We start from the raw sequence: 57671 nt of genomic DNA, 5'->3' as shown, positions 1-57671 counted from the left end.
CAAAAAACCTAAATCCTACTTTGTATTGGCTATGCCTTTTATTTCATCATTATCTGTTTTACTAATCAATACGTCTTTCAATAAAACAGTAAACCTCCTAACTTTAGCCATCTTTATTGGTTACATACATTTACCAAATATAAACTCATCTTTCGCCGGAATAGCAGTTTTTATTCAGAATTTATTCAAAAGCTTGGTCAATTTCCTAAAACCTTTTAAAATAATAATAGACCAAATTGGCTCTAAAAACCAATTGCTCTACACCATAATTAAATATTTAAAAATCAGCGTATTACCTCTAATTATATTCTTTATATTTTCATTAATATTCAATTTTGCTAATCCAATATTTGAAGAAAAAACAAGCTATTTATTCGATAAAATCCTAAATATCATTAAAAACTTTCCTAACTTTTCATTGTCGCGATTTATATTTCTAATATTTGGGTATTGGGTACTTTTGAGCATATTTTACGACAAAGCAATTTCTAAAACATTAAATATTTTCACTCAAAAAAATGAGCAAATTGAAAATACATTTGAAGAAATAAAAAATGAAAAATTTACTTCTGCAGTATTTACTTTTAGTTTAATAAACCTACTGCTTTTCTACATAAATTCCATCGATATCCAATACTTATGGATGAACTATGCAAATTCTTCTGCTCCCGCAATGTCAAAATTGGTTCACTCTGGCACATACTTATTGATTTTTAGCATTTTACTATCTGTCACCATATTAATTTTTTATTTCAAGGGCGAATTAAACTTTCACAAAAAAAGTAAAAGCTTGAAAGTCTTATCTTTACTTTGGATTTTCCAAAACTGTATTTTGCTTCTTTCTGTATTCATTCGAAACGCTAAATATGTGGAAATGTACGGCTTAACGTATAAACGTATAGGGGTTGTCATATTTCTACTTTTAACTTTTTCAGGATTAATCAGTTTAACTTTCAAAATACTTAAAACTTATAATTTCGGGTTTATTTTAAGAACAAACTCATGGTCTTACGTACTGATTTTCATAATCTTAGGCTTTGTAAATTTTGACTATGAGATAGCTAAATATAATTTAAAACATGAAAACAAAGATATTGAATATATCGAAAATTTATCCATTCGAGCATTACCTGCATTAATGGAAAATCATCCTGAATACTCTCCTAACTATTTTAATAAATTTGATAGCTTCGAAAAGCAGAATGAAAAATACACATGGCTTTCATGGAATCTTCAAGACTATAAATTAACCCAAAAACTAAAATCCCAAATTAAATGAAAACTAAGTACCTACTCCTCGCACTGATACTTCTTATAACCGAAATCTTAATAGCAATATATGCCCATGACAAGTTCATAAGGCCATTTTTTGGGGATTTCTTGGCAGTGATATTTGTGTACTGTTGTTTAATGATTTTTCTTTCTCGATGGCCATTGAAAGTTGCATTGTCGAGCTTGTTGATAGCTTATTTGATAGAAACTTTGCAGTATTTTAAGTTCATCGAAATCACGGGATTGATCAAATATAAAGTGCTGGCCATATTGATTGGAAATTCGTTTTCGTGGCTAGATATTTTAGCATACACAATAGGCTTTATCACTATATTGATTGTTGAAAATCGAAAATATTGGGTATTGCTCAAGTAGGATATGGAACACTTTGTTGATAAAAAATCAATCGTAAGAGAAATCTGGGGCGAGACTGACTATGTCCTATTTATTTTTGGTGCATCTGCCGGTGAGTTTGCTTTGAGTAAATCTGTGGACTGGCTTTTTTATACAGGAAAACTTCCTAATGACCCTATTGGGAGATTATTTTCGACGGTTGCTTATGCTCAAAAAATAATCTTTGAAGAAAAAGCCAAAGCCGAAAAAACTTTAACGGACATGAAAAACATTCATGTGAATGTTGAAAATAATAGAGGTTACAAAATCCCAAATTGGGCTTATCAAGACGTACTTTTTATGCTTATTGACTACACTATTTCTGCATACGAGCTACTGAATCGCACACTTTTATACCATGAAAAAGAGGATATTTATGAAGTGTTTAAAAGAGTTGGAGAGAAAATGGGCATAGAAAACTTGCCCGAAGATTTTGAAGAATGGGAAATATTAAGAAATCAACATTTAGAAGAAAATTATGCAAAATCAGCATTAAGTATTCAGCTCTTTGATGCTTATAAGAATCATTTAGGAAAGCTTAAATTTAGGATTTTATGCGAGGTCCAAAAACTCCTTTTGCCATGGCAACTAAATGTTATGATTTTTCAAAATCAAGATTCTAAAATCTCAGGTATTTTAAAGATTTATAAAAAAGTTAGGAAAAATTGGCCTTTCAACAAGATAAAATACTTATTGATTCCCAAACAATATAGAAATCAGTTACTTAGCTTACAAAAAGAATCATAGAAATCTAATCAAAATCATATCAAACCCTATTCAAAATTCTTTTAAAACATTAAAAATAATCTCAACTTACTCCTCCAAAATATTGCCTCAAAATCATTCTACTGAGTGCGATTTTGGCTAAATGTTTTAGATTAATTGTTTTTTTTAACAATTAAAATTGAAGAAAATGAAAAATTTAGCAGTATTATTGGTAGCAATTTTTTTTGGCTATTCCTCTTATAGCCAAAGTAATACAAATTCGAAATTTGACTTTATTTCTGGTGAAAAAGTAATATTCTTTGACGATTTCACAAATGAAAACCTCGGAGATTTTCCAGCAAATTGGAATACCAACGGAAGTGGAGAGATTGTTAATTCTGACAGATTTGAAAACCGATGGCTGAAACTTACGAAACAAGGTTTTTTTATTCCTGAAGTAAGTGAAGATTTTACGGAAAATTACACTATAGAATTCGATTTAATTTCAGAAAAGCCTTACGAAGGAGATATTTTTTCTTTAGATATGTATCTTTTATCGGGAGATTTGATGAACCCTAAAGGAGGAACTCAACCTGGCGAAGCGGGATTCAGAATCCATCCTTCTAACAGTTCGATAACTTGGAATAATTGGTCTGAAGCGAGGGAATGGCAAGGAGATGAAGGTTTTGTGGATTATACATTTAAAAGTGGGGAAATAAATCGCTTTGCGTTTTGGTTTCAAAAACAAAGGGTGCGTTTATACATCAATAACAACAAAGTTCTTGATCTACAGAGAGGTTTAAACAAAGGCTATAAATACAATATTTTTAGAATAGATTCAAACTCCGACGACCTTACGCCTTTGGTGGGTAATTACAGAATGGCGGCAGGTTTACCAGATGTGAGAAGCAAGCTCCTCACCGAAGGAAAACTGATAAGTTATGGAATATATTTCGATGTGAACTCTGACAAAATAAAGGAGGAATCTATTCCAGCGATAAAGGAAATTGCCAGCGTTTTGTCAGAAAATCCAGAGATAAAAATCAAAATCATTGGGCACACAGATGCTGATGGAAATGAGGCTTCTAATTTAAAATTATCAGAAAACAGAAGCAATGCTGTAAAAGCAGTTTTAAACAGAACATTTGCGATTGATAATGGCAGAATAGAAACCGAAGGGAAAGGCGAAAGCCAACCATTAGCTCCCAATAATACAGTAATAAACAAAGCTAAAAACAGAAGAGTTGAGTTTGTAAAATTGTGATTTAATGAATTAAATTTATTCAAACCAACATTTTAAATAATTCATTTCAAAATCCAGTTTTACTGATTCTCTTTTTGCAAAATTCTACTTTGAAAAAATATATTCCAATTCAAAAAGGCTTCAATCGAAAGCTTTTAAAAATTGAAAAAATAAATCAGAATATTTTGAACATTCATTTATACTATTCAACCGGAATAACATCCACCTCTACATGAACTTTGTGACCACCTGAGCCAAAAACTATCCCTCTCATTGGTGCCACGTCAGCATAGTCACGCCCATAAGCCGTTATGATATGTCTTTCGTTAGGAATAATATTATTGGTAGGATCAAACTCACACCAGCCCATGTCAGGCACAAATACCGAAATCCAGGCATGAGATGCATCTGAGCCTTGGAGTTTGACTTTGCCCAGCGGTGGAAGAGTTTCGAGGTACCCACTGACATACCTAGCGGCAAAACCCAAACTTCGAAGGCAGGCAATAGCCAAATGTGAAAAATCCTGACAAACACCTTTTCGCTCTTTCAAGACGGTTTTTAGTGGTGTATTTACATTTGTGGAACCAGATTTAAATTGAAATTCAGTAAAAATTTTAGCACAAAGCAATTGAACTCCTTCAAAAAAGTTCACATTTGGAGCAAGACAAGTTTCGGCGAATCTTTTTATTTCATCGTCCCAATTGATATAATCTGTCGGTAATTGGTACTGGAACATTTCAATTTTTAGCGGCCTGTTTGTTTTTAATATTTGGCGAACTTCCTCACAAGTATACGGACTAATTTGAGGTAAAAGTTTGGGCAAAACCTCTACCTCACTGTTAGCCACCACTTTCAATATTTTATGAGACTCATGTATCGAAAAATAGGCAATAGCATTGCCAAAGTAATCTTTCCTTGTGTAGACTTTATTGGGAAGTGGTTCGATTTCAAGATCGAAACTATTGCATATTTGCGATGGAAGATCCCTTGGTTTCAAACACAAAACACTTTGATAATTATTTACGGCCTCCTCATAGGTATAGACAGTTTGATGTCTAAGCTTATATCTCATCAGAATCTATTTTTTCAATGGAATCAAAAAACGAATGTTGTAATACAGAATGGTTGAAATATAGATTGGATAGGCTGCCCGTTACATTAGAAATTAAATCGAAAACTTGCTCTAAGGTCTTATCTAATTTTGAGCGATATTGCGAATCTTCGTCTACTTTTACCAATTCCTCAGCATCTATGAGATTTACTAAAGTACTTGCTTCCAATACTAATTTTTCGTCGTCAGTATGGCGATTCGAATCATTGTTTTTTGGGAGTTTTGACAAACATTCGCCGAGGTTATTAAGCAAATACGTAAGGGTATATGGCAAATTCTTTTCTAAGAAAACCATCCCTAAAACTGCCACTAAGCTGTATTGTGATTTATAAATATGACGATACTGAGCCAAAAGGTGGTGATTTTCTAAAACGGCCTCCATCAATACTGACTCTACCTCTTCATCGTTTTTAAAACTAAAAGCAGACCTCAAAACAGATACCAAAGCGAGGATTCTTTCAATATTTTTGCCTGCTTCTAACAGGTAGAACCCATTATCCCGAGGGAAAGTCTCAAATACATTACCATAAAATCCAAAAAATCTCGTATAAAGTTTATCAAGTCTAAAATTAAGTTGATGAATACTGTGAGCATCCTTGAGTGAAAGTAAACTTTCTTCAATTAGATTCAGAATTCGTCTGGTATCAGCATTCCATTTTTCGCTTATTTGATTTGCTGTGTTTAAAAACGATTGAATATCATAGGCCACAGACCCAACTTTCTTAGGATCATTTATCAGTTTAAACAATTCATTCTCTGGATTTTCGAAAATTGACTCATCGTCTTCGTCTGCAAATCCGGGGTAGGTTTGTGTCAAGTGCGTAATTGACTTTAATAATACTACCAAATAAGTCTGTTGCTTGAGGCCTTTGTCATTAACGTTTTCGTTGAGTCTATTGAGTACAATTTTCAAGAAATAGTTCAAAGACAAAGTGCGTTCGAAAAGCCTTCCAACCCAAAATAAATTTTCGGCATTTCTACTAGTCAAGGAGTTACTTTGTTGGTTTTGCTGACTTTTTCTGACAACAACCCTTTCAAAATATTCATTAGGCCTATCTGAAACAATCCAAGTATCTTTGGATATACCCCCCAATTGATTGGAAATCACAAACTTATCTTTCACCGAAGAACTTCTTGTAAGGCCTCCTTGCATTACTTTGTAATCGTTGCCGTCTGATACCATAAAAGCCCTCAAAGATGCCAATCGAGGCTCTAGCTTTCCATCAATAAAAGAAGGTGTGGTGGAAAGACTAACTTCTTCTTGAGCCACGAAGTCTTTCGGATTTTCTGAAATTATCTTCCTCAATTCGTCAAGTTCAGACGTACTCAACAACCTGCAGTATTTAGTCTTAAAACCTTGTTTCCTATTTGCCTTTTTTATTATCAGTTTTGGTAAATTATCCAAAACAAATTTCAATTCTTTCTCTTGACCACACCACCAAGTAGCCACCGAATTCAAAATCAAGGGTTCGTCAAGCAAAAACTTACAGGCAGCCCCCATAAAAGCCAATAAACCGTAATTTTCAACAACACTTGCTCCTGGAGGATTGATAACTGCCACATTGCCAAGTCTCATTACTTGTAAAAGACCCGGAACTCCTAAAAGTGAATTTTTCTTAAGTTCTAGGGGATCAGACCACTCGTCGTCAATTCTTTTGATTATTACATCAACTCTTTCTAGTTTTTCAATTGATTTTAACCAAACAAAGCCATCACGAACCAGCAAGTCGCTACCTTGAACAAGTGTATAACCCAAATAGGAAGAGAGATAAACGTGCTCAAAATAAGTTTCATTTCCAGGCCCAGGAGTTAGAATAACCACGTTGGGGTTTTCATTGGAAATATTCCCAAGCGTAGCTACGGTCTGCTGTAAATGATTAAAATATGGAGAGAGCCTTTTTCGGTAGATATTCTTGTTTAGTTCAGGAAAAACTTTTGCCATAACGGTCCGGTTTTCGAGAGCATAACCTGAGCCTGATGGAGACTGCACCCGATTATCCAAAAGCCACATTTTGCCGTCTGGTCCACGAGCCAAATCACATGCAAAGATAATGATCTGGTTCTGCATCTTTTGTTTGATATCGAAACATGGCAGCAGAAAACCCGAATTGTCAAAAACTAATTCAGCAGGGATAATGGCATTTTTTATGAGTTCCTGTGGCCCATAAATATCTTTAAGTATCAAATCGAGCAAATGTGCTCGCTGTTTTATACCTTTTTCTATGTTTTTCCATTCATTTTCATGAATCAAAAACGGTATCAAGTCAAGTTTCCAAGCTCTATTGTTGCCATTTTCACTATTGTAGACATTATAAGTTACGCCGTTTTCCTTGAGTTTACTTATAATTTCTTGGTTACGTTGCTCCAAACCGTCGAATCCTACAGCTTCCAGCGTATCAAAAAGGTTCTTCCAATAGGGTTTCACCTGTCCGTTTTGATCAATCACTTCGTCGTAAGAACTGATGGCGTTTTTATATGAATTAAGTAAACTCAAAGATAGATCTTTTGTTATTTAGTTTAATAGAAGTGACTTTCACAAATTAATGGTTTAAAACTCGTAAAACCAACAAATTGCATTAATATACCTTTAAATTAAACAAATTCTTTACCAAACTTTATCTTCATTTGCCCATAAAAACTACAATTTTGCCTTCCAATAATGCCTTAAATCCAGCGTACTAGGATATTCAGGATTTATTAATTCAATAGGCGTATCAGGCAACAAATCTGATTTGTTTTCTGCCACAAAACGAGAAACTGTAGCTACGTTTACAACCGGAGCTGTTTGTTCAACCGTACTCGACGGAGTATGTCCAAAGTCCCAGAATCTACTGATTTTACGCGATTCCGCCTCAAAACTATTGACTGGATAAGTATCAAAACTCCTGCCTCCTGGGTGGGTTACAAAATAAGTACAACCTCCAATCACTCTATTGTTCCAAGTATCCACAATATCAAACACCAAAGGTACATCTTCGCCAATATTTGGGTGCAAAGCCGATGGTGGGCTCCAAGCTTTATAACGTACTCCTGCCACATATTCGCCTTTTATGCCTGTACTCCTCAGCGGAATTCGGCAACCTTTGCAAAGTAAAATATGTCTTTCGGGCACTATTCCAGAAATTTTAACTTGTAATCTTTCTAATGACGAGTCCACAAATCTAGCAGTTCCAGAATTAGACAATTCTTCTCCCAAAACATGCCATGGTTCTATTCCAAGCCTGATTTCGAGCTGAATATTATTTACTGTTACGGTACCATGATGCGGAAACCTGAACTCAAAAAATGGATTAAACCACGATATATCAAAATCATAACCTGCGTCTTTGAGATCGTTTACCACATCTATCATATCTAAATTCACAAAGTGCGGCAGCAAAAATCTATCATGAAGCTCAGTGCCCCAACGGATGAGTTTTTTCTTATAAGGCTTTTTCCAAAACTTAGCCACCAAGGCTCTTACCAATAAGGTTTGAACCAAATTCATGTGTTTGTGAGGTGGCATATCAAATGCTCTTAGCTCAAGAATTCCAAGTCGTCCAGTAGATGAATCTGGCGAATACAATTTGTCGATACAAAACTCCGATCGGTGTGTGTTGCCTGTGATGTCAGTCAAAAGATTTCTAAAAATCCTATCTACCATATAAAAAGGCACTTCTTTGCCGTCAGCAATCTGCTCAAAGGCTATCTCCATTTCGTATAACCTGTCATCTCTGCCCTCGTCTATTCTTGGGGCTTGGCTAGTTGGCCCAATAAACGGTCCTGCAAAAAGATAACTTAAAGCAGGGTGATGTTGCCAATAGGTTATTAAACTTCGTAACAAATCAGGCCTGCGGAGTAATGGACTATTTTCAGGTTTATCGCCACCTAAGGTTACATGATTTCCTCCTCCTGTTCCAGTATGTCTACCATCCACCATAAACTTTTCGGTACCCAATCGAGAATAGAAAGCCTCTTCATATAATGCAGAGGTATTGTCCACAATTTCTTGCCATGATTTAGCTGGCTGTACATTTACTTCTATTACACCTGGATCTGGCGTAACCATTAGTTTTTCTACTCTATAGTCAGACTTGGGTTGGTATCCTTCAATCCTCACAGGCATTTGAAGCTTCTCGGCAGTATTCTCTACCGAGGCTATCATATCAAGATAGGTTTCGAAATAATCTGTCGGTGGCAAGAAAACATAAATTATGCCTTCCCTTTCTTCTACACATAAGGCGGTAGAGAAAGTTTCCACCTCAAACAGCAAATTGTCCTTCTCTGACTCTTCTTCTTCCTCTAACTTTCTTTCGGTGGCTTTATAAGAAGGAGAGACCGTTCCATATCTTTCTTCAAGAGAAATGTGGTACTCGCCCAAAGGAGGCAATTCCTCAAAAGTACTTCTTTCTATAGGTTGTTCTCTCTTATTTTTTGCAGTTTTTGGTAATGATTCCAAGGGCAAACGAAGCCCGATGGGTGAATTCCCGGGAATCAGATAACAATGCTTCCTGCGGAATTCCCAAACACAACTTGTCCATTTACTAGATTCATCCATCCATTTTAATGGCAAAACAAATCCAGAAGGGTTGTTTAGCCCTTTTTCTAGCAAATTTGACAAGGTTTGTCTTTGTACAGAGTCCTTAAGATTAACTGCCATAGGGTCGAGATTGACAGGCAATTTTCCTTCTTCCAAAGCCCAATAGATTGGATCTTCATAAGTCGGAGAAAGATTCTTTGGGTCTATTCCTAAATGCTTTGTAAGCTCAATGGCAAACTTTTCGGCATCATGAAAAGTATACTTCGTTTCACCTTCTTTTGCTACTAAATCATCATTTTTCCAAATCGGCAAACCATCTTTTCTCCAGTATAAAGCATACTGCCAACGTGGAAACAGCTCCCCTGGGTACCACTTACCCTGACCAAAATGCAACAATCCGCCATGGGCAAATCTGTTCTTAAGCCTTAGAGCCAAATCATATGCAAGTTTTCTTTTGAGTGGGCCGTCTGCGGTGGTATTCCACTCAGCAGATTCGAAATCATCAATGGATACAAACGTAGGTTCGCCACCCATGGTTAGCCTAACGTCACCTGCTATCAAATCCTTTTCTACCGCTTCTCCTACTTCCATCACTTTGGCCCATTGAGCTTCTGTATACGGTTTGGTTACGCGAGGATCTTCATGAATTCTATAAACATGATTATCAAACGCAAAAGTAACATTACAAACATCAGTAGCACCCGAAATAGGTGCAGCACTAGCATAATCAGGCGTACAACACAACGGAATATGGCCTTCACTGGCAAATAATCCTGAGGTAGGATCTAAACCTATCCAACCTGCTCCAGGCACATAAGCCTCCACCCAAGCGTGCAAATCTGTAAAGTCCTCTTCAGGTCCCGATGGGCCATCAAGCGATTTAACGTCTGACGTAAGCTGTACCAAATAGCCCGAAACAAACCTTGTGGCCAACCCAAAGCTTCTCAAAACTTGCACCAAAAGCCAAGCGAAGTCACGGCATGACCCACTTTCTAAAGTAAGCGTTTCCTCGCAACTTTGAACACCCGTTTCAAGACGAATATTATAACTTAAAGCATTGAAAACTTGTTGATTAGCATATACCAAAAAATCAACTGTTTTGATGTCTTTTTTGACTTCCAATTGTTCTATAAACTGTTTGGTTTTTTCTCCAATATCTTTGATTTCAAGATATGGCGTAAGCTCTTTTTGAAGACCCGTTTCGTATTTAAAAGGAAACTTCTCGGCATATTCCTCTACAAAAAAATCAAAAGGATTAATGACTTGAAGCTTTGCAATCAGCTCCACTTCTATTCGCAATTCTGTTGTTTTTTCTGGAAAAACAACTCTTGCTTGAAAATTACCCAAAGGGTCTTGTTGCCAATTGATAAAATGATTTTCAGGAAAAACCTTAAAAGAATAACCTTCGATTTGAGTACGAGAATGTGCCGCCGGCCTCAACCTAAATATATGGGGAGATAGACTTACCGACCTATCAAACTTATAGGATGTTTTATGCGAAATGGCTACTTTAATAGACATAGAATATTTTTAGCTTATTAATCAATTAATGTAAGTTAATCGCAAAAAAGGCATATTCTATCAGGACCCCTAGGAAATTAAATCAAAAACCAAGAATAATTTAATTTTTGAATAAATTAATACAAGAAAGCACATAAGCGTTAAAACAAAATATTCTATAAGTAAATCTATTTCACGCATTAAATTTAAACTGAAAAGTAGGGTTTTATTAGCCATAAATTTCAGAATCTACTCTTTATCATGACAATTCAAAGAAATCTATTTAAAAAAAAGCAAACCATTTTGTGATTGCAATTTCATTTTTTATATAAGTAGTATGATAGTTGAAAAATTAATAAAAACTAGCTGAATTTTCATTAAATTTTCACCTCATTTAATTTACTTGCTCAAAGTCTTAACCTGATTCAAAAAACCGCTTTTCATTCTCCTTGAAATTGGCAAATATTCATTTTGAAATATCAACCCTTCAGAAGTAGTCTGGAAAATATTCAAATGTGCGAGATTAACTACCTTACCTTTATTTATCCTACAGAAACTATCAGAATCTAGCTTTTCTACCACTTTTTTGAGCGTAATGGCTAAAAAAATAGGCTTTTGATTGATGAAATGAATTTTTGAATAGTTGATGTGGCCTTCTACCCAGACCACATCTTTAGGGTCAACTTTAGTTTTAGTGTTTAGATTTATCATGATTAATTTGAGTAAAAATTAGTGAAAATGTAATTTTTAAAAGTAATGGAATGAGTATAAGGGAAAGTGCACCGCCGATAATGAAAAATTCGCCAAAAGGATCCGAAATACCCTCAAGTATCAAAAAAACAGAAAATGAAATACCCAAAACCAATAATATGTAATAAGTCAATTTTATCAATCCTTTGTCTATTGAGCTTATATCAAATATGTTTTTCATTGAGACTGTTCTGTGTATTCCATCTAAAAACCAATAGTTACATAATTTTTGATATTTTTTTACCCGCTAAAATTTGATTCATTGAAGATTAATTGAGCAGAAAGAATAAGACATAAATATTGTTACAATATTGAATTTTTACAAAAAGTCAAAACTGTTTCGCAATAATTTAATTTATTTTTTGAACAAACCGTAAACTAAATGAAGCGAATTTCTTTTTCAAAAAAATTGATAAAATACTAAAAATTACTAGATTGCAGTAATAAACCAAGTTCCTCTTTTTGAAATCTTTTACTCTAATACTATTTTTTTTTACAATTGCTAGTCGATTATTTTCTCAAAACCTTTCCGACAAAATTAGATTGGAGGCGGAGAACTTGTTTGGGATTGACAACTATGAAGCAATGGTTTTATATAAAAAAGCCTACGGCATTTCGGAAAAAGAAAACGATTTTTTAAGAATGGCTAACTTATGTGTAGATATAAGTTCTGTTTATCATCAAATTTCGGATTATAAAGCAGCCTTATCTTATTGTAAAAGAGGATTTAGTATTTTAAAAAACGCTAGAACAAAGCCTGACTCGATAGTTTTCAAATTGTACTCTAGTACAGGTACTATGTACAAAAATCTATTTCAACTTGATTCTACTTTAGCCAATTATGAAAACGCAAATCAGCTCATTTTGAAGCACCCGAAACTTGAGGCAGAAATACCTGAATATGTATTGCATCATTACAATAGTTATGGAAAATGGCTAATCAGTTATGGAGAAAATAAACGAGGCTTACTTTTTTTGGACAAAGCCAAATTTGTAGCTAAAAAATACAAATATTTTGAAGACGCTGATATTATTAATACTAACATCGGCACATTATATAACAGGTTGGGAGAATATGAAAAAGCAAAAATATATTTTCATGAAGCTTATATCAATCAAAAAGACTTAAGTATCTTGAAATGTTATGCTTTAATTGGAGAAGGTTTAATAGATATAAATTTAAATGAAATTCAATCAGGCATAGATTTAATTTTAAAAGCTAAAAAAGATTATAAAGTTTTATTGTACACAAAAAAAAGTACAAAGTCATATTCATTTGAATCGAATTCAAATTATAATCTCGCTATTGGATATCAAAAACTGGGAAAGAAAAAAGAGAGTTTAATGATTTTAAAAAAAATAATTTCGGAGTATAAAAAACGAGATATACAAAGAGATGAACTATTAACCAAAACCTATATAAAAACAGCAGAATTATATGTTGACGAACCTCAAAAAGCATTAGAATACATCCAAAAAAGTCAGATTTCTAATACAGAAAAAAACCTTCCAAATGATTTTTTCACAAAAATGAATCCGAAGTATGTAATAAATGAAAAACTATTTTTTGAGTCTTCTTTCTTTAAAGCTAAAATGGCTTTTGAAATATTTGGGAAGACAAGACAACAAAAATACCTCCAACTTTCTGTTCTGGCTACCCAAAACGCAACAATCTGTTTAAAAAAATTACGAGAAAACTATTTTGACGAAGAAGCAAAATTATTTCTAAATTCTCAGCTTAAATCCTTTTATGAGTTTTCCATTGGACTGTATATATTAGAAGATACCAAAACCAATCAATACATTACCCATATTGAAACTTTCAATTTTATTGAAAGCTATAAATCTTCGGTTTTATCAGATTTATTATCCACCACAAAGGCAAAGTTTAGCACTATACCCTCTTCTTTATTACTAAAAGAACAATACCTTGATGCTCAAATTTCAAAAATAAGATCCAAAGATGGCTTGAGCAAAGAAAAATCTGAAAGATTGCTACATTTAGAAGCTGAGAAATACTTCCTTGAGGAGAAACTTAAAAGTCAGTATCCTAAATATTTAAAAATGAAAAGTGAATATGCAAGTTTAGGAATTGAAGAAATACAAAAAAAATTAAATGATGACGAGGCGTATTTAAGTTATTTTCTTTCTCAAGATAAAATTTTAATTTTCATTGTTTCAAACAATAGCTTCGAGCTAAAAACCATACCCTATCAGAAAAACGAATTTGAAAAAAAAATAAGCTTTTTTAAAAATATCCTTTTTAAAAACCCTGGGCTTGATACCTATAATGGGACATTCATATCCACGTATTTATATTCTTTACTTTATCAGCCTATCAGAAGTAAATTACTTAATAAAAATAGGTTAATTATTAACAGAGATCGACTTCTTAATTTTTTGCCTTTTGAAATACTCGAGACTGGGGAGTATCTAAATGACTTTTTGTTTAAAAAACATAGCATTAGCTATGTTTATGACAATAATATAACTTTGAAATCAGAATCATACCAAGCAAAATCAATGGTTTTAGGCATTGCTCCTTTTACAGGAGATGATTTGCCAGTAATAGAAAATGATTTGATTTTGGTGCAATCAAAAAAGCAAATTGAGAATGTAGCAGATAATTTACTAATTGGAAAAAACGCTACCAAACAAAACTTTTTAAACTACCTCTCCAAATCACAAATAATCTATTTTGCCACGCATTCCATTTTAAATGACATTACGCCTAATGAATCTTTTATTCAATTTTTCCCTGACGAGAATAACCTTCTTAAAGTCGAGGAAATTTATAAATTAGATTTCTCACAAACTAAGCTCGTTGTATTAACCTCCTGCGAGGCAGGTATAGGTAAAACACATTTTTCAGAAGGCATGTTGTCTATTTCGAGAGCTTTTCATATTGGAGGCTGTCCTTCTGTCTTGACAACGCTTTGGTCATCAAATGACGCCTCAGTAACAATTTTAAGTACCTTCTTCAATAAATATTTGAGAGCTGGATACGATAAAGATGTTGCCTTACAAAAAGCCAGAATTGAATTTTTAATTTCAAAAGAGGGCAAAAAATATAATCATCCATATTTTTGGGCTAACTTAATACTCGTAGGAGACAAAACTGCTCTTTATTCTGAAAATCACAATAAGCTACGCTATCTTATTATTTTTATTCTTCTATTAGAAACCATTGTAATTGGATTTTATTTCAAAGGAAAGTTTTCAAAAAACAGTACTTTTTCTCCACTAAAACAATTTCTTTAATTGAATTTTAACCCAAAGTTTCCATTTACTAATTTTAGAAACTGGATATTCACAATCATCACAATCACTCAACTGCGTATAAATCTTTTCGGCTTTTTGCACTTGCTCACTTTTTAGATAAGCTACAGCCAAATGCCACTGAGCTGCCTCTCTAAAATATGGTCGGGTATTCGTTACTAATAGTGACTTTTCAAAATCTTGTGAAGCTAATAGATACTGACCCTCAGCAAGATGAGCTTGGCCGTCAAAAAAAGTACTAAAAGCATATTTTTGTTCTATCGTATAAGCACTTGTATCAATACCTCTCGTGATATTAAAATCATTTTCTGTGTCTGGAAAAACAACTTCAGTTCCAGACAAGAAAACTATAAAAATAATGGCTGCTATAGAAGCTACCGAAACAAAATATTTCAACCTTCTTTTCAAGACAAATTGGCTCCTATCCTTATTTTGAAGTTCTACTAATTTATTCTTTAATATTTCTTCTAATTTCATATCCTTTATGAAAATATGGGTTTTGCTGTAATTTTCAACGGAAGTTTTAAAATCTGGATCTATTTTGATTTTTTCCAGAACCTTGGATCTTTCTTCTAAACTTAGTCTATCTAATAAGAAGTTTTCAATCCATTCAAATTCCTCTTGCTCGCTCATTTTTGTTTATTGATTAAAGTTGATAAGTTTTTCATACATCTGAATTTACGGACTTTTGTGGCGTTTTCATTTGCAAAGTCAAACGCAAGTGTGATTTCATTGATGGACATTTTTTCGTTATAAAAAGCATTTAATATTTGTCTACATATTTCACCTAAGCTATTGAATATTTCAGAATAATTCAGCAGCTCTTCTTTTTCAACTACTAGGTCTATTGGCGAACTTTCTTGTTCAGAAAAATACATTTCTGAAAAACCAGCTTCCCACTTCATTTTTTTACCTTCTCTGTTTAAATGTTTTTTCCATTGATTATAGGCTACAGTAAACAAATAGGTACTTATTTTAGTATTTTCTAAAAGTTTAAACTTCAAGCTCCACACTGATTCTACAAAATCCAATACAACATTTTGAAAAAGATCTTCAGCATCTGCTAGTGTGCCGTTATTTTTTTTAACCAATATATATATCTTTTTTTTCTCAGAAAAATATAGGTATTCGATGATATCATTGCATATTTTAGTATCTCTACTGAGTAAGCCAGCTACAATATCAAAATCGTTAAACTTGAGATTCATAGATTGAATTTAATTGCTTTTTTATTCTACCTCAATTTCAAAAGTTACAATTTACTCAATAAAACACATATCTAGAAAAACTATTATTTTCCGAATACTAACATTTTCAATAGACTAGAAAATATAACGAAGTCACTTTTTTGTTAATTCCTTTTATCCATCTTCTCCTCTTCTTATATTTTTTAAAAAAAACACAAAAAATTGTAACCAAATCAAATTTGGCCCATAAGGTATATTGAGTTTCTCATTTACCGGTAATAGAAAAACTCATTTCATTTTTTTTCAACTTAAAAAAATACAGAAATGAGACAATTTTTCAAAAACAATTCAGCTAAGCAAACACGTTTTCTTAGCATCGGCTTAGCCCTAACTTTTTTCTTAAGCGTATTGATGAGTTCGTGCGGTAAAGACCGTGTATCACCTGGAAATTTAAGTAAAGAAAAAAATACCAAAACTTTTGCTGACGACCCAAAGCCACCAAAAGAACCAGGTAGTGGCAATTAGTATATATACAGCTTACCTAAATTCAGGTAAGCTGTATTTTTTTAAAACTATAACAAAAACAGATTTATGCTAAATACCAAAATCCTTTGTTTATCAAAAAATAGATATATCTTAAAAGAAGATTTGCTGCTTTTATAAGAAATATATACTTTAGAACAATAAATTTATTTTATTGCTTCCATAAGCCATTAAAAATAAGGTATGTTTGAGAGTAAAAGTCTTTCTTCTTTCCTGGATGATTCAAGTGATAATGAAAAAAAATATCTGTTAAAAAAGTTTCCGCAGTTTAAAAGCAATCCTTCTTTTTTCAAATATTTCTATTCAGAACTAAAAAAACTCCAAAATTCTTATTCTGTTTCGATACTGCAAACCGTAAGTTTCGAAAATCTATATTTTCTTATTCGTCATTTATTTGTCATTAAAAACAAAAGTGATTTTGATACTTTAGAGGCGAAAAATTCAGAAAATATTCTTTTTAATATTTTTGAAAAAAAAATATGGCCCTTAATTGTTGAAAAAGATATTATTGAAAATGAAATACTAGAAAAAATAAAATCTTTTGTTTGGAAAAGTTTCTTAAGTTTTGTTTCAAAAAATGATTCGGCAAGCCATATTCTATTAGAATACGGAGGATTGAGTATTAATTTTCGTAAAATTCAATTGTATTACGAAAGTCAAATGATAGTCTATGCAATACGCGTTAAAGATCAAACTAAAATTACATTAACGTTAAATAAATATCTCCAAATATTTAACCAAAGGCTTAAAAGTTGTTATTCTCTTAATAGAATCAATACACTACTGCCCGAAGATAAAGAAGACATTATCCAAGACAAAACAGAAAAACTAATAAAAAAAATCAGAGAGGATGATTTTGAATTGACATGTACAATTGGCACGCTTATTAATAAATTCCTCATGGTGGGTGTGTCAGAATTCTTCAAAAAAACTAATTATAACCATGTGGAACTTGAGGATTGGAAATTGAATTATTTTGAAACCAAACTTAGTGATGAAAGCTTAGATTATGAGTTATATACAAAATATCTGGCTGATACATGTCTAAAACTTAACACCAAAGAGCAAACGATATTGAAGGGAAGTTTAGAAAAAGACCTACCAAATGAAGTGATGAGGCGATTTCTAAAACTCTCAAATGTGAATATGAAAACTATTAAAAGTCGAACGTTTCAAAAAATAAGACTTTATGAAAAAATATAAAAAAGAACTTATTGATAAGTTCATAAATGGAAGTATTAATCCACAGGAATTAAGCCAACTCAGAGAGTTAATGGCAGAAGATACTGCGTTTTTTGAGAGGTTTGAATTAAAAAAAGCGATGTCGGAAATTGAGGAAATTCAATTAAAAGTAAAATCAGATAATGAAGTAGATGATTTTTTTTTGAGACAAGAGTCAGCTAAAAAACGTATATGGTATTTTTCTTCCGCAGCAGTAATTATTGGCCTAATTTCAGTATTTGTTTTGCTGAAGTACCGACAAACCGATACCGCTAATTCATTGACACTGAATGCTAACTTTTATCAAACTAATTTTGAACCAATTGGAGGCAATGGTTTTGCAGATATTGATAGCCTAAACCAACGTTTTTACTTAGGTCAAATCAAATTTAATTTCATAAAAGACCAAACTTTAAAAGATACCACCTACCAAATTATCAATCAAGATTCTGCAAATGTCTTTATCCCGACTCTTCCAGTTGGTCTTGATTCAAATTCTTTTTTTGTTAATTATGATTTCAATCTTAGAAAAACATATCTAATAATTAAAAAAGACACTTTTGAATTAAAAGAATCAAAAACCATTGAAAAACTTATAAAAAAGTGAGGTATATAGTTCTAGTTCTACTTTCTTTTGGAGCAAGCTGTGCTTTCGGACAAACATTTCTTTCTGAGAAATTAAAGCCTTGTGAATGCTTGCATTTAAGCTTTGAAAATCTGTCAGACTCAACAGTTGCCTATTTATATGACAATGCAAAAGCACAAAAACAAGTTAATGAATTTCTGAATATTTTAAAAGAAAATCTTAGTCTTTCGGAAAAAGGAATTATACCAATAATAACAACATTGCAAGTTGAATGTATAGAAAATAGATTTGCAATGGCTACAGTTTGTCAAAACGAAAAACTAAAAGTGCTAGAGAAGTTTATCTATTTTAATAGACAAATGTTTGAAAAAACGGATGAGTCAAATAAGCTCGTCAATAAGTTCATTTTAGCTCATGAAATAGGCCATCATATTTTTAATCATTTACATTCTGATTATGTCAACAACCCCATAGCCGAAGAGGCATTAAATAGAGCTTTACCTTGCAAAAGCAAAAACTGCGACCCTCAAAGACTGAATCATTTAAAAGAATTGGAAGCCGACTATGTGGCTGTTTGGTTATTAAAACAGCTAAAAATAGAAAAAAATGATCTCAAAGAAATATTTGAAGTAATAAAAATCCAAGGCAAATTATCTGAAACAGCCACTTCATTAACCCACCCTAGTATTATTGTAAGAAAAGAAAATGCCGATAGATCTTTTTTGTATTTTGGAAGAAACGAAGGCTCATTTTTGAATGGAAAAGGATTTGTTGATGCTGAATTTGACAAAATTCTGACAGATATCAATAAAAAATACAGAGAAGAACTTTCTCTAAATGAAAAAAGAATGTTAGCTAGATTGGACTATACTAAAGCTTCCTTCAGATTAAGAGCCAAAGCAGACAGCTTAACAAAAGTGGGAGAATTTGGTAAAGCGATAGAAAGTATGAAAAGTGCTTTTACAAATTTGCAAAAATCCGTTTATTTCGAAGATAAGGATAGCTTGGAGATGTTAGCTCAACTGGTTAAAATAGAGGATTTTGTTTCAAAGAAAAGAGATTTTACCCTCTCGCCTTTTATAGGAAGTGGAGTGTTGCTTAACACTTTCACAAATCAAACAGAGAAAATTCCTACAATAAATAACAGAGCAGAAAGTGCAGGATTAAGCATAAGCTTAATAAATTGGACAAAAAAACATTGGCTTGAAACCCAAATAGGTTTTAAAAGAAGCCATTTTGAAACAATTGGAATTCAAAATGACACCAAACTTAAAATTGAAAAATTTGATTTAAACCAAGTCATACTAAACCTAAATTATTGTTTCAGCACGATTGGTAAAAGCTCAAATGTTTTTAATTGGGGAAAAGGCCTAATAGTTTCTGCGGGCCCTCAACTCAACTATCATTTGGCGTCTAAATACTATAATTATTATTCAGAATCATCAAAAAAAGAGATCTTGTTCCATCCAAACATTGGCTCACATTTCGAAATTGGTTACGAAAGTGCCAGCAGAAAAAGAAGCCTACCTTTTAAGAATTACAGAATTTCTCTTACCCATGATTTGCAAAGAATGATGTTTAAAGAAATTAACACATTAAGAGGTTCTCCTAAATTATTATCTCAATCCTTGGCTATAAAAATATCGTACAGACAATGGTAAAATTTAGATATATAATCTTCTTACTTTCATTTTTCGCTTGCGAAAATATTGAACCAATTCCTAATCAATATTTAATAACTGACCTAAAAAAGGAATATGAAGGTATCACGGCAAAAAATTGTGTGATTAGGTATGCCATAAAAAACTATTCGAAAAGCAAAAACGAATCAGTACAAGTATTGGCGGTTTCCAAAGCATTTGAAATATGGCAAAAAACTAATACTAATGTAGTTTTCGCTAACTCTTCGGATATAACGAGAGCAGACTTAATCATCGATTTTGAAGAGACCGAAAACTTGACAAATTCTGAAAACAGCTTACCCTTTGGCATAGTTTTAACCAAGACAAAAACTATTTCTGACTTAAAACAATTAGAAAATGGACTATACAAAATCCAACTTAATGATGATATACAGTGGACCGAAGAACTTATAACCAGAGCCGTGGCATTCCAAATCGGCAACTATCTGGGTTTTAAAACCTCAGATAATCCAAATTCTATAATGTTTCCAGAAGCCAACATAAATATTAATAAACTTTCAAAAGAAGACTCCATATTTTTCAAACAAAAATACTCCTTGCCATGCAAAGATCTTGACTTTAAATCTCTACCGATGAGTATAAAGTTAACAAATTCAATAACAGAGGAGATAAAACTTGACAAAGCAGGTACTGTCACTATTAAATCATCTGGATCAATAAACGCAGGCACTTTTATAGGAAATACTACACCTGACGGCAAATTTGAGTTCACATATCTTGGTCTTGCTTTTGATATTGATGCCTCATACGACATTGTACCTGACTTTCCGCATTGTGCAGTAATGTATAAACTCAACGATGATAAAGACTGGAAACTTTGTAAAAGCAATTGTGAGTTTACAACTAAAGGAAACGAAACCATCACACTTACGCTCCAAATAAACGACATTGATCCATCTGACAATTCTGGATTTTATACTGTCGAAATTGATTACAAATAAATTTAAAACAGACCTGTAACTTTTCATTTTCAGATGGAATATAAGCATACAAGAGCCTATATTCCAATTATTATGAAACGTATTGACGAGTCTATATTTATATCTAACAACAATCGCTATGAGCGAATTGACAAGATAGATATTCTATTTATCGAAGCACAGGGTTCGTATGTAGACATTTATGCTCATGATAGAAAAATTAGCTTTTCTACTCACCTAAAAAGCATATTAGACCAAATGAAAGACGAGAATTTTGTCCAAGTTTCAAGAAAACATATCGTCAACATTAACCATATTCAAGAAATACACAATGACTACCTGACAATATCCAACTTTAATATTCCAACCTCAAAAATGTATAAGTCAGATTTGTTAGAAAAAATTCCGATTATCAAAACAAAGCAAAAAGTCCTGATAGAAAAGTCAACTGTTCTATCAGAACACTTGGTGGTTTTATAAGAACACAAAAGTCATTCTTTATTCATTTAATATTTTTAAAAAATAAACCAAAAACAGTGAATATGAAAATAAAACTACTTACTCTAATGCTATTCTTTTTAAATCAAGCATTAGTCTTTTCACAAAAATCGCCCAAAATAGTTTTGGAAGAAGTAAACCAAAGATGTAAAGGGACCAAATTTGAAGACAAAGTAATTATCCAAGTCGAAAGGTTTAGCACCAGCACGCCAAAAGCTTCTGGAAAGTTTGGTGGTGAATTGGCAACCATGCTTACTAATGCTCTACAGGGTACAAGCTGTTTTAGGGTTTTAGGTCTAAATAGAGACCTTTCAGACAATACAGCAAGCATGTCTCTTATGCAATCGGGCTTTGGATCTGGAGGTGCACAAGCTGGAAAAATGCTAGGTGCACAATTAATCGTAACTGGAGAAGTGACAGAATATAGTGAAGGACAAAAAGGCACAAAAGTAGCTGGATTCAGTATGAGTTCAAACAATGCAACTGTCGGCTTTATATTTCAAGTCAAAAATCCTCAGACCAATGAGCTTTTGTTTTCTAAGTCTATCAACATGAGTGGGACTTCTTCGGGATTTTCAGGAGTTAAGTTTGCCGGTTTAGATATTGCAGGAACCATTGAAAACAAAGCTTTAGCAGATGCTTGTGAGAAAGCTATTATTAGAGCCGTAGAAGTCTTGGTTGATGAGAAAAAAAACATTCCAATTCCTGACCCCATAAAAATTGAACCTGAAAAAATATTTGATGCAAGCAATTGTTCAGTCTTAAAGTCTGGCAAAGGCCCAAGTGTAATGGTATTTATCCCAGAGGTTCTTACCTATGGTAACTCGGCTGCTGACAACACAAATAGAGCTAAAATAGACAGAGTCTCAGCTCAAGAAAGAGAATATCAAGAAAGACAAGAAAATCGACAATTATTAAGAGACATATTTGCTGCTCCAAGAAATAGTACAAACAACAACACTCCAGGCTCTACATCAATTAACAAAGGAAACGCTGTTTACAAAAAAGTACAAGTTGAAGAAGCAACTGCTGAAAATGAAATAATAAAATATTTTATTGATGCGGGTTTTAAAGTAATTGACCCTAAGGTTTACAGTAAACTTATGGGGGAAGAATCTCTAAATGATGACCCTGGAAAATTAGCTGCATTAGGAAAACAAATGGGTGCAAATATTGTGATAACGGGATTTGCAACTAGCGAAAGATTAGGCATTCAAGCAAATATGAACTCCTTCAGAGGAAAAATTGATTTAAGAGCCATTACCACAGATGATGCATCCATATTAGCAGCAACAACAGAAGAAAGTGGTGGTATAGATGTTTCTGAAACAGTTGCTTCTAAAATTGCTTTAAGAAATGCATCGAAAAAAGTAGCAAATTATTTATTAGAAAAGATATGTTCAAAAAACATTTCTTACGAAAAATTAGCATCGGCTTCAAACTCAACGACAGTAAAGATTAACAATGTAAGTTTTTCTCAACTAACTGCAATAGTAAATAGCTTAAAAACAAATAAAAAAATTGTAGATATCAAAAGATCACTTAGTTCTGGTGTAGGTGAACTTATCATAATGCATGAACTAGATATTGATAAAATAGCAGAATTATTATCAAGTCCTGCAAATGGTCTTGAAATAACTGGAATGGACGAAAAAACAATTGAAGCAGAAAAAAAATAAACCAAATAGAAAATGAAAAAAATTATTTTAACAGTAATTATATCTGTAATTTCTTTAAGTCTTAAGGCACAATCAGAAGGTGAAACAAGTGCATCGGTAGGAGTAGGAATCATAAATACTGGGATAAACTTAGAAGGTCAAAGAGTAATAAAAGATAATATTGGTGTGGCAATATATGTTTCAGTCTCCGACTTTTCAAGTAAAGTTTATTCCTATACCAAAGACAAAACCTTGCCAAATCCTGATTTTGATTTCGGCATAAAAGGATACTATTATCTTAATGAAATTCTTAATCTAGATGATAAAATCGGAGCTTATGTTAGTGTGGGCGGAGGAGTTAGAGTCTACAAGGGTTATGGACTATTTGATTTATATGAATTAGATCCAAGCATTAAATTACATACAAGATTGATAGGTCGTCTAGGAGGAACTTATAATATAAGCGACAACAACAAATTCTATTTAGAAATTGGCAGAGGACCATCTTGGATTTCAGGAGGAATTAAAATCAATTTAAAAAACTAATCAATGAGGAAACTAGTCTTATTAACCTTGATTTTATTTTTTAATTTTTCAGGATTTTCACAAAGTCCAAGTGTGTTAGTTTCTGCTATTTCAAAAGAAATAAAAGAAACTCAAACTGAGTCAAAGTCATTCCAACAATTATTAGAGCTTGCCAACAATGATGGTAAAGCTAAAGCAAAAGTGGTTGAAATTGACAAAAAAGGAAAAAGTACGATAAATGAATATTCCTTTAATTTTAGAGATATCTCCAAGGAAGCTTTACGTTACAAAATTGAGAAAGATTTAATAAAAATTACTGTTGCAACTTCCGCAAAGGCAAATTTTATTGAAATAAGAGAAAATGGAGAATTTAAAAAGTATGACAACGAATTTGATTTTTTTGTTAGAGATTATGAAAAAGCAAAAGAAATAATTGAGAATCTATCAACCATTCAAGGATACTATTCAGAGATTAAACCTGAAAATTCTCCTCCGCTTGAATTTAATCTATTAAGTGACTGGTTAATAAAAAACATAGAAGAAGTAAGGTCTGAAAAAACCAATATTGAGCAATCAATATCATTCAATCCTGAAAATCCTGTTTTGGCAACTTTCACCACTAAAGAATCAACTTCTAAAGGCCAAAAGGTAATATTCTACAATTTTAACTTGGGAGACCTTAATTGTGAAAATCTAAATATTAAGGTTAAAGGCAATGTATTCAGTTTGGAAATACCAACAAAAGGAAAAGCAAAGTTTATTAGTGTTAATGAAAATGGTAAAGCTGAAAATAACAAATCAGATTTCGAATTACTAAATACTGATTTAGATAAAATCAAACTCTGGAGAGAAGCATTTAAATTAATAAGTACCCAAGCTGAGGAAATATATTCTCGCTCAGTTCCTAATGTTGAAAACCAAGAAAATGCAATTGCCTATTTCAATAAAGCATTTTCGAGTAAAATCTCAAAAAACTGTGACTGTTCTCTTGAATTCAAAGATGATGATAAAGCAAAAAAATATGATTTTAATTTTTATGATTTAGATGAATATTCTCCAGTTTTTAAAGTTTCTGGTCAAAATTACCAAGTGAATATTAAAAGCAAAGGTGGTCAAAGTTTTATCAGTTCGTTTGAAGGAGATCAATTGGATAAGTTCACTAATTCATTTGCCCTATTGCACAACGATTTAGAAAAATTTAGATATATGGATAAAGCTGTAAAAACAATCATAAAAAATTGTCAAGACATATACAAACTAAATGTCCCAAGTGGCAAAATAGAAGAACGAATTGATTGGTTAAAAGTCAAAATTCCAAATTTTAAAAATGAATCAAGTGCTATAAATCAAAAACTTGAATATAAAGAGGGGGAACCATGCAAATTGACCTATAAAACAACAATTAATAATTCTGGAAAAACCAAAATTATTGAACACGAAATCAAGCCATATTTACTTGACGTATACTCAAGCATGGTAAAAATAAGTGGCAAAAATGCATTTGTAACCTTCAATACCATTGCCAAAGAGAAAGTAATAGCTATTGTAGAAGATGGTAAACCTGGCAGTTTTGTCAATACATTTTCAATACAAATAGATGATGTACAAAGAGCCAAAGAGGTTTACGAGGTATTCAGAACAGTTATAAACGATTGTAAATAAATCAATTATGAAAATACAAATTACTATAATACTAATGTTTTGCTTTTTCTCGACATTCAGCCAAGAGACTGAACAAGAAACGAAAATTCTTAATTCTAAACCGAAAACCAAAAAGATGAGTAGTCCAAAACTCAATTTTCCAGGCATTTCAAATTTCAGCTTAGCTATTGGCGGAGGAGCCAACTACTACATCCCGAGTTTTGACCAAAACTGGACTGACCCAAAACTAGGAGTAGGATTAAATTATGGATATGGTTTCTATATTAATACTTCATCAAGGTTAAATGAAAAATATGGAATTACAATCACTTCTGGTAAGACCTTTTCCAAAATCCAAAAAGAATTTGTAACAGAGGGTGTTTTCCAATATTCCGCTGAAGAAAACTTGGGCGTGATACCAATAATATTAGGCTTAAGGAGGTATATGGGAAAATCGTTTTATGTAGAACCTGGTGTAACTATTCATCTTCTTAAATCTAAAATAAAGACTTCCGAAACCCATCCATTTGGGAAATATGAAAAAGCAGACGCAGGGACTAAGTTTGGTTTAAACATAGCAATAGGCACAGATGCTCGAATAAAAAAAATGGTTGTTGATATTTCAGTATTTGGGAATATCACAGAAACTAAAGAAAGCTTTGGTATAAGAGACCCTATGGTATACACTGGAATGAAAGCACTAATTGGTTTTGGAAAAAAATAAAATTAAATCATTATGAGAAAATTACTATTTATAATTATTACAACATTTGTAACATTTGGTTGTACAAGAATTGTCGAAATTGAAATTCCGCCCTATAAGGCTGAACCTAGCGGCTCTGTTTTGACCTCAAGGGTTGTTTCGTCAAATCCTGGAAGTTATATAGTTGAGGTAGATTTACACATAGTAGATGATAGAGCTCAATATATTCGAAATCTAACATCTGATAATTTTTCAATTCCCTCCAGCTATCCATTTGAAAACTATACTTTCTCTTTAAATGATTTTAAAAGAGGACTAAGTACAGACTATAAAGGAACTTATGCGGCAATGTTCTTAATGGACCAAAGCGGTAGTATACTTTCTACAGACCCATATGATTCTAGAGTAGAAGCCGCCAACATATTTTTGAACAATTTAGGGCCAAGTGATGTAGTTGGCTTATCATCCTTTACAAATTCTTATTTCACAGTTCATCATAAAATAGGATCTGAAATCAGTCAAATTAGAAGTACCTTAAATATCTTGGCAAATTCTGAAGGTGGTGGAACTCCTCTATACATCTCGACATTCGATTTAACAGAGCTTTTATCAACCATGACAACAATTGAGAACAAAGCGTTAATTGTCTTTACAGATGGAGGAGATACAAATGGAGGAAAAACTCCTGATCAAATTATACAATTAGCAAAAGAAAAAAATATTCAAATATATACTGTAGGACTTGGGGGAGGTCTGAACAATTTAGATGTATTATCAAAAATTGCATATGAAACTGGTGGATATTTTATGTGGGCAGAGGATGCAAATCAATTAATAAGTTATTTTGGCACATTAGGTAATCTTTTGCAAGGAAACGCGAATTTCTATAGAATAAGATTCGAAATTAAAACTCCTTCTCCAATTACAAGTAAGACAAATTTTATATTTAATATAGAAGTAGCTTTATCACCCGTAAAAACTATTAAAATACCAATTTTAGTCACTCTGCCGTAATATTTTCTATTTTAATTGTTTAGCTAAAACACCATTTTTTGACAAGTCCTCTTTAAAATGTAGTAATACTATAAACTAAATATTCTAATGCGAAAATCTATTTTTTATATTTTGATTATTCTTCTAGTTATGATTCGTTTTACGAACGCGTTCTCGCAAAACAAAAAGAATTTGGTGAAAGTAAACTTAACTAGTTTGGCATTTAAAACTGGTTCAGTTCAATTGGAAAGAATATTGAGTAAAAACATTTCATTTGGGCTTTCGGGTTCTATTATGCCTAATACTCAAGTACCTTTTGCTAAGCAATTGAACAAAATAAAAAACGAAGATTATGAAAAATCTATGGAATTAGTGAACACTTCATTTTATTCTGTAACACCAGAAATTCGCTTTTATATGTCTAAAAAAGGATATGGACATGGGTTTTATTTTGCACCTTTTTATAGACATGGCCAGTATAACATTGAAAATACGGACGCATATTATGGTTTAAATGATAGTAAAACCATAAATACTATAGCCAAATTAAAGACCAATACGGGTGGATTTTCATTAGGGGCTCAATGGCACTTAGGAAATAGACTTACCTTGGATTGGATTATTCTAGGCCCGCATTTTGGAAATGCCAAAGTAAACTGGGAGGGTATAGTTGACAATAGCTTAACTTCTACAGATCAAAGCGAAATGAGAGAAGAATTCAGAGATTACGAATTTATATTTTCAGGACCTACCTCATCAGAAGTTAGCGAGAAAGGATTTACAAATAAATATAATGAGTATTGGGGTGGCATTAGAGCTGGAATAAGTTTGGGATTTCGGTTTTAAAAAAATATTATTTCAACAATGACTTGAGTTAGTTTACCTTCAACTAACCTAATTTCAATGACCACATAAGCGAAAATAATTTAATCTGAAAAAAAATAATTTTGAAAGAATTAACACTTAAACTATAAAATATATGAAACTAGAAGACTTCTTAAAATTCGACAAAATGATAACTCCCACTATCATTACAATTATTTATTATTTTTTAGCTGGGATTGCAATTCTAAGTGGTGTTGTGTTGATTATTAGAGGAATTTCGGCAGACTGGGGTGGAGGTATGATGGTATTCTGGGGTTTAATTACATTGGTTGCGGGTCCAATTTGGGCAAGGATTACCTGTGAACTAATGATTGTACTTTTTAAGATTCATGGTCGATTATCTAGCATTGATGAAAAAACTAAATAAGATTGAATAAAATATCCTCAAAATTTAAACTTTTAATAACATGAAAAATCCTTTTTTAAAAAAATCGATCTTTACGGTATTTATATTGATTTCATATTTCTCAAGCTTAGGGCAATCGGCTCAAACAACACCCGAAGGCACGCTAATCGCCAACCAAAATCCTAATGCCAATATGCCTTCTTCCGCAATTTTGGAGGTAAGAAGTACAAACAAAGGAGTATTAACCCCTCGCATGACAACTGCTCAGATAAATGCTATTTCTAGCCCCGTGATGGGTCTTATGGCTTATGACACTGATTTAAAATGCCTTAAAACCTATAATGGCACACTTTGGGAATGTACAGGAGCAAATGTAGTTGCTAGCACACCTTTGAGTAGTTCTTATGCATTTCAATCTGTAACGGATAATTATGCTTATTCCAAAGCAATAACAGCTGATAACTCAGGAAATACTATTTCTGTGGGTAGTTTTCAAGGTGCAGTTACATTTGGGAAAAATATTAACATAATGACCCTGACTTCAGCAGGCGACTATGATGGATATATTGTAAAACAAGACGCAGATGGGAATTTACTATGGGCTACCCAAATTGCAGGTAGTGCTAATTCTCAAGAAATTTTAGATGTAGATGTGGACGCTTCTGGAAACATAGCTGTAGTTGGATTCTTAAAAGGAAGTACAACTTTTTATTCTACTAATGGGGCATCGAGTTCTTTTACTACCAGCAGTAATTATTACTCTCAAATTTTCGTTGCAAAATATAATTCAACTGGTGTATTGCAATGGTTTAAAACTGCAGGTTCTTCTGGTAGTTATCACTGTGAAGGAAGAGGGGTAGCATTTGATGGAACAGGTAATATTTTCCTTACAGGCTTTTATAAAGGAGCCGTATCTTTTGATGGACTAACTTTTACCTCCATTAGTTCGACAGATGATATTTTTATAGCAAAAATTAATAGTGCAGGAGTTTATTCTTGGATAAAGACAGCAGGTGGCACCAGTAATACAGAAATTGGCCATAGAGTAGTTTGCGATAATTCTAACAATGTATATCTTTTAGGAATCTATTCTGGCACAGCAACCTTCGGAGAAACTACTTCGACGGTAACTTACACTTCAAGGGGTGAATTTGATGGATTTGTTGCTAAATATAACTCGAGCGGTACTCTCCAATGGTCGAAGACTTTTGGAAGTGTTTACGAAGACTATACAGGTGGGATTTGCTATTCTTCTGTTTCCAATTCAATCTATATTTGTGGTAGCTATAGAAGTACTATTACTTTCGGATCCGGGTTAGGTTCCAATGCACTTGCTGCTGTAGGCAATTCAATTTATTATTACAATGGGTATATGGCCAAATATGATTTGAATGGAAACATCCAATGGTCTGTCAGAAATGGAAATACCAACAGTGAACACAGCTACACAAATGACATTTCAACTGACAATAGTGGAAATCCTTATATTACTGGAACTTCTAGATATAACACCTATTTTTATTCTTATAATTCTCCTAATAATTTCTTTTTAAGAGGTGTGCAATACAATGAACCCTATTTAGCAAAATATAGCACATCCGGGGCACTACAATGGGCAATTATGGCAAATGACGGTTATGACGAATCCGTAAATGGTTTAGTTGTTAAAAACAACGTAGCATACGTTTTAGGTAATTTCAAAGAAGATCTCAATTTTGGTTATCAACAAATTCATGCTACTAATAATAGCTATAATGGAGATATTTTTATTTGGAGGTATTCTGAATAAGAAAAGCCATAAAAGCTAAACAAAAAAGAAAACAGCCTTTTAACTATTAAATTATGAAACGTAATATTTGTATTTTCTTTTTTATTTTTCCTTTTTATAATTCTACTTTTGCCCAACATGTAAAGTTGATTTCAAGTGGCATAAATGCAAACTTAAATGATGCCGCAATAATTGATGGTACAGCTTTCTTTTCTGCAAATGATGGAATAAATGGATGGGAACTTTGGCAAAGTGATGGAACTCAGGAAAAAACAAAGCTTGTTAAAGACATTTTTACTGGAACTCGCTTTGATAACTCGAGACCTCAAAAATTTACAAATATTAATCTTCAAAAATTTGTTTTTATAGCAAAAACAAAAGAAGCAAACGCCAATCAATTACTTATTAGTGATGGTACGAATGCTGGAACACAGATTATCCCAGGAGTAGTTGACCCCTCCAACCTATATAAAATAAATGAAAAAATTTACTTTATTGGCAAAAAAACAAGTACGAATATACGTTCACTATTTGTTTTAACAACTAATAGTATTACGCCAATAGTTTTACTTGATAATGTAACTAACAGCACAATTTTTAAAACTGGAGACCTATATTATTTAATGCAAACAGAATCTTTATATCAAATAAATGAATCTTTAAACACAGTAAAAAAAATATTAACATACTCAGTTTATAGAAACGACAAAAAACCATCAAAAATAGTAACTGCCAAAAGTCTAATTTATTTATTTTATAAAAATTCCAGTACAAGTTATGATATGGTAAGGTATAATATTGCTAATAATACTTTTGTAAAAATAAAAAACTTCTATTTTCTGGATGATGTAAAGGAACCTGCCCAATTTAATGGGGAAGATAATATTTACTTTACTGCGGATGACGGCAATTATGGGAAAGAACTTTGGAAAAGTAATGGTACGTCGGAAGGGACAAAAATGATTTCAGATATAAATAGAGGAGGAACTGGTTCTTCGCCATCTAATATGTTCATAACTCCTAATTTTTTAATATTCCAAGCTTTTGAAAGAGATGTATCAAGTTTTGACAGAAAATCATACGTTTATAAGTTTGATATAAAAAAGAACACTTTAAATAAACTAAAAAATGAAAAAAATGAACCTGGCAGCCAAATTTATCTGAGCGAAAAAATTAGCGATAATAAAACTTATTTCTTTGCAAATTTTTATACTAATGATCCTGATAGTAGTAGCAATTTATACTACAACAGCTTTTATTTAAAAACGGCAAGTTACAATCTTATATTTTCAGATACTGAAAACAAAGTTTCTAACAGTAGCTATCTTTATAGTACTGACAAAGAATTTAATGGAAAATACTATTGGTCGGGAATGGAATCAAAGTTTGGGTCTGCCGCCTACTGCCGAGGGACTGCTATTTATGAATATGATCCTATAGCTCAAAATACTAAAATAACTAATCACTTCCCCGATTCTAATTATGAAGATAATAACCCTATTTCTGATTCTAGAGATATTTATACATTTCAGATTGTAAAACATGGTATAATCGGAGCAAAACGAGTAAGTGATATTGAGAGTGATTACCCGCCTCGAATATTTGGTATTTATAACGTTTCTGATTGCGGAGGAACAGTTGAAATCGTTAGCTCTAACGGAAGATTCGCAAATTGCGTTAATTCAAACGCAGAGTTTTCCTATAGTTTAAAACCAAATATTGAAATTAAGAAAAATGAGTGGATTCTTGATCCACCTGGATCTTTTTGTGGGAGTTTAGGCAATAATAAAACACTAAAATTTGACAAAAATAAAGTAGGAATATTGTTCATTTCCATAACTGATAAAAATGGGTGTATGTTATTATCAGATACATATATTTCTTCAATTGAAGGAGGTATTCAAGCACAAATTAATACATCATTTGAATCAATTTGCAAAAATGAGACTAAAGTTATTAATACAAAAATCTTATCCGGGGTTGAGCCTTTTTCATTTTCTTGGTATAAAGACGATATAAAACTAATAGGAAAGATTTCGGATAGTTTACAAATCAACGAAAGTGGAAATTACAAAATCAATATAACAGATGGCTCAGGGTGCGAAACAAGCTTATCAAAAGAAATAAAAAGCAGTAATTTTACTGTGTCCATTACTGGAAATAATTCAATATGTGCAAATGAAAATACAAACCTAAATGCAAATATAATTGGAGGCATAGCACCTTTTATCTACCAATGGAAAAGTGGTAACTCAATAGTAGGCTCAAATTCAAATATCCTAAATACTAGTTCTGCCGCACAATATAATGTAAGCGTAACTGACTCAAAAGGTTGCACAGGAATATCTTCAAATTTTACAATTACTGCAAAACCTACTCCAAATGTAACCGTTTCCAAAAATGGAGAAACTAATATTCTAACTGGAAATTCTGTGATATTATCAGTTCCTATAGCGAGCGGTCAAACTTATCAATGGCTTAATGATGGAAAAGTTATATCGGGAGCCACAAGCAATAGTTATAAAGCTGAAAATGAAGGAGATTATTCTGTAATTGTAACTAAATCAGGCTGCTCAGCTACTTCTGAAAATATTCAAGTCAGTTTAATTTTAGCAAATGAACTTGAAATAATTTCAAAAGATTTAAAGGCTTATCCAAACCCATTTGGTAATTCAATTAATGTAAATATTATAAATTCTGAAATTAAAGAAGCTAAATTATTTTTAATTAATTCAGCAGGTTCTACAGTAAAAGAGTGGTATCTCACTAAGCAAGAAAATGTTTTAGAACTGATAGATTTACCTAGTGGAATTTATCTTTTACAAACCGATTTGGATAAAAGAAATTCTTCAATCAAACTTATTAAAAACAACTAAAACATGAAAAATATACTGTTTATTATTTTTGTTATTCTTTTTATTTCTTGCACAAAAGGCAGTATTAAACCCGTTTCTGACCTTATCAAAAAGAATTGGGCTGCTAAAAACATAAATGAAAATAATTTAGAAGTTTTTAGTATCGATGGTAGTAATAATATACGCCAAGGTTATTTTCAATTCAAGCTAAACTTAAGTTTGGGGTCTGTAATTTTTACTGATTTTGACGGAACAACTTTTACTGGCCAATGGGAAATTTCGACCGATGAAAAAACACTTATCCTTCTAAATTTAAACCCCTTACCTACCGGTACAAATGGCCAGATTGAGTTTTCAATAAACTCAATCACTGATATTGAATTAGTACTAACCAGAATTACAGCAAACCCTAAAACTGGGAATACTAGCACAACTTATATTTTAACTTCAAATTAAAACTATTTGATAAATTCAATTATTCAATGAGATTGTCCTTTTTTCAATTCTTGGTAAAAAAAAGAATGAAGTTTGGGTTAGAGTTTAAGTTTTGAATTTAAAAATTTACCCCACCCCTCAAAACCGATTACACTTCAATCGTCTTTTGCGTTGTAATTGAGTGTTTCCGAGGTCTAAAGTGGCGTCAAAACTGTACCAAAGGCTGATTTCGTGAGAGCCGTAGGTGTTAGCTAAGGAGAGTGAAGACGTAGTGAGGTCAAATGCGTATTGTAGCATCCATTTTTTTTGTTGTAAGCCAGTAATGAATATTACTGATTCTCTGGTTTGGGTTTTGAAAGATTTCAGCAAATTACCCCTTAGCCATACACCATATATTAATGGATAACTCAGATAATTCCACCCTAATGCTACCTGGCTCATGGGGCCTTGTTTGTAGTAATTAAAAGTAAAGGATTTGGTTTGTTCTATATCTATTTGGTTTCCTCTAGCTCTATAATATATCCGCTTGTCGTAGGATGTAATTCTGCCAAAATGAAAGCTGTATTTTGGATAAGTAATGGGGCCACCCGTCAAAGCCTTCTGAAAATGATCTACCGAAAACCCCACCCAGTTGAGTGGTAAATCTTCCCTGCTATTTTTGTCAATAAACTTAAAAACACCTCCTAAGCTAAAATCAGGCTTAAAAGTTGAGATATTGGAGGTTTTCAATGGGTCGTTTGAATTCACAATATTCAATTGCGAACTTCCTGCTTGTATTTGATCTGCAAACAGTTTTGATACATTGCTTCCATAACTTTGGTAAACGCCACCAACTTTCATAGCCAACTGGAAAGCTGTTTTTTCTATTTTGCTCTGTTCTGGAAAATTTATTGAAAAAAGCAAATGGCCGCTTTGGGAATTAACACCACTAGCTTGATTGTCGCTTGTCAATTGCACACCTGCATTCAGTTTGTCTGAGACGGGGCTATCTAGGGCCATTGAATAGGAATTTATTCCTTGAAAATTGAACCATTGCCACCTATTTGAACTCATTAATCTAACACCTCCAGATTCACCAGTAAATGCGGGATTTATAGCCAATGGATTGGCCGAGAAAAGTGACCATTGAGGATCTTGTACACCAAAAGGAATATCTTTACCTTTTTGGCTCATTCCCAATTTTGAAAAACAAAAAAAGAGTAAGAATATTTTATATTTCATCTTAATAAAGTAAAACTCCCCACACTTTTTTCCTTTAATTCCTGCCCACCCGTTTTTCCGAGTTTAAGTTCGTAGGTATATATCCCACTTGGCAAAGCCATGTTTTTGTAAGTCCCATCCCAACCTTCTGTTATTAAGTTTGGTTTAAAGTCTTTTTTGTCAAATACAATCTCTCCCCATCTATCTCTTATTCGTAAACTCAAAATATTTTCGATACCATCGGTAGCATATATCGTAAAGTAATCGCCTATACCATCCCCATTTGGTGTAAAAACCTCCGGCAATTTAAATTCACAAGCATTTATATTTAAATAATTTACTTTAGAAAGAGAATCTACACAGCCGTCATCATTGCTTACAATTAGTTTTATATCATAAGAACCATAGGCAAGTTTGGCTTCAAGTTCTTTGCCCGCACCTATATTTTTGCCGTCGGCAAACCAACTGTATAAATTACTATTGGTAGCGTTTGACACCAGTTTGAAAAACTCGGTTTCACAAAAGAACGTTGTGTCGCTTGCCAATGTAAAATCTACTTTAGGTTTTGGTCTTATGTCCAGCGATTTTTCTAAACTGTTTTTGCATTCTTTTGTGCTGCCAAAAACGGTAAGTTTCACTTTTTTTGTTCCTGCACTTTGATAAATAAATTCAGTGGAATAGTTCAAGCTGTCTAAAACTCCATTTTCTCCATAATCCCAAACAAATGAACTTGCATTGGGACTTTTATTTTCTAACATGACTTTTTCTCCTTCACACACTTTACTTTTTAATATTTCGAAATTAATATCTGGGGGTGGTTTTACTTTTATTTTCCTGTTTAAAGAATCGGAGCCACAAGAGGTTTTTGCTATCATGGTAATCAAATAATCATCTTTAGGGGCACTAAAAACATATTGTGTTGAATCTGTCAAGGCAAATAGTTTTCCATCAACTTTCCAGTTCCAATTGATGGGTAAAGGAGTTGTTGCGTCCTTAAACTTTACTATTTCACCTACGCAGGCCTCAATTTTATCCATGGTAAAAAAAGGAATAACTTTTTCAGGAAACACTGTAATATCTTGATAGGATGTGTCGCTTCCACAACCATTTTGAGCTATAAGACTAATCGTAAAAACTTTGGTATCAAGTCCAGCTGAAAACACATGAGTTAACGTATCTAGGATAGAAGGAGCATTAGAGCCATCTCCAAAATCCCATAGGGAAGTTCCAACTTTCCCTAGTGACCTATCACTTAGTTTTACACTAGCTGGACCACACCTATATACAGTTGAATCTACCCCAATTTGTGACTTCACCAATGGAAATACTTCTAAGGTTTTAGTGGCAATTTTAGTATCGCAGCTGTTTTTTGTTTTTAAACTAATCGTAAAAGTCTTATTTCCATAAGTTTGGTTTTGAAACATTTGTATGCCAGGGGAATAGGAAGTCGAAGTTTGACCATTGCCAAAATCCCATTCATAATCAACATCATTTCTTAAAGCTGCACTGGAGCTTAAAGTAATAGGCAAAGGAGAGCAACCGCTAATCTTATCTAAAGTAATATCAAAATTATCTGGGGGTGTACCTATTAAAACATTTTCTGTTTTTTGGGTTTTACATTGCCCTGACTTTGCTATCAATTTTAAACTTACGTTTCCAGCAGGAAGAACAATATTCGCAGGATTTTTAAGTGTAGAAATCACTGTAGACGAACCATTCAAATACCATTCATAATCACTGGCCCCACTTGAGCTATTTAATATTTGAGCATTTTGGCCGACACAGCCTCCAGACAAAGTAAATTCAGCCTTTGGATTACCTTTACTGATCGTTACTTTTTTAGAAGATTGACATGTAGCTCCTCCCACATTAGAGCTTACTTCATAAAATAAATCTTGGGAACTGTTAGTCAATGAAGACACTTTTAAGGTATCTCCAAAAATACATGTGTTACAACCAGGACTACTCCAAATACCACCTATTGGACTTGCTTGCAGCACCAAATTGCTTTGACCTTCACAAACCGACACATCCGAAGCTACAATATTTACTCCTTTTACGTCAACATTTGCTTTAGTTTCTGTTGCACAATTCCCCGTTCCAACCTGATACTTTATTTCGAACAATCCAGTGTTGAGCGGATCAAAAGTAGCTGAAGAGCCGTTTTTAATTAGATTATTTCCAAGCCAATTACCTCCAGCTGGACTTGCATTGATTAGGATTTGATTTGTGCCAACACATAAAACTGTGTCTTTTAGGTTAAGAAATTTTGCATTTTCTAAGGTTTTTACGAAAAAAGTATCTGCATAGCTAATGGTTCCACATTCATATTTAAATTCTCCTTTTACGATATAAGGATTGGCATTTACTCCTAGATTTTTTACCTCAGCAAAACCAAAAGAACTGCCGTTGAGCGTATAAGATGCTCCGTTTTTAGGATTAGGAATTTTATAATCAAAAGGTAAACATTGATCTGGCTGATTATCAATACCAAAGCTTGGTTTTGCAACCACACGATGAAAACAAGGAGCAGCAGAAACGTTTCCACAACTATTTTTTGCTACCAAAGTAACTTTGTAAGTTTTACTTTCGTCAAATTTTATTTTCACAGTTCCTGAGGATACATTTCCAGAAACAACAGAATAATTTCCTCCAGTAATTGACCATGAATAAGAAGTAGAATTCAGAGATGATGTGGCATCTAAGCTAATTATTGCTCCATTTTCTTGACAGAAGACTGTATCAGTGTTGGCGATTGTAAATCCAGAAAATGACATTTTAGGTTTTGGTTTTTTTTCTAGAGAAAAATTGAATGGTTTAGTATCTGATGCACAATATTGTGTAATAACTGTTAGCTTACCAGAGTAAGAGACATTAGGATCTGTAAAGCTAAAATTTGGAACCTTATTGGTAGAAGTACGCCCATCGTTAAATTCCCATTTGTATGTAACCCCTGTACCTTCTGGGCAACTTTTATTATCAAAAACTATCGGTTGACCCTCACATGCTTGTTTAACAACTGGAACGGGGTTAGGACTTCTACCAAAAAAAATATCATACTTAACATTATCAGTTGCATCAATCTCATTTCTAGCTCCCACTTCAATTTCTTTTAATGGAGTGCATGAATTTAAAAAATCCTTTACATTATATTCATGAAAAAATTGTTTTTCGCCGACAATGTCCTCAACTTGGGTTTGATTATCTCCCCAATCTATTTTATATTTACCTGAACCGCCTTTTGCAACAACCGTTATACAATGATTTTTGAGGCTGTCAGTATTTCCCACACAGACGACGCCTGTATTTGAACATGGTTTTATTTCAACTTTAGTTTGACTAAAACAATCAAATGTAAATACTATGAAAATAAAAGAAAAAACGGATAAGCTCTTTAGACACGTTAAAGAACATTTTTTAATTCTAAGAACCATCAATCAAAAGGATTTTACAAATTTTAGCTCAACATATTAATACTAACCAAATTTCTTTAGTTACTCAAAAGTTTAATAAAAAAAAGTATCAAATTTTTTCGATTTTACCGAAGAAGCTAAAAAAATCCTTAAATATTAAAATTCTCCCCCCTACCTCCTAACTTCCAAAATGTGCTCTGCTACATTTAGCATGGTGTCAATGTAGATGTCCTTTTCGTTTTCTTTTAGGTAGTGCAGCAGTTGACTGTGAGCTTCTTTGGAGACGTTTAGTGCGTGTTCGCCGCCTACACCGTGAAATAAGAAAACCAGAAGTTTACCTTGGGCTTGAGCTTGTTTTACTAAGGCTATCATTTCTTCGCCAGTTTTGTTTTCCATGCTGTAGCAGTCTATGTCCATCAGTTTTTGGTCTTCAAAACTGTGCATTTCGTGTCTTACGGCTCTGGCGGCGACAAATTCGTCTGAAAGGCTTAGGATAAATTCGCCTTCAGCAACTTTTTTGTGTCCACAAGTAAAGGCAAAAGTTCGTTTGTTTTTACCATCAATGGCTTTCAGAAAAGCATTGCACATCTTTATTTCTGACTGAATTTGTGCCATGGAATATTTACTCAAATCATACTCTGGCTTCACCCACGACATGCCTGGGCCACTTGCATCGCATGGATGATAGACGGTATGATTGCCTAATTCGTGACCATTTTGAGCAGCTTTTCGCCAATCGTTGATTCGATTTCTTGAAGCTTCGGAAGAAGAAGTTAAATAGAAAGTACCTTTTAGACTCAATGAATCTAAAGCAGGAGCCACATTGTCCAAATGCACATTTAGAGCATCGTCATAGGTTAAAACCACTGCCGCTTTTTTGCCTTTCCATGGTTTTGTATTGTCTTCGTCTTGGCCGTCAGTTCTAAAAGGTGAAGCGGGCAAACCTTCGACATTGTAAAAATTGACATTAGGATTGTCTGCCCAAGCGTACCTTACATAATATGGCTGAGCAATTTCAGGATTATAAACTTCAATTTTGTCTCCAACAATTTTGGCGGTAGCCCATTTAAATTTTTTGTCAGCTCCCGCAATCGCAAATTCTCTTAGTTCCTCGCCGTCTTTGCTTTTTAAACCGCCACCCACATGTTCGAAACTCAAAGTTATCTTATTGTTTTCAATACTAGCATTTTTGAAAATTGGTCCAGATGAAACTACATTTTCCTTATATACCAATTGCAAAGCCGCTTGAGCTAGCCTTTCACCCACATCTTTTTTGTTGTCGGGATGAATGTCATTCCATTCGCCAAGGTCAATTCCGACTGCCATAGCGGTATTTAGTGTATTAGAAGCTTTCAATTGAGCCTCACGAAGTTCTGCCCATTGACTTTCAGAGGGCAAATAATTGGCGTCCATAAAATTGGGTAATTGGACAAATAAAAATGGCAATTCACCTTGGCTCCACTGTTTTCTCCAATCCAGAATTTGAGCTTTTTGTAAGGCAGCATATTCTTGTGGACGACCCGCATTGCTTTCGCCTTGGTACCAAACAAAACCTTTTATGGTGAATTTTGTGGCTGGTGCCGCCATAGCATTAAACAAAGAAGTAGGTTGATTTTGTGCCGAAAAACTTGGATATACTGTACTTGGAGGGTTAAATGCTTCTCCAACTTTATATTGCCAAGTTCCATTTAAAGCCAATGTGTCATTTCCGGCTATAAGTCCATAAGGTTTGTCAGGAACAAAGCCGCCTTTTCCTCCATTATTGGTAACTTTTACCACCAAAATATTTTTACCTTCTTTGAGTAAATTATTTGGAATTGGATATCTTCTTTGGGGATACATATAGCCCGTTTGGCCTACTTTTACGCCGTTGATATACAATGCATCAGCATCCACTATTCTGCCCAAGAACACTTTCGAAGGCTTATTGAGCATTGAAGCTGGAATATTTATTTCTTTTCTATACCATACCACGCCATTTAGATTATTGACGCCTTGGTCTTCCCAATTACCAGGAACCGTAATCGGCAACCAACCTTTGGGCTGATAGGCCGTTTCGAACCATTTTGGAGATTCTAATTCACCTTTGTCTTTCGATACTATTTGTGGTCTTTTGAATCTTGAAAAAGAATTTACATAAGCAGTATCTTTATTTTTTTGGATAATTTCCATGATTTTCGAGAAATCCTTTAAGCCATCCTCGCTGGTCCAAGCTTCTATGGGTGTACCGCCAACACTTGCATTGATAATACCTATGGGAACTTTATATTTATCATAGATTTTTTTAGCAAAAAAATAGGCGACCGCGGAAAACTGGCGGACATTTTCAGGTGTGCAGACTTTCCAAGAGGCATTTGGATAATCATCTTTTTTTTCCACTAAATTGGTTGCTGTGGGAATCCAAAATTGACGAATATTTTCATTATTTGCTTCCGCTATATCTTTGGCATATAATACATGATGCAATTCCATTTGATGCACCATATTACTTTGACCCGAGCAAAAATAGACATCTCCAAAGGCTATATTTTTTAAAATAATATCATTTTTTCCTTTCAGGTTAATGACCTGACCCGAAGCAGCAATTTGTGATGGCAGCATCAATTCCCAATTACCATCATTGTCCGCAGTGGTTTTGTATTTTTTAGTGTTTAATGTCAGCGTAATTTTTTCTTTTGGCGATGCCCAACCCCAAATTTTTACGGGCTTGTCTCTTTGCAAAACCATGTCATTCGAGATAAGTTTTGGCAATCGTATTTGGGCATCAACTTTTAGAATATTGAAGAAGAGAAGAAGGGTAAATAACTTAATTACTTTCATAATAGTTTGGTTGTATAAGGTTGATTTATAACCACATAGTGCACATAGAATTACTTTGTCTTTATTTTTCACATAGATACATAGGGTTTAATCTATGATTCCATGAGATATTTTCTAAAGTGTTCTATGTGTTAAAATTTAGTCTGTTTTTTTTAACCACAAAGGTTACATAGCAATACTTTGTCTTTAATTTTCAAATAGATACATAGGGTTTAATCAATGATTCTTTGTGATATTTCCTTTTGTGCTCTATGTGTTAAAATTTGTGTTAATTTTTTTTACCACATAGTACTCATAAAATTACCTTGTCCTTAATTTTCACATAGTTTCATAAGATTAAATTCTATGATTCTATGTGGTATTTCCTAATGTGTTCTATGTGTTTATTAATAAAATCGTATTTTATTTCCTATACGGCACCAAAGTATTAATCTTACCATCAGCATCATAGGTAATCTCCGCCACTTTTACACTTCTAAGATGAGTGACACCAGCCGAAAGGCTTGAGTCGTGATAGAATAAAATAGCTTATAAATTTTTACAGATATACAAAATATTAAAATTCCTTTTGCAGCTAAAACTAGGTATCATTTAGTAAATTTAAAAAGCTCAAACTTTAAGAATTCTTTTACTTTATTCCAATCAATATTTGAATCAAATACAATTGGGTTAAAATCATTTTCAGCATCTTCAAAATAACTTAAACTTTTTAGAACATGAAAAATCTCATTTTGATTAAATTTCCGTATGTACAATTCTATTAAAGTATTCAAACTCATTTCTTGAAGAATATAGTAAATATCAAAAAAATCCTTTTTACTTCCTCTTTGCACAATTGCCTTTAATTTCATGGGGGCAATATCGTTTATATGAAGCATCCTTATATTTTGATTAAAAGTGCTTTCATATAAAATAGGATAGTTCATTTTCACTAAATCAACCTTTACATTATCTATTTCAGCAAAAATCAGCTGTTTGCCCTCAGATTTTAAAATAAAACTACCAAAAGTCTCTTTTAATTTTTCTATTAGTTGTTCATTGTCGAATGAATTAGGAGTAAATAAGTCTAAATCAATACTAAATCTATGTCCTTTTTGCAAAGCTAAGGCTGTTCCACCCACCAAATAAAAATCTTGAAGGACTTCCAAGTCCATAAGTTTTTTTAATAATTCAAATGTTCGGGGTTCAACTGTGCGAGTGTATAACATCTAAATTGATTTAAAGGAGCCTCAAAAATTAGGGAGCAAAAAGCTAGGGTTTTTGGATCAAGCCACCTTGTGTTCAGCAAAAGCTCTTTACACTGATCTTTACCATAAAATGCCATAACTTGTTTAAATTCTTCAAAACTACCTCTCACAAATACCCTTTGTACAATAGCAGATTTATGAATTTCTAAATCAATAGCATTCACATCTGTATCCCAAAAAAGTGATGGCCTCAAGGAAAGTGACATTTTAAATTAAATTTAATAATGATTTACAAATATATTTAAAAAAATGTCTCACTTAACAGGATTTAAAGTAAAGAAGTTAATTTATCTCTTAGATCATTTAATTCTTCTTAGATTTCCTAATTCATTATTTTACACATAGATACGATACATAGACTAACTAAGATTCTTAGCGGTTCAAGCATCAATGACCCTTTTTGCTTTGCAATACTCCATTGAAAAGGTGGTAAAATTGCTTGAATAGTCAATAAATGTATAATCATTTTATTTACTAATAAATTTATTACTGGAATTCACCATATTTTTAATTTCTTCAAATTTAGATTTAAATAAGAGATTAAAGGTTATAGAATAAACTACATTTATTAGACCTAAAATAGTTAGAAATAAAAACAAAGGTATAATTATTGCAAAATAAAATTTGTAGCCATAATATTTAAAATCTCCAATACCTGATATACTAACTGAAAACAATCCAGGCAGCAAAACGATAAAGTAGTTTGTAACTAAAAGGGATTTACGTATAATAAAGTTATTAAAATCTAAACTGTTGTAAATTAATACATTAACAAACGAATTGATTATAATTGAAAAAAAGCCAACAACCAAAATTATTGCGAATGTTACATTTTCTTTTCCATCAAATACATCAAAAGTTCTTGCCAAATTAAATCCACAATATGATAGACAGAGACTTCTCAAAATCTCTGATACAATTATTATAAAATTCATTTTGTTCATAATATTTTTGTAATTAAAAGGATTTAAAAAATTATAGGTAACACCACAATATTTGAAAGTACACTTAGATTGAAATTGATGTTTCTATTTGTAATTTCTGTAAGTAACCTATGAATTTACCTTTAATTCTTTTTCTACGAAATATGCCTAAATGTTTTTCCATTTCTATTATACTCGTATAAGTTTGAATGTTTTTCAGTTTAATTTCCAATATGTTCTTTTCTAATGTCTACTTCTTTTTATACGGCACCAAAGTTTTAATCTTACCATCAGCATCATAGGTAATCTCAGCTACTTTTATACTTCTCAGATGCGTGACACCAGCTGAAAGACTTGAGTCATGATAGAACAAATACCATTTGCTATCTACTTCACAAATAGAATGATGTGAGGTCCATCCAACTACTGGTTCGAGTATTCTGCCTGCATAAGTAAACGGCCCATAAGGGTTGTCTCCAATGGCATAGCAGATGAAATGTGTATCTCCGGTTGAATACGAGAAGTAATATTTTCCATTGTATTTGTGCATCCAAGCGGCCTCAAAGAACCTACGGTCGTTGTCGCCATTTAGAAGCTGATGGCCGTTTTCGTCTAAGATAAATACATCTTTGGCTTCGTGAGCAAATTCTAATAAATCATCCGTCATTTTTGCTATTTTCGGACAAAGGGCTGGTTCGTTATCTTCTGGTAAATGGGCAACAGGACTTTCTGGTTCTGAGGCATTGAATTTTCCTTCTCTCCAACGTTGCAATTGACCGCCCCAAATCCCACCAAAATACATGTAGTAAGAACCATCGTCGTCTTTAAAAACAGCTGGATCAATGGAGAAACTATCTTTAATTGGTTCATTTTGAGGCTTAAATGGGCCTATTGGAGACTTACCGATGGCAACTCCTATCCTAAAAATCCCATCATGGTCTTTGGCAGGAAAGAAAAGATAATATTTACCGTCTTTTTCATTGGCATCGGGTGCCCACATTTGTTTGTCTGCCCATGGAACCTGATTTACATGCAAGGCTACACCATGATCTTTGGCTTCAGCATCAACAGAATCCATTGAAATAACATGATAATCTTCCATGGCAAAATGACTACCTAGGTCATCAAATGCTTCTCCCGCATCCACATCATGCGAAGGGTAAATATAAATTTTACCATCAAAAACATGTGCGGATGGATCGGCAGTGTAAATGTGTTTTACAAGTGGCTGAGAAATCGCTCTATTGTTTAAATCTTCAAAATCAATATGTTCTATACTATCTTCGGGCATTTTGGTTATTGGTATATTGGTTATTAGTGTATTCGTTATTAGAGTATTAGTTATTGAGAAAATGGTTATTAGATTAATAGTTTTTATTAATTAGCTGGTTTTAATGAATTTAATCTACCAATTTTAATCGCCGTAAATAAAATCAGAATCATTCTTCCATTAACTCATTATCAAATTAACACATTAAAAAATCATCTCCTCTCCTTCAAATCTGCTTCGATTTGAAGTTCCATTTTCTTATTTATTTCATAAAAGAATAATAAGCCAACTGCTAGTAGAAATGGAATGGCTGGGAAAATACTTACCAATAGTTTGATTCCATTAATCGTTTCGGCAGATTGGGCTACCGTTGCGTTGGGTTGGTAATTAAATATTCCCAAAATCATGGTAAGCAATGAACTTCCGATACTCAATCCGCCTTTTAAACCCACCATCATGGCAGAAAAAATAATGGCCGTTGCTCTTCTGTTGTTTTTCCATTCTGAATAATCGGCCACATCGGCTATCATTGTCCAAAGGATGGGTGTGCTGATCCCATAAAAAAACATATGTAATATTTGTGAGCCAAACATCAAGCCGACAGATTGCGGCGGAAAGAAATAAAAGAATATGATGAATAATGTTGAAACAAATAATGAGGCCATAAATACGTTTCTTTTTCCGTATTTATCTGCCAGTTTTTTGGACATCATGATACCAATTAAGCCAATCAATATGCCACCTCCGTTAAAAACGCCCAAGCCCATCGAAATGTCGTTTTCAAATGTTGGCAGGAAACCTTTCATTGGCTCTAAAAACGTGGTCAATTGTGCTTTATCTACATAATTTTCAAAATAATAAACATAAGAACCGCCCTTCATTGCCAGTGTAATAAACACCAAAGTCGTTGTTACCAACATGATAATCCAAGGCACATTTTTGAACAAATCGCTCAAATCCTCTTTTAAAGATGATTTTTGTTCAGGCTTAGGAACCACTCTTTCTTTGGTTGAAAAAAAAGTAACCAAAAGCATCAAAGTACCTACTATTGCTAAAACAGTCATTACTTTCTCAATTCCTATCGCTTTATCGCCATTTCCTGCTTTTAGGATCAAATTGTACATAAAAACTTGCACAAAAAACTGCGAAAACATTACTGCTACAAAACGGTAAGCTGACATACTGTTACGCTCAGCCATATCTCCAGTGATGACACCGCTTAATGCAGAATATGGTAAATTGTTGGCGGCATACAGCAACAACAACAAACTATAAGTAATCACTGCATAAACAACTTTACCTTGATACGAAAAATCTGGGGTACTAAAAGCCAATAAAGCAGTAACGCCAAGTGGAACGGCAGTCCATAGGATCCAAGGTCTGAATTTGCCCCAACGAGTATTCGTTCTGTCGGCAATTGCACCCATTACAGGATTAAAAACAAATGCCGCAAACAATCCCACAAAAAGTGTGACAAGTGTAGCGTGTTCAGGTTTTAGTCCATAAATATCGGTGTAAAAATAGGCCAAATAGGTTACCAAAGTTTGGAATACCAAGTTGGCAGCAAGGTCTCCAAGGCTATAGCCGACTTTCTCTAAAACGGACAGTTTATGTGATACATCTTTCATATTTATTTCTATTTAGGGTTTGTTATTGTCCTGATTTTAATTGCATTACGGCGTTATAGGCTTTTTTGGGCTGACAGTCTCTATCAAATAACAATGGGTAATTTGTTCGATTTTTAATAGGCCAACCGTTTAGCCAAGAATGTCCATCATTTACGCCCCAAAAAGTTACACGGCTTATTTTATCCTTATTTTTCAAAAATAGTATAAATAAATCGCTGTATCTATTGGCCAATTTTGTGCCGACAGAATCCGGAAGAGCGTCTTTGTATTGGTTCATTTTTGGGTCAGCTTCGAAGTTCTGATTTACATCAGCTCCTTTCAGATCCCAGGGGTTTGGCAAAACGGTATAATCCAATTCGGTAAAAGCAACTTTAATACCCAATGCTGAAAATTCGTTAATCGCATCTTCAATTTCTTTTATGTTATTGCTGTTTATGCTCCAATGCCCTTGGATACCCACCCCATCTATTTTTGTACCACTTGCCTGCAATTTTTTGATCATGGCTATGGCACCTTTTCGTTTGGCAGGTTGCTCTATATTGTAATCATTGTAGTATAATTCTGCATTTGGGTCAGCTTTTGCTGCTAAGTCGAAAGCCATTTTTATATAGTCTTCGCCCAATAATTTATAAAAAATAGAAGGCCGCATTGTACCATCTTCGTTTAAAGCTTCATTTACTACATCCCAACTATTCATTTTGCCAGCATATCGTCCAGCAACAGTTTTGATATGATCTTCCATGAACATTTTTAGGGAATCTGCACTTTGGATTTTGTAAACAAACCTAGGCAATTGTGAATGCCAAATAAGCGTGTGACCCGCTATATACATTTGGTTTTTTTGACCATAGGCAACAAATTTGTCTGCAAGGTCAAAATTATATCTGTGAAGCTCAGGATGAATCACCTCTGACTTCATGATGTTTTCAGGTGTAATTGCATTGAACTGCTCTTTTATAAGCTTGTCAGCCTGTGCGTTCTTCTCTAAGATATGTTGGGTTCCTAAAGCGGTTCCAATCAAGAAATCATCTTGGTAGGCTTTTTTAAGTGATTTAGAATTGGATTGAGAGAAAGAATTAAAGGAATTAAGAAAAAGACAGAAAATAATTCCAAAATACAAATTAGGCCTAAGTGTAATTTTCATTTTTTAATAAATAATTGAATATCAGCATTTTCAACTGAAGATTGAAAAATAAGCGTCAATTTAACATTTATTCTTAAAAAACTAAAAAATTATCTTTTATTTAGAAAAAATTATCTTATTTTCTAAATAAATACTTTAATGAAAAAAACTAATTTTAAACTTAAATTAAAGTAAAGCATCCCACAAAATCTCCACAGGATGCTTTGCCACAACCTCTGTTCCGTCTTTGATTTGGTGGCGGCAACTGGTGCCCGGGGCAGCAATTATAACATCGGTAGCTTGCTTTCTAATAGTTGGAAAGAGTACGAGTTCGCCTATTTTCATTGAGACTTCATAATGCTCTTTTTCGTAGCCAAAGGATCCCGCCATGCCGCAACAGCCTGAGGGTATCAATTGCACTTCGTAGTTTTGGGGTAAGGACAGTATTTTCTTTGTAAAAACAACTGATGACAATGCCTTTTGATGACAATGTCCATGTAATTTTATCAATCGTTTTTCGTCTGTAAACTGATCTTTAGATATTTTCTTTGCTGCCATTTCATTTGCCAAAAACTCATCTATTAAGAAAGATTTTCCAGCCAATTTTTGAGCTTTTTCTTTCAATTCAGCAGGAACCAATTCCAAATATTCATCTCGTAAAGTCAAAATAGCAGAAGGTTCAATCCCAATAATCGGAATATCCGCTTTCATAGCTTCTGACAAAATTTTCACGTTTTCAATCGCTATTTTCTGTGCAGCCTTCACTAAACCTTTCGACAGATAAGTTCTTCCACTTTCTAGATGACGTGGCATTAAAACCTCATAACCTAACTTTTCCATAAGCAAAATCGCCTTTTCCCCTATTTCAACATCATTATAATTGGTAAATTCGTCACAAAACAAATAAACTTGTCCATTCGTAGCGTTTTGCTTTTTCTCATGTTTAGAAAACCATTTTCTTAAAGTAATTCGCCCCAAATTCGGAATAGAACGCTCCTGAGCAAATCCCAATATTTGTTTTGTAAGCGATGAAGTAAATGTATTTTTTATCAAAAAATTATACAATCCAGGTAAATAAGAAGCCAAAGCCTGAGATTTTGTAAAATTCCCTATCATCCAAGTTCGGAAAGGAACGCCGTTGGTTTGATAATAATGTTGCAAAAACTCCGCTTTCATTTTGCCAACGTCCACTTTTGAAGGGCATTCAGATTTACAGCCTTTACACGAAACACATAAATCCATCACTTCTTTAATCTCTTGATGATCAAAAGGATTTTCTTTGGTAGAATTGGTCAGAAAATTTCGTAAAATATTCGCTCTTGCTCGCGTCGTATCTTTTTCGTTTTTAGTCGCCATATAACTTGGACACATGGTACCACCCGTGACTTCTGTTTTACGACAATCTCCTGATCCAGAGCACTTTTCGGCCATTCTGAGAATTCCTTCTTGCTCCGAAAAATCAAAAAATGTGTCGATTTTCGGTGATTGTTTATCTACCTCAAAACGAAGTGACTCGTTCATTGGAGGCGTATTTATTATTTTATTGGCGTTAAAAATGCCATTTGGGTCGAAAATTTGCTTCACTTTTCGGCATAAATCATAGACTTCTGCTCCCAGAACACTTTCTATAAACTCACCTCTTAATCGTCCATCTCCATGCTCACCACTTAAGGAACCCTTGTATTTTTTTACAATTCCCGCCGTTTCTTTTAATATCGTTCGGAATAATTCTTTGCCTTCTTTGGTCTTTAAATTTAGAATTGGCTCTACATGCAACTCCCCCGCTCCGGCATGAGCATAATAAGACGCATTAACGTCAAGCCTTTTTAGTAAATCCTGTAAATCAGCAATATAAGCAGGTAAATCTTCTGGAGCTACTGCACAATCCTCTATTAAATTTACAGGTTGAATATCTCCTTTTAGATTTCTGATTAAGCCCAATCCTGCTTTTCTTACGTCCCAGGCTGGAATAGTTTTTTCGCCTTTTATTACGGGATAAGCGTAACCAAGATTGGCCTTTTGCAAATCCAAAATAAGTTGATTGGTTTTTGTTTCTAATTCTAAAGCAGTCTCAGCCATAAACTCAACCATCAAAATTGCGGCGGGGTCACCCTCAATAAAAAAGCGATTTTGGTCGTAAACAGGATGCCCTTTTGTAAAATCCAAAATGTATTTGTCCACCAATTCGGAAGCCATGGGATTGTGCTGAAGTGCCACCAAGTTGGCATGAAGCGACTCCTGAATGCTGTGGCAATGCACACAAACAAGGGCGATTTCTTTTGGAGGAAGCGGCAGTAAATTTAGTTTGGCTTCAGTCACAAAAGCCAAAGTACCTTCGGAACCTGCCAAAAGTTTACAAAAATTAAACGAAGCCGAAGAATCTTCACTAAACAACTCATTATCAGCCAACATATCCAAAGCATAGCCTGTATTTCTACGTTTTAGCGACTTTTTGGGATATCCTTTTTCTATGGCCAAAAGATTATTCTTATCACTTAATATATTTTCGAAACCTCGATAAATTACCCCTTCAAGCGAATCCAAAGCTTTCTTTTCATCAAATTCTGCCTTTGTCAATGCCATAAATTCCGCTGCTGTGCCGTCACTTAATAATACCTTCGCCTCCAAAAAATGACTTCTCGTATCTCCCCAAACTATTGAATGCAGTCCGCAAGAATTATTTCCTATCATTCCTCCTATCATCGCCCGATTTGAAGTAGAAGTTTCTGGACCAAAAAGCAAACCGTAAGGATTTAATAAAACATTCAAATCGTCTCTAACTATACCTGGCTGAACCCTAACCCATCGCTCTTCAGCATTAATTTCCAGCACTTTACCAAAATATTTAGAAATATCAACTATTATCCCTTTTCCAACAACTTGTCCAGCCAGAGATGTGCCTGCGGAGCGAGGAATCAAAGTGATTTGATGCTGATTTGCAAAGCTTAAAAGCAAATTTAGATCCTCAATATTTTTAGGAATCGCGACCGCCAATGGCTTTTCTTGATATACAGAAGCATCCGTAGAATATAAAATTCTTTGGGCTTGGTGTATGGCTGAATTGTCGTAAAAAAGTTCGCCTGAAAACTGCTTATCTAAACTTTCGAAATCTGGTTTCATTTGGTTTTGAGTACTTTAAAAAATATTTTTATATGTGTTGACATTGTGTTGTTTGTGCCTTGAGTTGTTTGTGCCATGCGTTGTTTGTGCCATGCGTTGTTTGTGCCTTGATTTGTTTGTGCCATGTGTTGTTTGTGCCATGTGTTGTTTGTGCCATTTGTTGTTTGTGCCATTTGTTGTTTGTGCCATTTGTTGTTTGTGAGGACACAAACAACGGCCAACGGCCAAACAACGGCCGTACATCGGCTAGCCGTGGCAATTTAGTTATTTTTTAAATCAAAAATTAAACATTTAATTTATCAGACATAATATTGATAAAAAAGTCAGATTCATTCTGAATTAAAGTATACGTCAATTTTGTGTAAAGAAAATTGGGGCTCAATTTTTAGTCTACTAAAATCAATTTGAAAAGTATTTTTGTTAAAAAAAAGTACTGAAAAAACAAAATACTTCAATTCAATATTTTAACCCATTTTCAATCTGGAATTATAAAATTTTTAAGAACCTAAATCTACTTTTGAATTGCACTCAGGGCTAAATTCTGAGTGATTAAAAAAATTCAATAAAATGAAAAAGATCTTATTGTTGACTTTCGCAGTCGGCACATTCGGTATTGGAGCAGCTAATGCTCAAAACGTTACTAAAACTCCAGCTATGCAACAAAATCCAAATCATTTAAAAAAGGCTTCACAAACGTCGACTGGAATAAAATCCGATAAAATATCCGATGCTGAGGCGAGGAATTTGAAGGAAAATTCTTTTGCAAAAAACGAAACGACAAAACCTAAAATGAAAACCACAGATCAAACCTCTAAAAAACATCATAAAAAGACGAAGTAAATTTTAATAGCTCTAAAATTAAACCTGCTTTTTTGGGAAAGAGTAGGTTTTTTTAACGTATTTTTAATTCGAAATTAATATTATACTAAACCCATCAGGCGACTTTTGCCTATTATAATAATCCAAGTATGAGAGCCTTAATAATAGAAGATGAAAAACGATTGGCGGAATTTATCCAAATGGGATTGGAAGAAAACGGCTATCAATGCCTGATGGCCTACGATGGCAAATCAGGTGCAGAAATAGCCCTGACACAATCCTTCGATTTTATCCTTATGGACATCAACATGCCCTATATAAATGGTATAGAACTCACTGAAAAGCTGAGAAAAAATAATATCAATTGCCCAATACTTTTACTAACTGCAATGGGCGGCATATCTGAAAAAATAGCGGGTTTAGATGCTGGAGCGGACGATTATTTGGTGAAACCATTCGAATTTCAAGAGCTTTTGGCGAGAATCAGAGCGATGATGAGAAGGGTGAATACCGAGGAACAGAAATTTGAAAAAATATTGAAAGTTGGAGATCTAGAAATGTTTATTAGCCAAAAGGTTGTAAAACGAGGAGAAAAGCCTATAAACCTGACCTCAAAAGAGTTTTCATTACTTTACTACCTTATCAAAAACAAAAATCATGTGATGTCAAAAACAGATATTTTTGCTGAAATCTGGGACCAAAATGCCGAAATGGACAATAGCAAAGTGGAGGTTTATATAAACATGCTTCGTAACAAAATAGACAAGGATTTTGAACCCAAATTAATTAATACCGTTATGGGAATGGGCTACGTTTTAAAAGATTCATGAAAATAAAAAATCTCAATAGTAGAGAAGAATTTCGCAAATTGCAAAAGTATAATTTCGGGCAGAAAAATTAAATAAAACTGACTTATTCTCACTTAATACGGCAAAAACAAAGAAAAAACACTCCCTTCACCTTCCTTTGAAACTATCTCTACCTTACCACCGTGGAGTTCCATTATACGTTTTACCAAAGGCAAACCAAGTCCATGCCCGTCTATCATTTTAGTGTGAGATGCCCTGTAAAATGGCTCAAAAATATGTTCAATTTCGGAGGCTGGAATACCTTTTCCATGGTCTTTAAACTCGATTTTAATTCCTTTTTCTACTGGTATAATTTTTACTTCACAAGTTTTATTTGTAGAATATTTACAAGCATTGTCCATTAGGTTAGTCATGGCAATTCTTAAAATTTCCTTATTAACATGATTTAATTCAAGTTGACGCTCTGATTCAAAATTCTCTTCAAAGCCAACATTTATTTCGTAAGGTTTATTTTTACCAAGAAGGTAGTTTCTGCTTTGCCATACAATATCGTCTATTCTGGCCGCTTCAAACTCAACCTGATGGCTGTCGGAATTGGCTCTCGCTATAAGTAAAAGGTCATTGAGCAATTCATTTATTTCTTTAACCTCAAATCTTACTGTATTCAGCGTATTTTTATATTCTTCAATGCTTCTATCTCTCATAAGAGCCACTTCTGTGTGTCCCATCAAAATAGCTAAGGGCGTGCGTAGCTCATGTGTAGCAAATGACACGAAGTTTTTTTGCTGATCATAACCCGCTTTTAGTCTACTCATAAGGCTATTAAAAGTATTGGCCATCATGCCAATTTCGTTATTGTAAGAGGACTCGGAAAGCTTTTGGGTTAAATCATGCGACGAAAAAATCTCCATCTTTTTTGCAATATTATACAAAGGCATCATGGCGTTTTTTACCATAAAATGTATAAACCCAAAAGATATTAAAAAAGTAATAATACAGCCCGCAATCAACAACTTTCCAAGATAATTCTCTTTAGATAAACCATTCTTATCCAAGCCCTTAGCATATAATATTATAGGTTGATTTTTTATTAAATCTTCATAAATAAAAAAAATAGATTCTTCGCGGTCGGCCTCCATTTTAAGGTCATTTCGCTTTATTTTTTCTATTTTGGATCCTTCAAGAGTGGATGGTGAATTAATCGAACCCAAGATTCGCTCTCCATTTAAATTATAGAATCCATATTCTTCGTTTTTGAGAAAATTAAGATTTGATTTCCTAGCAATGATTAAAGAATCTAGTTTAAGTTGACGCATGTCCAGCATCAAGGTTTGTCTTGTAATTACTCTATCTTTCAGGATATTATAAAACTCCACCTTTCGATTGGAACGATAAAACAAAAATATAAAAATAGAAAAGACACTGATGATGATTGCAAATAGTGCTGATGACAAAAGCGGCTGTTTCTGAGAAATCTTCATTTACTTTTCAATTTTCTTTAAAATATAGCCCATTCCTACCACCGTATGAATAAGTTTTATGTTGCTGTTTTTATCAATCTTTTTACGTAAAAAATTAATATAGACATCAATCGTATTGGTACCTGTATTGAAATGAATATCCCAAACTTTTTCGGCAATATCAGCCCTTGAAAGTACTTTTTCTTTGTTTTTCATAAAAAACTCAAGCAAGGTATACTCTCGAGAAGATAGCGATATCTCTTCACCATTTCTTATGGCGACTTTCTTGCTGGTATTTAATTCTAAATCAGCAAACTTCAAGGAATGCGAAAGATTATTCTCCGAATTGTTCCTTTTATGTAAGGCATTAAGCCTAAGTATTAACTCCTGAAACTCAAATGGTTTGGTCAAATAATCGTCAGCACCGGCTTCAAATCCAAGGGTTTTGTTGCTAATACCTCCCATTGCTGTTAACATCAACACTGGTGTATTAATATTTTCTTGTCTTAAATTTCGGGTAATTTCAAAACCATTCAAGACTGGCAGGTTTACATCAAATATACACACGTCATAGTTATTCGTTTTAGCTTTTATATTACCTACATATCCATCAAAAGCTACCTCGACGGAATGTTGATTCTCTTCAAGTCCAATTTTTAGAAACTCTGCTAGTTTTGGTTCGTCCTCGACCAATAATATTTTCATAATTCAAATGTAATGTTTAAAATCCGAAATCATTTTAATTCAAATAGAAGTCCTAACCTTTAGAAAAATAAAAAATGAGATTAAAAAACCATTAAAACTGTCTTAAAGATTTTTAACATACATTTTTAAATCAATTTCGCAATGAATACCAATTAATATTGGCAAAACAAAAAAACCTTTCTCCGAAAATTCAGAGAAAGGTTCTAGCTAAAAACTACCCTATAAACCCACTATTTAAAAAAACTATATTCAAATTTCCCTTTTGAAACTAAAATTCAAATAAAATGGAAATTAAAAAAAGGTTAAAGTTGAGTTTTAAAACAAAGTTTTAATAGGATCGAAAAAAGCGAAAAATTATCAATTTATCCTTTCAAAACCTTCATCAAATCTCTCGGTGCTATACTGAAATAATCGTTGAAGGCGTAAATCATTAGAGCTAAAAATAAGCCAAATGCTATTAAGACTGCAAATTGTGTCATTGAAGTCTTTTGGATTTCTTGTCGATCTTTCAATTCACAAACTTCTCCTGGGCAATATTGAACTTTGTTTTTATTGAACATCCCGTAAATTTTGCAACCGATACAAATCCCAAAAGCTAGCTCAAAAAACATCAAAATCATGCAAATCAAACATGAAAGCCCATTGAAAATACCATAAGCATTAAACACAATCATGTGGACAAACATGGCTGAGGATAAAGTCAAGCCAATTATCCAAGCGAATCTTTTTTGGGCTGCACCAACGTACTGTGGTGTTTGGTTTCTGACCATAAATCGGCCAATAATGAGCGACGGAGAATATTTGGGATTGATAAAAACACGAATGGCCATGTCTATCATAAAAATAGTGATGAAGTACTTAATCATCAGGAAATCAGCCTGAAACATGATTTTCATAAATGAAATAATCATGATCAAAAATAATATTCCAGCTCCGCCCCTTATTTCTCTTTCGTTCAGAACCGGAATATCATAACCTTCTACAGTTTCTCCAAATTGTTTCATAGTAATAGCTTTTATAATTTTTGCTCAAAAAAAACTATTATCCATTAATAAAATTTTGTTTAGTACACTAATGGCAAAAATTAGTGATGATTGGGAAACGTCTATTTAAGTTTTAAACAAAAAATACATTTCTTAAATCGGTTATTTCTGAAGGTATATTTTAAACTTTTCTACCTTTTCTCCTGTATTAAGACTTATGAAATACATACCATTATTTAATTTATCAAAGTTGAAACACATTCCATTTTCCAATAATTTAAAACCGTAAATATCGATCTCATTCCCAAGAATATTAAAAACTTTTACATCTAGGATTTGAACATCCTTCCCATAAAATATAATGTTAAACTCTCCTTTCGTGGGATTTGGGCCTATTTTTATTTCATAATTTTTTGGCTCAGGAATCAATGATTCAATTTTCTCAATTTCCTTCGATTCATTTTTTGATATCAAACTATCTTCTTCAGTTCCTACCACTGCTGTATTGCTGCAGTCGGTCGGTTGGCCTTTGAGTACTACGTTGCTGCCAGACTTTATTTTGCTGGCTATCAGAATACCATTGATGGTCGTCTTTTTGTTGGCATCCGCATTCTTGATTTCTATGCCCGCTTGACTGTGCAAGTAAGCATTTATTTGGCTACCCATCTCTATGCCCACATTCTTGGCAGTGAAGATTTTTACATTTTCTTGACCTTCATTTATCGTGATTTCTTGGTTAAATCTTGTGTAAGTTTTGATATGTACTTTGGCCGATTGCTCAAAGTTTAGTTTGCCCCCTTTCTTTATTTTTAAGGTTTTGAAATATACATCGCCACTACCTGTGTAAGTCAGTGTGGCGTTTTTGCCCACTTTCACTTTGCCAAAGTCGTTCTCACTAAAACTGCCTTCTTTGCCATTCTTTACTTTTAGCTTTTTGCGGGTGCTTTTGTCGTTGGCCTCAAAAGCAAGTGGCGTTGGTGCAATTCCTTTGATTACCAAACTTGGCTGAGTATCTGCCACCAATACATCCGATTTGACAAAAACATTGGTCGGCCCAAAAGTAGACTTGCTCAGGTTGACCGTTTTGCCTGCTTGGTAGGTTCCGAGTCCACCATATTCTATCGCACTGCCATTTACCTCTATCCTTTCCGAGGCCAACATGGCGTATGAACACAAACAGTTGCCTTGGTTGTCGGTAATGTTGATACTCGCGGTGGCCGTGGTGATGTTACCTGAGTTATCTGTTAATGTGATTGTTACGTCGTTTTTGCCGATATTGCTACAATTGAAGCTTTCTTTGCTTAAGGTGGTTTGTTTTATGCCACAATTGTCTGTGGCTTCGGCTACTACTTCCGCAGCTGTTAGTTTTACAAAACCATCTTTGTCCAGGCCAAAAGTCAAGTTATCTTTTAGTTTCAAGGTCGGTTTAGTGCTTTCTGCTATGGTGATTTGTAGTTTTTTCTCGGCCTTGTTTCCGTTGTTGTCTTCTACGGTGTAAGTCACCTCTACCTTGCCGGCATTGGTGCAGTCAAAGCTGGTTTTAGACAAGGTTCTGCTCTTTATACCGCAGTTGTCTGTGCTGCCATTGTCTATGTCTTCTACCTTCAAGATGCCTTTGCCTTCGGCATCCAAGATAACCGTGAAGTCTTTGGTGATTATGCTCGGTGCCATGCTGTCTATGACTGTAATGGCTTCTTTTTTCATCGAAACATTGCCGTAATTGTCTTTTGCAAAGAAGGTAACGCTGTCATTACCGATGTTTTCGCAGGTGAAGGTGCTTTTGGATACATACATGCTGTCTATTTTGCAATTGTCTGTAGAGCCATTATCTAGAGCAGTGGCTTTTAGTATTGCTTGGCCGCTGGCGTCTAGATATAGCTTGGCTGGTTTGGTAATTATTACTGGAAACTTGGTGTCTTTTACTACCAAGCTGAGGTCAGTTACCAAAACGTTGTCGTTTTTGTCGGTTGCCCTTATATTTACTGTTTTTGACTTGGTTTCGCAGGTTATTATTTCCGAAATAATATCTATGGATTTTAAACCACAGGCATCATATATATTCAAATTTGGGGTGTTTTTGTCCAGTATCAGCTCCGCACCCTTGTCTAGCTCTATTTCTAGCTTTTTGCTGCTTTGATAGGGCAGCGTGTTGTCCACTACTTTCACAACGGCCGAGGCCTTGGATACGTTGCCAGAGGCATCGGTAGCGATGAGGTCAACACTGTTGAAACCTACGTTTTCGCAGCTAAATACAGATTTGCTCAAACTTAGTTTGTGTACGCTACATTTGTCAAATGTGCCAAAATCTATGTCCTCTGGGTTTAAGGTGGCATATCCATCAAAGTTTAAGAAGATCACAGCATTTTTAGTTGATACTTGGGGGGCTGTTACGTCCAGTACCGTCACCGTACACCATTGGGTGGTTTGGTTGCCTGCGGCGTCTTTTACGCTTACACTCACCAGATTTTTGCCCATATTGTCACAGCCAAACTGGGTCTTGCTGAGCTCGATGCTGCTTATATTGCAGTTGTCAGTGATGCCATCGTTTATCTGGGCTAAGGTCAATGCAGCTATTCCATCTGACGAAAGGTTGATGACGGCGTCTTTGAGCCTCACCACTGGTGCCTGGTTGTCAACCACCGTCAGTGTATTTGTGCAGGTACTTGATGAACCATAAATGTCAGTTACTGTCAGCGATATATTATAAACTCCCACTCCAAATGGACCGACAGGGCTGATACTATAAGTGATGTCATCGCCATTGGGGTCACTTGAGCCTGCTCCTATTTGTGCTGCTGTAACCGTGGCCTGACAGTTAGATCCTATAGATACTGTCAGTGGTGTGCAGGCTGCTATTGGAGGAACATTGAGAGCTACTGAACTTATACCTGAGCCAATGGCTGTATCTATAT

At 33.7% G+C, this 57671-nt stretch carries 45 protein-coding genes (1 of these 45 running past the window's edge); 23 read left to right on the top strand and 22 right to left on the bottom strand.

Features of this window, described 5'->3' with window-relative positions:
- From EGI22_RS04215 to EGI22_RS04200, 4 genes are all read left to right on the top strand, one after another.
- A protein-coding gene (locus EGI22_RS04215) for a DUF4173 domain-containing protein (protein ID WP_255066612.1) crosses the window boundary here: on the top strand, nucleotides 1-1279 show its 3' portion. It extends 134 nt beyond the left edge of the window; 1279 of the gene's 1413 nt are visible here — the last part of the coding sequence; its start codon lies off the left edge, out of view; its stop codon occupies nucleotides 1277-1279.
- On the top strand, nucleotides 1276-1647 hold the full coding sequence (locus EGI22_RS04210) for a DUF2809 domain-containing protein (protein WP_255066611.1): 372 nt from the start codon (nucleotides 1276-1278) through the stop codon (nucleotides 1645-1647). The genes EGI22_RS04215 and EGI22_RS04210 overlap by 4 nt, the downstream gene beginning before the upstream one ends.
- A gap of 3 nt (nucleotides 1648-1650) precedes the next feature.
- A complete protein-coding gene (locus EGI22_RS04205; RefSeq protein WP_255066610.1) occupies nucleotides 1651-2412 on the top strand; it encodes an oxygenase MpaB family protein in 762 nt (253 codons plus the stop codon).
- A 166-nt stretch (nucleotides 2413-2578) separates the two neighbouring features.
- On the top strand, nucleotides 2579-3634 hold the full coding sequence (locus tag EGI22_RS04200; protein WP_255066609.1) for an OmpA family protein: 1056 nt from the start codon (nucleotides 2579-2581) through the stop codon (nucleotides 3632-3634).
- Between the two features lie 181 nt (nucleotides 3635-3815).
- On the opposite strand, the gene EGI22_RS04195 is transcribed toward EGI22_RS04200, so the two are convergent.
- From EGI22_RS04195 to EGI22_RS04175, 5 genes are all read right to left on the bottom strand, one after another.
- Complete coding sequence (locus EGI22_RS04195; RefSeq protein WP_255066608.1) at nucleotides 3816-4685, bottom strand: transglutaminase family protein; 870 nt, start codon at nucleotides 4683-4685, stop codon at nucleotides 3816-3818.
- Nucleotides 4675-7218 (bottom strand): circularly permuted type 2 ATP-grasp protein, encoded by a 2544-nt coding sequence (locus EGI22_RS04190; protein ID WP_255066607.1) that lies wholly within the window; start codon nucleotides 7216-7218, stop codon nucleotides 4675-4677. The genes EGI22_RS04195 and EGI22_RS04190 overlap by 11 nt, the downstream gene beginning before the upstream one ends.
- A gap of 144 nt (nucleotides 7219-7362) precedes the next feature.
- Nucleotides 7363-10764: a DUF2126 domain-containing protein gene (locus EGI22_RS04185; RefSeq protein ID WP_255066606.1), complete on the bottom strand. Its 3402-nt coding sequence runs from the start codon at nucleotides 10762-10764 to the stop codon at nucleotides 7363-7365.
- A gap of 378 nt (nucleotides 10765-11142) precedes the next feature.
- Complete coding sequence (locus EGI22_RS04180) at nucleotides 11143-11454, bottom strand: LytTR family DNA-binding domain-containing protein (RefSeq protein ID WP_255066605.1); 312 nt, start codon at nucleotides 11452-11454, stop codon at nucleotides 11143-11145.
- Complete coding sequence (locus EGI22_RS04175; protein WP_255066604.1) at nucleotides 11435-11674, bottom strand: hypothetical protein; 240 nt, start codon at nucleotides 11672-11674, stop codon at nucleotides 11435-11437. The genes EGI22_RS04180 and EGI22_RS04175 overlap by 20 nt, the downstream gene beginning before the upstream one ends.
- Before the next feature lie 362 nt (nucleotides 11675-12036).
- Here EGI22_RS04175 and EGI22_RS04170 point away from each other — a divergent pair, with 362 nt between their 5' ends.
- Nucleotides 12037-14754 carry a CHAT domain-containing protein gene (locus EGI22_RS04170; RefSeq protein WP_255066603.1) on the top strand — a complete coding sequence of 906 codons (2718 nt, stop codon included), beginning with the start codon at nucleotides 12037-12039 and terminating at the stop codon, nucleotides 14752-14754.
- On the opposite strand, the gene EGI22_RS04165 is transcribed toward EGI22_RS04170, so the two are convergent.
- The gene (locus EGI22_RS04165; RefSeq protein WP_255066602.1) at nucleotides 14737-15405 is read right to left on the bottom strand and encodes a tol-pal system YbgF family protein; all 669 of its coding nucleotides are present in this window, start codon (nucleotides 15403-15405) and stop codon (nucleotides 14737-14739) included. The genes EGI22_RS04170 and EGI22_RS04165 overlap by 18 nt on opposite strands.
- A complete protein-coding gene (locus EGI22_RS04160) occupies nucleotides 15402-15980 on the bottom strand; it encodes an RNA polymerase sigma factor (RefSeq protein WP_255066601.1) in 579 nt (192 codons plus the stop codon). The genes EGI22_RS04165 and EGI22_RS04160 overlap by 4 nt, the downstream gene beginning before the upstream one ends.
- 303 nt (nucleotides 15981-16283) lie before the next feature.
- On the opposite strand from EGI22_RS04160, the gene EGI22_RS04155 reads away from it, so the two are divergent.
- From EGI22_RS04155 to EGI22_RS04080, 16 genes are all read left to right on the top strand, one after another.
- On the top strand, nucleotides 16284-16484 hold the full coding sequence (locus EGI22_RS04155) for a hypothetical protein (RefSeq protein ID WP_255066600.1): 201 nt from the start codon (nucleotides 16284-16286) through the stop codon (nucleotides 16482-16484).
- A 201-nt stretch (nucleotides 16485-16685) separates the two neighbouring features.
- Complete coding sequence (locus tag EGI22_RS04150) at nucleotides 16686-17705, top strand: hypothetical protein (protein ID WP_255066599.1); 1020 nt, start codon at nucleotides 16686-16688, stop codon at nucleotides 17703-17705.
- The gene (locus EGI22_RS04145; protein WP_255066598.1) at nucleotides 17692-18330 is read left to right on the top strand and encodes a hypothetical protein; all 639 of its coding nucleotides are present in this window, start codon (nucleotides 17692-17694) and stop codon (nucleotides 18328-18330) included. The genes EGI22_RS04150 and EGI22_RS04145 overlap by 14 nt, the downstream gene beginning before the upstream one ends.
- Complete coding sequence (locus EGI22_RS04140) at nucleotides 18327-19970, top strand: hypothetical protein (RefSeq protein ID WP_255066597.1); 1644 nt, start codon at nucleotides 18327-18329, stop codon at nucleotides 19968-19970. Before EGI22_RS04145 ends, EGI22_RS04140 begins: the two co-directional genes overlap by 4 nt.
- Nucleotides 19964-20953 (top strand): matrixin family metalloprotease, encoded by a 990-nt coding sequence (locus EGI22_RS04135; RefSeq protein ID WP_255066596.1) that lies wholly within the window; start codon nucleotides 19964-19966, stop codon nucleotides 20951-20953. Before EGI22_RS04140 ends, EGI22_RS04135 begins: the two co-directional genes overlap by 7 nt.
- Before the next feature lie 72 nt (nucleotides 20954-21025).
- Nucleotides 21026-21412 (top strand): LytTR family DNA-binding domain-containing protein, encoded by a 387-nt coding sequence (locus EGI22_RS04130; protein WP_255066595.1) that lies wholly within the window; start codon nucleotides 21026-21028, stop codon nucleotides 21410-21412.
- A gap of 62 nt (nucleotides 21413-21474) precedes the next feature.
- Complete coding sequence (locus EGI22_RS04125) at nucleotides 21475-23109, top strand: CsgG/HfaB family protein (protein ID WP_255066594.1); 1635 nt, start codon at nucleotides 21475-21477, stop codon at nucleotides 23107-23109.
- Between the two features lie 12 nt (nucleotides 23110-23121).
- Entirely contained in the window at nucleotides 23122-23634 is a 513-nt protein-coding gene (locus tag EGI22_RS04120) for a hypothetical protein (protein WP_255066593.1), read from the top strand.
- A 3-nt stretch (nucleotides 23635-23637) separates the two neighbouring features.
- Nucleotides 23638-25275 (top strand): hypothetical protein, encoded by a 1638-nt coding sequence (locus tag EGI22_RS04115; RefSeq protein ID WP_255066592.1) that lies wholly within the window; start codon nucleotides 23638-23640, stop codon nucleotides 25273-25275.
- Nucleotides 25276-25390: 115 nt separating this feature from the next.
- Entirely contained in the window at nucleotides 25391-25978 is a 588-nt protein-coding gene (locus EGI22_RS04110; protein WP_255066591.1) for a hypothetical protein, read from the top strand.
- Nucleotides 25979-25990: 12 nt separating this feature from the next.
- The gene (locus EGI22_RS04105; protein ID WP_255066590.1) at nucleotides 25991-26971 is read left to right on the top strand and encodes a VWA domain-containing protein; all 981 of its coding nucleotides are present in this window, start codon (nucleotides 25991-25993) and stop codon (nucleotides 26969-26971) included.
- 87 nt (nucleotides 26972-27058) lie between these two features.
- Nucleotides 27059-27796 (top strand): DUF3575 domain-containing protein, encoded by a 738-nt coding sequence (locus EGI22_RS04100; RefSeq protein WP_310588121.1) that lies wholly within the window; start codon nucleotides 27059-27061, stop codon nucleotides 27794-27796.
- Between the two features lie 133 nt (nucleotides 27797-27929).
- Nucleotides 27930-28202, top strand: a complete 273-nt coding sequence (locus EGI22_RS04095) for a DUF4282 domain-containing protein (RefSeq protein WP_255066589.1) — start codon at nucleotides 27930-27932, stop codon at nucleotides 28200-28202.
- Nucleotides 28203-28242: 40 nt separating this feature from the next.
- Entirely contained in the window at nucleotides 28243-29970 is a 1728-nt protein-coding gene (locus tag EGI22_RS04090) for a hypothetical protein (RefSeq protein ID WP_255066588.1), read from the top strand.
- A gap of 53 nt (nucleotides 29971-30023) precedes the next feature.
- Complete coding sequence (locus tag EGI22_RS04085; protein WP_255066587.1) at nucleotides 30024-32825, top strand: ELWxxDGT repeat protein; 2802 nt, start codon at nucleotides 30024-30026, stop codon at nucleotides 32823-32825.
- Between the two features lie 3 nt (nucleotides 32826-32828).
- On the top strand, nucleotides 32829-33260 hold the full coding sequence (locus EGI22_RS04080) for a hypothetical protein (RefSeq protein ID WP_255066586.1): 432 nt from the start codon (nucleotides 32829-32831) through the stop codon (nucleotides 33258-33260).
- A 117-nt stretch (nucleotides 33261-33377) separates the two neighbouring features.
- On the opposite strand, the gene EGI22_RS04075 is transcribed toward EGI22_RS04080, so the two are convergent.
- The 11 genes from EGI22_RS04075 to EGI22_RS04025 all read right to left on the bottom strand — a co-directional run bounded on the left by EGI22_RS04075 (nucleotide 33378) and on the right by EGI22_RS04025 (nucleotide 50156).
- Nucleotides 33378-34460 carry a PorP/SprF family type IX secretion system membrane protein gene (locus tag EGI22_RS04075; protein WP_255066585.1) on the bottom strand — a complete coding sequence of 361 codons (1083 nt, stop codon included), beginning with the start codon at nucleotides 34458-34460 and terminating at the stop codon, nucleotides 33378-33380.
- The gene (locus EGI22_RS04070) at nucleotides 34457-37729 is read right to left on the bottom strand and encodes a PKD domain-containing protein (RefSeq protein ID WP_255066584.1); all 3273 of its coding nucleotides are present in this window, start codon (nucleotides 37727-37729) and stop codon (nucleotides 34457-34459) included. The genes EGI22_RS04075 and EGI22_RS04070 overlap by 4 nt, the downstream gene beginning before the upstream one ends.
- Nucleotides 37730-38023: 294 nt before the next feature.
- Complete coding sequence (locus EGI22_RS04065) at nucleotides 38024-40672, bottom strand: sialate O-acetylesterase (protein ID WP_255066583.1); 2649 nt, start codon at nucleotides 40670-40672, stop codon at nucleotides 38024-38026.
- Nucleotides 40673-41259: 587 nt separating this feature from the next.
- Nucleotides 41260-41826 (bottom strand): nucleotidyl transferase AbiEii/AbiGii toxin family protein, encoded by a 567-nt coding sequence (locus EGI22_RS04060; RefSeq protein ID WP_255066582.1) that lies wholly within the window; start codon nucleotides 41824-41826, stop codon nucleotides 41260-41262.
- Between the two features lie 8 nt (nucleotides 41827-41834).
- Complete coding sequence (locus EGI22_RS04055; protein ID WP_255066581.1) at nucleotides 41835-42125, bottom strand: hypothetical protein; 291 nt, start codon at nucleotides 42123-42125, stop codon at nucleotides 41835-41837.
- 261 nt (nucleotides 42126-42386) lie between these two features.
- Nucleotides 42387-42854: a hypothetical protein gene (locus EGI22_RS04050; protein ID WP_255066580.1), complete on the bottom strand. Its 468-nt coding sequence runs from the start codon at nucleotides 42852-42854 to the stop codon at nucleotides 42387-42389.
- Nucleotides 42855-43092: 238 nt separating this feature from the next.
- Nucleotides 43093-44133, bottom strand: coding sequence for a glycoside hydrolase family 43 protein (locus EGI22_RS04045; RefSeq protein WP_255066579.1), 1041 nt, complete (start codon nucleotides 44131-44133; stop codon nucleotides 43093-43095).
- Between the two features lie 191 nt (nucleotides 44134-44324).
- Complete coding sequence (locus EGI22_RS04040; RefSeq protein WP_255066578.1) at nucleotides 44325-45740, bottom strand: MFS transporter; 1416 nt, start codon at nucleotides 45738-45740, stop codon at nucleotides 44325-44327.
- Between the two features lie 22 nt (nucleotides 45741-45762).
- Entirely contained in the window at nucleotides 45763-46884 is a 1122-nt protein-coding gene (locus EGI22_RS04035; protein ID WP_255066577.1) for an endo-1,4-beta-xylanase, read from the bottom strand.
- A 165-nt stretch (nucleotides 46885-47049) separates the two neighbouring features.
- Nucleotides 47050-49983 carry an FAD-binding and (Fe-S)-binding domain-containing protein gene (locus tag EGI22_RS04030; RefSeq protein ID WP_255066576.1) on the bottom strand — a complete coding sequence of 978 codons (2934 nt, stop codon included), beginning with the start codon at nucleotides 49981-49983 and terminating at the stop codon, nucleotides 47050-47052.
- Nucleotides 49980-50156: a hypothetical protein gene (locus EGI22_RS04025; protein ID WP_255066575.1), complete on the bottom strand. Its 177-nt coding sequence runs from the start codon at nucleotides 50154-50156 to the stop codon at nucleotides 49980-49982. The genes EGI22_RS04030 and EGI22_RS04025 overlap by 4 nt, the downstream gene beginning before the upstream one ends.
- Nucleotides 50157-50550: 394 nt before the next feature.
- Between EGI22_RS04025 and EGI22_RS04020 the strand changes: the two genes are divergently transcribed.
- Complete coding sequence (locus tag EGI22_RS04020; protein ID WP_255066574.1) at nucleotides 50551-50823, top strand: hypothetical protein; 273 nt, start codon at nucleotides 50551-50553, stop codon at nucleotides 50821-50823.
- Nucleotides 50824-50951: 128 nt separating this feature from the next.
- Complete coding sequence (locus EGI22_RS04015; protein ID WP_255066573.1) at nucleotides 50952-51632, top strand: response regulator transcription factor; 681 nt, start codon at nucleotides 50952-50954, stop codon at nucleotides 51630-51632.
- A gap of 92 nt (nucleotides 51633-51724) precedes the next feature.
- Here the strand turns inward: EGI22_RS04015 and EGI22_RS04010 are convergent, their stop codons facing one another.
- From EGI22_RS04010 to EGI22_RS03995, 4 genes are all read right to left on the bottom strand, one after another.
- On the bottom strand, nucleotides 51725-53092 hold the full coding sequence (locus EGI22_RS04010) for a HAMP domain-containing sensor histidine kinase (protein ID WP_255066572.1): 1368 nt from the start codon (nucleotides 53090-53092) through the stop codon (nucleotides 51725-51727).
- On the bottom strand, nucleotides 53093-53776 hold the full coding sequence (locus EGI22_RS04005) for a response regulator transcription factor (RefSeq protein WP_255066571.1): 684 nt from the start codon (nucleotides 53774-53776) through the stop codon (nucleotides 53093-53095).
- A 362-nt stretch (nucleotides 53777-54138) separates the two neighbouring features.
- Nucleotides 54139-54780 carry a DUF4395 domain-containing protein gene (locus EGI22_RS04000; protein WP_255066570.1) on the bottom strand — a complete coding sequence of 214 codons (642 nt, stop codon included), beginning with the start codon at nucleotides 54778-54780 and terminating at the stop codon, nucleotides 54139-54141.
- 141 nt (nucleotides 54781-54921) lie between these two features.
- The coding region (locus EGI22_RS03995; RefSeq protein WP_255066569.1) for a T9SS type A sorting domain-containing protein at nucleotides 54922-57671 on the bottom strand (2750 nt) is incomplete at its 5' end.

The sequence above is a fragment of the Lacihabitans sp. LS3-19 genome, from assembly GCF_024343575.1.
Classification (GTDB): domain Bacteria; phylum Bacteroidota; class Bacteroidia; order Cytophagales; family Spirosomataceae; genus Leadbetterella.
Note: the sequence above shows the minus strand (reverse complement) of the source record. Positions and strands in the feature narration are given on the sequence as shown.

Bases quoted from the DNA above. Each gene is read 5' to 3' on its own strand.
- EGI22_RS04210 (WP_255066611.1), top strand. From the start codon at position 1,276: ATGAAAACTAAGTACCTACTCCTCGCACTGATACTTCTTATAACCGAA.
- EGI22_RS04205 (WP_255066610.1), top strand. From the start codon at position 1,651: ATGGAACACTTTGTTGATAAAAAATCAATCGTAAGAGAAATCTGGGGC.
- EGI22_RS04200 (WP_255066609.1), top strand. From the start codon at position 2,579: ATGAAAAATTTAGCAGTATTATTGGTAGCAATTTTTTTTGGCTATTCC.
- EGI22_RS04195 (WP_255066608.1), bottom strand. From the start codon at position 4,685: ATGAGATATAAGCTTAGACATCAAACTGTCTATACCTATGAGGAGGCC.
- EGI22_RS04185 (WP_255066606.1), bottom strand. From the start codon at position 10,764: ATGTCTATTAAAGTAGCCATTTCGCATAAAACATCCTATAAGTTTGAT.
- EGI22_RS04180 (WP_255066605.1), bottom strand. From the start codon at position 11,454: ATGATAAATCTAAACACTAAAACTAAAGTTGACCCTAAAGATGTGGTC.
- EGI22_RS04175 (WP_255066604.1), bottom strand. From the start codon at position 11,674: ATGAAAAACATATTTGATATAAGCTCAATAGACAAAGGATTGATAAAA.
- EGI22_RS04165 (WP_255066602.1), bottom strand. From the start codon at position 15,405: ATGAGCGAGCAAGAGGAATTTGAATGGATTGAAAACTTCTTATTAGAT.
- EGI22_RS04160 (WP_255066601.1), bottom strand. From the start codon at position 15,980: ATGAATCTCAAGTTTAACGATTTTGATATTGTAGCTGGCTTACTCAGT.
- EGI22_RS04155 (WP_255066600.1), top strand. From the start codon at position 16,284: ATGAGACAATTTTTCAAAAACAATTCAGCTAAGCAAACACGTTTTCTT.
- EGI22_RS04150 (WP_255066599.1), top strand. From the start codon at position 16,686: ATGTTTGAGAGTAAAAGTCTTTCTTCTTTCCTGGATGATTCAAGTGAT.
- EGI22_RS04145 (WP_255066598.1), top strand. From the start codon at position 17,692: ATGAAAAAATATAAAAAAGAACTTATTGATAAGTTCATAAATGGAAGT.
- EGI22_RS04135 (WP_255066596.1), top strand. From the start codon at position 19,964: ATGGTAAAATTTAGATATATAATCTTCTTACTTTCATTTTTCGCTTGC.
- EGI22_RS04130 (WP_255066595.1), top strand. From the start codon at position 21,026: ATGAAACGTATTGACGAGTCTATATTTATATCTAACAACAATCGCTAT.
- EGI22_RS04125 (WP_255066594.1), top strand. From the start codon at position 21,475: ATGAAAATAAAACTACTTACTCTAATGCTATTCTTTTTAAATCAAGCA.
- EGI22_RS04120 (WP_255066593.1), top strand. From the start codon at position 23,122: ATGAAAAAAATTATTTTAACAGTAATTATATCTGTAATTTCTTTAAGT.
- EGI22_RS04115 (WP_255066592.1), top strand. From the start codon at position 23,638: ATGAGGAAACTAGTCTTATTAACCTTGATTTTATTTTTTAATTTTTCA.
- EGI22_RS04110 (WP_255066591.1), top strand. From the start codon at position 25,391: ATGAGTAGTCCAAAACTCAATTTTCCAGGCATTTCAAATTTCAGCTTA.
- EGI22_RS04105 (WP_255066590.1), top strand. From the start codon at position 25,991: ATGAGAAAATTACTATTTATAATTATTACAACATTTGTAACATTTGGT.
- EGI22_RS04100 (WP_310588121.1), top strand. From the start codon at position 27,059: ATGCGAAAATCTATTTTTTATATTTTGATTATTCTTCTAGTTATGATT.
- EGI22_RS04095 (WP_255066589.1), top strand. From the start codon at position 27,930: ATGAAACTAGAAGACTTCTTAAAATTCGACAAAATGATAACTCCCACT.
- EGI22_RS04090 (WP_255066588.1), top strand. From the start codon at position 28,243: ATGAAAAATCCTTTTTTAAAAAAATCGATCTTTACGGTATTTATATTG.
- EGI22_RS04085 (WP_255066587.1), top strand. From the start codon at position 30,024: ATGAAACGTAATATTTGTATTTTCTTTTTTATTTTTCCTTTTTATAAT.
- EGI22_RS04080 (WP_255066586.1), top strand. From the start codon at position 32,829: ATGAAAAATATACTGTTTATTATTTTTGTTATTCTTTTTATTTCTTGC.
- EGI22_RS04075 (WP_255066585.1), bottom strand. From the start codon at position 34,460: ATGAAATATAAAATATTCTTACTCTTTTTTTGTTTTTCAAAATTGGGA.
- EGI22_RS04065 (WP_255066583.1), bottom strand. From the start codon at position 40,672: ATGAAAGTAATTAAGTTATTTACCCTTCTTCTCTTCTTCAATATTCTA.
- EGI22_RS04060 (WP_255066582.1), bottom strand. From the start codon at position 41,826: ATGGACTTGGAAGTCCTTCAAGATTTTTATTTGGTGGGTGGAACAGCC.
- EGI22_RS04055 (WP_255066581.1), bottom strand. From the start codon at position 42,125: ATGTCACTTTCCTTGAGGCCATCACTTTTTTGGGATACAGATGTGAAT.
- EGI22_RS04050 (WP_255066580.1), bottom strand. From the start codon at position 42,854: ATGAATTTTATAATAATTGTATCAGAGATTTTGAGAAGTCTCTGTCTA.
- EGI22_RS04045 (WP_255066579.1), bottom strand. From the start codon at position 44,133: ATGCCCGAAGATAGTATAGAACATATTGATTTTGAAGATTTAAACAAT.
- EGI22_RS04040 (WP_255066578.1), bottom strand. From the start codon at position 45,740: ATGAAAGATGTATCACATAAACTGTCCGTTTTAGAGAAAGTCGGCTAT.
- EGI22_RS04035 (WP_255066577.1), bottom strand. From the start codon at position 46,884: ATGAAAATTACACTTAGGCCTAATTTGTATTTTGGAATTATTTTCTGT.
- EGI22_RS04030 (WP_255066576.1), bottom strand. From the start codon at position 49,983: ATGAAACCAGATTTCGAAAGTTTAGATAAGCAGTTTTCAGGCGAACTT.
- EGI22_RS04025 (WP_255066575.1), bottom strand. From the start codon at position 50,156: ATGGCACAAACAACAAATGGCACAAACAACACATGGCACAAACAACAC.
- EGI22_RS04020 (WP_255066574.1), top strand. From the start codon at position 50,551: ATGAAAAAGATCTTATTGTTGACTTTCGCAGTCGGCACATTCGGTATT.
- EGI22_RS04015 (WP_255066573.1), top strand. From the start codon at position 50,952: ATGAGAGCCTTAATAATAGAAGATGAAAAACGATTGGCGGAATTTATC.
- EGI22_RS04010 (WP_255066572.1), bottom strand. From the start codon at position 53,092: ATGAAGATTTCTCAGAAACAGCCGCTTTTGTCATCAGCACTATTTGCA.
- EGI22_RS04005 (WP_255066571.1), bottom strand. From the start codon at position 53,776: ATGAAAATATTATTGGTCGAGGACGAACCAAAACTAGCAGAGTTTCTA.
- EGI22_RS04000 (WP_255066570.1), bottom strand. From the start codon at position 54,780: ATGAAACAATTTGGAGAAACTGTAGAAGGTTATGATATTCCGGTTCTG.